This is a genomic window from Caballeronia sp. INDeC2 (genome assembly GCF_023631325.1).
In the GTDB taxonomy this organism is placed as follows: Bacteria; Pseudomonadota; Gammaproteobacteria; order Burkholderiales; family Burkholderiaceae; genus Caballeronia.
Map to the genome: position 1 here is coordinate 223,836 of NZ_JALQDG010000031.1, position 49,070 is coordinate 272,905.

The following is a 49,070-nucleotide window of genomic DNA, read 5'->3' on the forward strand; positions in this document are numbered from 1 at the left end:
GCAGGGCCTTCAGGTCGGCTTCCAGTGCGGCGATCTGCGCAGCGCTCGCTTCGGCGCGCGCCTCTGCACGTTGATGCGCTTGCTCGATCGCTTCGCGGCGACTATCGGCATCGCGAACCTGTGCCTGTGCAGCCTGGACGGCGGTGTGGAGACGGGCTTTGTCAGCCTCGAGGGCGGAAAGCGCCACCTTTTGAGCCTCGTCATAAAGCGCCGCCAGCAGTTCGCCAGCACGCTGCTGCAGCGATTCCGGCATCGCGCCGGCATCGATACGCACGCGTAGCGCCGCGCGCAGGCCGGACCAGAAGGCTTCAATGTCCTTGGGGATGTCGCTCGCGCTACCCGTTTGCGTGAGTTCGCGGACGGTCGTCACTGACGGTCGGATGCCGAGGTCAAAAAAAAGTCGCTTGCACGCGTGCTGAGAAAGATCTTGTCGTCGAGCGCCGGCGGCTCGCATCGTTTCGATTTCTTGCCGTAGGGCTTCTCGTGTGTGCTGGTTCATAGCAGAGTTTGAGCGTTTTGCCGTAGCGATCATAACCTTTTACGTCTCGATCGTTACGTAATTTGCTCGCTTTTGTGCCGCAGTGTTTCGACGAGAAAACTTTCTGCTTTTCTATTTGTTCAGCCGTACCGGCGGATTTCGTTCGTGAAACATCCTGAGCTTGTTGCTGCAAGTACATGAATTGGCGATGTTTTTAGCTTGCGTTCGGAGTTCCGCTTTTGTTTCACGCATTTTGCTGTGTTGTTTTTGTTCTGCGAGGACTCAGAAGCGCTTGAGAGTATTAGAAGTAAACACCCTTGAACCCTTGTTAACCCTGTTAACGCCCGGCCAAACCCTTATGGAGTAAGGCTTTGCGGAAGATTGGGTGAGATTGTACGGGAACTATGGTGAAGCTCTTCGGGAGACATCGGTGACGGGCTTCGGGATGCTCGGTGAGTGCTCGCAGGAAGGATCGTGAGTGGGTTCGGGAAACGCCGTAAACATGTAGGTGAGCGAATTCGGGAAGCTCAAGGCACGCAGGCATTGATGGTCGGGCTTATCGCTAAGCCTGGTCGTTTACCGAAAGGTGAGGCTTCTCGGGAGCGTGGAGAATGCCAAATTGGATGTTCGAAACAGGCATTTTTCTCGAATGGTGAGGGTTTACAGGGATGATCCAGGCACGAAGGTGAGTCTTTTCGGGCACGCATGCCGTTTTCGAGGCCCGATTTCTCTATTTTGACCCCAAGGTGAGGTTTTTCGGGAGCAAAGGATCGACTTATCAGCTCCGCCAAGCCCGAGAGTGCCCCGGCGAGTGCGCATTCAGCCGGGTGGAATGGCTAAGGTGAGTGTTTTCAGGAGAAGGTCTGGGATGACCTTCCTGTTATCGTTCGGATAGGTGTTCGCTTAATGGTGAGGAAATGCGGGACGCGTTTGCTGGGCCTTGAGTTTTGCATGATGTGCCAACGCGAGGAAAGACGTCAGAAGGCCTTTCCAAACAGATAGATAAACGGATGGTGTCATGCCCGCAGCGTGGCATGGTGAGCTAATTCGGGAGAGGCAGACGTACCTGATATCGTGTCGCAAACCATCCGAAGGTGAGGGTTTGCGGGAGTGCGATTGCGTGTAACCGCATTGCGAAAGCGAGATAAGTGCCTGCCAAAGCCTATTTTCTTGGAGGCGGAAGGATAAGGTGAGTCTTTTCAGGAGTGAAAGAGCGGTTTGCGGTCGGGCGAATTGGAGCGTTAATTTTGGTGTAGGTGAGGCTTTGCGGGAGTAATTCGCCAGGCACGCTCCCTTGGAAAAAGGGACTTAGTGTCCTCTTGAGCCTGTACGGCGCTCCTTCGCAGTGAGATTTTCGGGACTCGCCTTCCGTCTCCACGCAGCGTGAGTACTTTCATCACGGGGTTTGCACCGCATCAGCTTCGAACAGGGCGGAAGAGTCGTTCAGCGGCGGGCTGTCTCTGGCGCACCACAGTGCGCAGCGCGCCAAAAAATTTCTAAGGTGAGTGTTTTCGGGACCATTGTTCGAAGCTCGCCGCTGCCGGCCGAGATCACCATAATTCGTTTACCCGCGCGGGCTCTGCATAAATGAGATGAGTGCTATTGGTGAGTGGTGAGAGTTTACGGGAGCGCACCGCAGTGAGTCCAATCGTTCGGCCTCGCATCACCCCTCTATGGTGAAGACCTCCCTATAGACGCGCTTCACCCCGATCGGTATCCTTTCTCGCAATATCGATCCCGACCATTTCATGGCGACCAAGCGCGCAAAGAAGACCGACGTAGTCAGCCCGAGCTCGGCGGAATTGCGCAAGGCGGTCGAGGCCATTGCGATTCAACCGAAGAGCGGCAAGATCACGCTGCTCACGAGAAAGCTCTTCAACGTGCTCCTCGCGGTCGCTCAACAAGCCGACGACGCCGGCGATACATATCGCGCGCTGCTATCGGATATCGTCGCGAATTCTGCATTCGACTCGAACGATACCGCGCTCGTCAAAGAGCATCTGCGTCGCATGGTGTCGGTGCAGGTCGAGTGGAGCACTGGCACGTCGAGCCAGAAGCCCGGTCGGAAATGGGGAATTTCGACGCTGATCGCGGATGCCGAAATCCTCGAAGATCCGACGACACGCCGCGTATGGGTCGAGTTCTCCTTTGCGCCCAAGATCAAAAAGAAACTGCTGGATCCAGTACAGTACGCGCGCTTGAGCTTGCAATTCCAGAGCCAACTGCGTAGCAGCGCTGGCCTCGCGCTTTACGAGATCTGCGTTCGCTACCTGACCAATCCGAGCCATCTGACGATGCGCGAAACATGGGAGTGGTGGCGGCCGATCCTTTCCGGCACGCCCGACACTGAGGCCGGCGACGAAGCCAAGCGCGAGTACAAATACTTCAAGCGCGATTATCTGCGTCCCGCGATTGCCGAAGTGAATGCGGTGACGAACATCTTCGTCGAGCTGGTCGAACATCGCGAAGGGCGGCGGGTCGCTGAGATCCAGTTCCGCGTGACCGAACGCAAGCAGCCGATGCTCGCGCTCGATGAACACCCGAACGTGTTCGACAGCACCCTCGTCGATCGGATGGTGAAGATCGGCATTCCGCTTAAGGACGCACAGACGCTGTACGCCGACAGCGAGGAGAACCGCATCCGCGCCGCTTTGCAGATGACGGAGCAGCGCATGCGCAGCACGACGCTCCCGCCGGTTCGCAGCGCAGCAGCGCTTTTCAAGGACGCGCTGAAGAAAGGCTACGCGCCGCCGGTGGAGGCACTGCCTCCTGCAACGAGCGGTTCAGCGATGCGCACGCCCGCGACCGCTTCTGGCGCCGACGATCTCAAAGCCCGCCTGCTGAGCGAATTTTCAGCCTACCGCCGCAAGGAAGCGCGCGTGCTCTACGACGAGCAAGGTGAGGAAGAGCGGGAGATCGCGCGCCAGTCGTTCGAGGAAGATGTGCTACCGGGACTGGGCACCCATATGCGCGACGATTGGCGCAAGCGCGGACTGGACTCGAAGCTCGCCGAGACATCCTTTTTCGACTGGCTGGCACGAAAGACGTGGGGCGAGCCCACGGATGGCGACTTGCTGGCATTTACGCTGAGTCAGTCGCGCTGATCTTTCCGTGCCGAGTAATGCCACACCACTTCGTGGTCAGGCCTTCGAGACCGAAGAGGCCGCCGAAAAATCATTTTCCGCGGCCATTCCCTGCGTCACTTCTTAGCGTCAGGCTGAAGCATAAGTTCGATCTGATGCAGCAACGCGTCGCGCTTCTCCCTCGACAAACCCCGCAGGCGCAGTTCGAGACGATCTTCCCCGTATGACTTCAGATCGCCGACTGCGACGCCATCCAGCTTGATTTCGAGACGCTGCGCATAGCGCTGACGGCTCGGCGTCTTCGGCGTTTCCTGAGCGCTCGCGCGACCTTTGACGATGTCGGCGACCTGACGCGTACTCAGGTCGTCCGATGTAATCTTGTTAATTAGCCGCAACGTGGCGTCGCTGCCACGGGCCGTATGATAGCGGGCGATCTGATAAGCCATGTTCGAGCCAAACCGGTCCGGCCGCGCGACCATTTCGTGCATGACATTCTCCGGAAGCTTCGCGATAGACAATGCGACGGCGATCGTCGATTCGTCGAGGCCCAGGTGATCCGCCAGCTCGCGCTGACTTTGAAAATGCTGGTCGTCGAGGAAGCGTCGCCAGACCACCGCGTTATCGAACACGGTCTGCGAGTCGCGTTGAACGTTCAGGTCGTAACCCAGCTTGTAGCTTTGAATACCGATCGGCAGGTCGACAACCACTGCCTTGACCGTTTCCTTGTTCGCCTCTTTCAGCGCTCGCACGCGCCGACCGCCATCGCTGACGAAAAACGTCCCCGGATTTTCATAGTCAGGGATGACGTGAATCGCCTGCTGTTGCCCCTGCTTCGCGAGATTAACGGCCAGTTCCGCAATCGAGTTCTTGAGATAGAAATGGCGCGGGTTGAACGGGCTGGGTTTGATCGACTTGAGCGGCAGTTCGATCACTTGGCCGGTCGTGTAACGGTTCGCGCGCCGCCAGGCCCGAAATTCATCGGACTCCGGGCCGGCATTGACGTCGGCGGGGTCGTCGGCGACGAAAGCACTCGATCGGCCATTCGCGGCGGCCTGCCCTACGTGCTGAATGTCGCCGATGCCATCGATCGCGTTGAGACGATCGAGCGCCGTGCGCTTCTCGCTGCTTGTCGAATCGGGGCGAGCCTTGAAGCCCTTTGCAAACGGGGACGGTTTCATTCAGGGTCCTTTATGCGCATAAAGTCAGGAGAGCATGCCGAGGATTTCATCCGCCACGGCGCGGATCTCGGTCGCCGCCAGGCGCGACCCGCGATCGCTCATTTGAAGGACGGTCACTCCAAGTGCCATCGCCTGCTTGTAGCACTCGCGCGTGGGAATCTGCGTTTTGAGCAACGGAAAGCCGAGTTCTTCGAGCGCGATCTTCAACTCGCGTGTGAGCATGCGCTTCTCTTCCGTCTTGTTGAGCAGAAATACAGCGCGCAGGTCTTCGTTCATCACCTGTGCTTGCTGAACGAGTTTGACGAGGCCGACGCTCGACCAATAATCTGCTGGCGACGAAGATGTCGGAATCACAGCGACGCTCGCCGCGAGTAGCACGACACCGGACACTTTCTCGGTTATCGATGGCGGGCAATCCACCACAATGATGTCGTAGTCGTTGACGAACTTCTTGATCTCCCGGTGGATCTGACCGCCTGCTTCCGAGAGGTTGATGACCGGAAACGGAATTCCGCTCGCGCCATCCGATGCGGCGCTGGACCAATGGATCAAGGTGTTCTGACCATCCGCGTCGACTACCAGCACACGCTTCTTCTTTTCGTGAAAGGCCGCACCGAGGTGCATCGCAATCGTGCTCTTACCGACGCCGCCCTTCTGCTGCGTGATCGCTATGATTTCCGCCGCCACGTTTTACTCCGAATTTTGAAGTTCGTTGAATTCTACATTGGCGTAGTTATTTTTCCAGTGATAAACCGCAACAAATGAAAGGCGTAAGCCATACGGCCTAGTTTTATGCGCATAAAGTCGACGCGCCAATCGATGCCGATCACGCTGTGCATGAGGCTTTATGCGCATAAAGCGGCCGACCGGAAAAGCACGTGAACAGCACCGCAGGATCTTTATGCGCATAAAGTCCGCCCACGCGCCCCGGGGCTTCAGTCATCACCCGCGAAACAAAATCGCCTATCCTTAGCGCTGTCTCAACTGCCGCTCGCGCTGGAGCCGACATGACCGTACGCAACCTGGATATCCTTTTCGCGCCGAAGTCGATCGCCATTGTCGGTGCCTCGTCGCGAGCGGGCAGCGTCGGCGAGATGGTCTGGGCGCGTATACAGTGCGCCGGCTTCAAAGGCTCCCTTTGGCCAGTCAATCCAAAACATAAGTCGCTTGGTGGCGAATCGGTGTATTCCGACGTCGATGCCCTGCCAGAAGCGCCGAACGTCGCCGTGCTCTGCACTCGACCGCACACCTGGCCCGACCTCGTCGAGCGACTGGGCCGGCGAGGCACGAAAGCGGTCGTGATCGTCGGCGAAGCGAAGCAGCGTGGCGGTTCGTCGCCATCGCAGGACAAGCATCAATCGCCCGCTGCCGAAACGGATGAATGGACCGTTCGAACGCTCGCCGCCGCGCGGCCCTTCCTCGTGCGTATCATCGGGCCTGCCAGTCTCGGCGTGGTGACGCCCGCGATCGGCGCGTGTCTCGGCGCGCCCGCATGCAGCGTCAAATCGGGCGGCGTCGCGTGGGTATCCGGATCGAATGCGCTGACAAACGGCGTGCTGGGCTGGGCGCGCGCACGCGGTCTCGGCTTTTCGCGCATCGTCGCGCTCGGCGATGAAGCCGACGTCGATTCTGGCGACATCCTCGATTTCCTCGCGAGCGATGCCTCGACGCGTGCGATCCTGCTCGCCGTAGAAGCAGTCCGATCGGCGCGCAAGTTCATGTCCGCCGCGCGCGCTGCCGCACGAAACAAACCGGTGCTCGTGCTTCGCACTGGCCGCGACGATCCCTTCGATCGTCTCTACGGTGCAGCCTTCCGTCGCGCCGGACTTGTTCGTGTCGATTCACTCGACGATCTGCTCGACGAAATCGAAACGCTCGGCATCGGCCGCGTGGCCACGAGCGATGTCGCGACTGTCATCACGAGCGATCGCGGTGTCGCGACGCTCGCGCAGGACGCGTTCAGCGCCGCGGGCGATGACCTTGCGCCATGGCCGACAGCCGCACGAGACGCCGTCGCCGCCGTGCTGCCTCGCGCCCGTGCAGGCAATCCGCTTCTGCTCGGCGACGCCGCCACGCCCGCCGATTTCGGCGCCGCGCTCGAAGCGCTCGCGTCGCATCGCGAAACCGGCACCGTGTTCGTCGTGCATGCGCCGACGCACAGCGCGCCCGTCGCGGAAGTTGCGCGCATCTTGATTGCCGAGCGGCGTCACGCCTATCGCGGACTGCTGGCATGCTTTTTCGGCTGCGTCGATTCGGCCACGCGCGACGAACTGCACGCGAACGGCATTCCGGTCCACACGACGCCGCATCGGCTCGCTCGCGGCTTCGCGCGCCTCGTCGATTTCCGGCAAGGCCGCGAATTGTTGATGCAGACACCCGATGGCCTGCCCGTCGACATCCCGCAAGACATCGACGCCGCGCAATGCGAAATTCGCAGCGCACTCGCCAACGGCATCGCCGAATTGAATGGCGAACGCGCTGCGCGAGTGTTCGGGCGCTTCGGCATCACGGTAAAACCCGGACCACCCGACTCGCTCACGAGCGATGCCGTCGACATTCAGGCGCGCCTGCTCAATCATCGTGTGTTCGGTCCGGTGTTTGAGTTCAAGGCAGAAGGGGCGCTCGGACTCGCCGACGCGCTTCACGAGTTCGCGTTGCCGCCGCTCAATCCCGTGCTCGCGCGCGATCTCGTCCTGCGCTCGCCGCGCTCGCGCGAACTGCCCACCGAGACGTTGCTCAATGCGCTCACCTCGTTGTCGCAACTCGTTTGCTATATCGAGGAAATCGTTGCGCTGCGGCTCACCTTGCGCGTGACGCGCGATTCGGTAGCCGTTCACGAACCGCAGCTCACGCTCGGCGCGCATCGCAAGCCGCTCGCGATCGTGCCGTATCCGCGCTGCCTCGAAGAGACGCTCGACTGGCGCGGCATGCGCGTCACCGTGCGGCCGATTCGCCCCGAGGACGAAGAAGCACACGCGGCTTTCGTCGCTGCCAATACCGCCGAAGATTTGCGTCTGCGTTTCTTCGGCGCCGTCCGCGGCTTCGACCACTCGCAACTCGCGCGCATGACGCAGATCGACTACGACCGCGAGATGGCGTTGATCGTAACGCGGGCAAACGGCGAAGGCACGGGCGAGACGCTCGGGGTCGCGCGCGCGATCGCCGATCCCGACAACGAGACCGCCGAGTTCGCCGTCGCTGCGCGCTCGGACATGAAAGGGCGGGGATTGGGTTCGCTGCTGCTGTCGCGCATCATCGACTACGCGAAGCAGCGCGGCACGCGCTGGATGGTCGGCGAAGCCTTGCGCGAGAACGCAGGCATGATCGCGCTCGCGCGCAATACGGGCTTCGAGTTGACGAAGACCGAGGATCCGGGCGTCGTCGGTTTCAGGATGCGGCTGTGCGATACGCCGGCACAGCCGCGCGCGGATTAGGCCGCGAGCCTGGCGAGCGCTTCGTCGATCTGGGCGCGCGACAGCGAAAGCTCGTCGAGCAATGCTTCGGCGTACGTACTTCCCGTTTCCTTTTCGAGCCGCGCGATCGTCAACGCGCAACGCGACGTGTCCTTCAATGTCGCGATAAACGGCTTGACCGACTGACCCGACGTGAACGCGTCGAAGAGCGGCACGCGAATGTCGTCGGGCAGAGCGCGTGACGTCCACTGATACGGCTTGCCGTTGTGCGTCAGTTGCGGCGGCAGCGTGCGCTCCTTCTTGGCGGCCGGGATCAGGCCGAAGGTGCGCGCCGCATCGCCGATCTGCTCGGCCGAAAAAAGCTCGTCGGGCGTGATGTCGAATTGCGCGATATACGTTTCGATCGCCTGCATCGCGGCTGCGCGATCGTCGCGCGTCTTCTGCGCGCGCGCGACGATCCCGCGCAGCTCATCGGCTTCGTCGGACGTGATCGTGAAGTTCGCCTGCTTTTGCTGAAGTTCGGTGAATCGGAGGAATTCGGTGTCGGAAAGAAGTTTCGCCATCGGGAATGCGTCGAATTAAACACGGCGGCACGCGATCGCGGCGCGCCGGCTTTTTGAGAGGGCCGCCATTCTAACGCGTCGCGCGTGCCGCTCAGTCGTGCATCATCGAAAGCGACGCCGCGGCGTCTTTCAGCAATGCCGTGACATCGTCGATCGACGGCGCCACGTATTCATCGATACGCCGCATATACGGGCAGGTGAGGGCGGCGATCGCCTGGCCCGATGGCCCGAGCAGCGGGAATGTCACGTCCGTCACGCCGAAGGTTTGCTGACTGTCCTTCTTCGAGTAGCCGAGTTCGCAAATCCGTTGGTAATCGGCGTCGAGCACCGCGCGATCCAGCGCGAGTTCGCCTTTGACCTTGGTGTGCTCCGCAAGCATGTGCTCGCGCTGCTCTTCGGTCTGGAAAGCGAGCATGACGCGGCCCGAGCCGGTGTCGATCAATCCGACGCGCGAGCCGAGCCGCACCGAAATGCCCCACGTTCCGGGGCCGTCCACTTGCGCGATGACGAGTAGATTGCCGCGATCGTAGACGGCGAGATGCACCGACTGCTCGGCCGAGTCGGCGAAACGCTGCATCATCGGCAGCGCTTCGGCAATCAGCCGGTTCATCGGCGGATGACGATGCGCGAGCGCATACAGCTTCAGGCTCAGCGAATAGCGATCGCCTTCGGGCGAGCGCACGACGTACTGTCGCGCAACGAGCCGCTCCAGCATCCGATACATCTCGCTCGCGTTGCGCCCGAGCAGCTTCGTGATTTCCGCGCGCGTCAGTCCCGACTTCTGCTCCGAAAGCAATTCGAGGATATCGAGCCCCTTGTCGAGGGCGGGCGCGCGGTAGCGGTCGGCGTCGTTGTCTTCCACGTCCATGGGCAGTCTGGGTCGGTTCATGAATTCGCGCCGAGTTTAAGCCTTCTGTCAGTCGACGAATACCGGCTAGGGAAATTACCGAGCGGTTTCGCCGCGCATCGTCCTTGACTTCGATTTGTGCGTATATGAATAATACGTTCACTGATGAATAGATACACCAGCAGTTTGCCGAAGCCCCACGTAGCAGTCACGAAGAACCGCACACATCAGGAGACAAACGCATGAGATTCACGAAGACATTTGCGGTCGCCATCGCCGCGGCCGGCACCATCGGCCTGGCCCACGCAGCCGATAGCGGGAAAGTCGGCCTCGGCCTGCCGCTGCTGACATCGCCGTTCTGGCAGTCGTACAACAACTACTTGCCGAAATACGCGAAGGAGATGGGCCTCGATATCCTCGCGCCCGTCAATTCGAACGGCGACCCCGCGCAGCAAATCACCGACATGAACAGCCTGCTGAACCTCGGCGCGAAGGGCATCGTCGTCGGGCCGCTGGATTCGGCGGCGATCAGCCGGGCGCTCGATGCGTCGTCGGCGAAGAGCGTGCCGGTCGTCGCGGTGGACGTCGCGCCGACGCAGGGCAAAGTCGCGATGGTCGTGCGCGCCGACAACCGCGCGTACGGCACGAAGTCGTGCGAGTACATCGGCGAACACGTGAAGTCGGGCAAGGTCGTGCAGATCATGGGCGATCTGGCGTCGGTGAACGGCCGCGACCGGTCCGAGGCGTTTCGCGAGTGCCTGAAGAAATATCCGTCGCTGAGTCTTCTGGAAATCCCGGCCGCATGGAAAGGCGACGCCGCCGCGACCGCGCTCGACAGCCTGCTGACTGCGAATCCCGATGTGAAGGCGATCTACATGCAGGCCGGCGGCGTCTATCTGTCGCCGACGCTCCAGACGCTGCGTCGCAAGCAACTGCTCGTCAAGGCGGGCGATCCGAAGCACATCGTGATCGTGAGCAATGACGGCATCCCTCAGGAATACGATGCGATCCGCCGCGGCGAAATCGACGCGACCATCTCGCAGCCCGCCGATCTGTACGCGAAGTACGGCCTCTTCTATATCAAGGCGGCGCTCGCAGGACAAACCTTCAAGCCCGGCCCGACGGATCACGGCAGCACGATCGTCCAGCGCGCGCCCGGCATTCTGGAAGACCAGTTGCCCGCGCCGCTCGTGACGAAAGCCAACGTCGACGACAAGTCCCTCTGGGGCAACACCATCAAATGAGCGCGCCCGTGGTGGAAGCGCTTGGGTTGACCAAGCGCTACGGTTCGACGGCGGCGCTGTCGGACGTCACGATGCGCGTCTTGCCCGGCGAGTCGCACGCGCTCGTCGGGCGCAACGGTGCGGGCAAGTCGACGCTCGTCTCGATGATCACCGGATTGCGCCGTCCCGACGCCGGCGAGATCCGCTTCGGCGGCGAGCCTGCGCCGCCGCTCGCGGATCGCGATGGATGGCGCGAGCGCGTCGCGTGCGTCTATCAGCATTCGACGATCATCCGCGAGCTGTCGGTCGCCGAGAACCTGTTCATCAACCGGCAGCATCGGCGCGGCGGCGTGATCGACTGGCGCACGATGCGTCGCGACGCGCGCGCATTGCTCGATCACTGGAAGATCGACGTGCGCGAGGACGCGCGCGCCGGCGATCTGACCGTCGAGGCGCGGCAACTCGTCGAGATCGCGCGGGCGCTGTCGTATGGTGCGCGCTTCATCATCCTCGACGAGCCGACTGCACAGTTGGACGGCGACGAGATCAAGCGTCTCTTCAGGCGTATCGAAGAGTTGCAGACAGAAGGTGTCACTTTCCTGTTCATTTCCCATCACTTGCAAGAGGTGTACGAAATCTGTCAGGCGGTGACCGTGCTGCGCGATGCGCGGCATATCGTCAGCGCACCGGTTTCGGCTTTGCCGCGCGACAAGCTGATCGAAGCGATGACGGGCGAGCAAGGCGGCCTCGCTGTCGCCGATGCGGCGACGCGCGCGCCTTTGGCCGCCGATGCGTCGATCGCGCTTTCCGTGTCCAAGCTTTGCGGCGCCGACTACGACGACATCAGCTTCACCGTGCGACGCGGCGAAGTCATCGGCCTGACGGGCGCGACGACGAGCGGTCGCACGAGCGTTGCGGAAGCCATCGCCGGATTGAAGGCGCAGCGCAGCGGCACGATCGCGGTCGACGGCCGCACGCTCACGCCCGGCGACGTGCCCGACGCATTGGCGAATGGCGTCGGTTGCGTGCCGAAGGACCGGCATCGCGAGGGTCTGGTGCTCACGCAGTCCGTCGCGGAGAACGCGTCGATGACGATCGCGCGCACGCTCGGGCGCTTAGGCATCGCGTCGCCGGCGAAGAAGAACGCGTTCGGGCGTCGCATGATCGCGGCGCTCGGCATCAAGACGCAAGGGCCGGAGCATGTCGTGTCGGGCCTGTCGGGCGGCAATCAGCAAAAAGTGGTGATGGCGCGCGCGCTCGCGACCGATCCCGACGTGCTCGTGCTCATCGATCCGACCGCGGGCGTGGACGTGAAATCGAAGGAAGCGCTGCTCGGTGTCGTCGAGCGCGTGCGCGAGGAAGGCAAGGCGGTGCTCGTCGTGTCCGGCGAACTCGACGACCTGCGCACCTGCGACCGCGTCCTCGTCATGTTCCGCGGCGCGATCGCCGCCGAATTTTCTGCCGGATGGCAGGACCATGAACTCATCGCATCCGTCGAAGGAGTGTCTCTCCATGAAGCATGACGTTTCCAGTCCCGCGATGGCCGGCGTGCCGATGCAACGCCAGCGCCCGCGCATCGAGTTCGCGCGGTTTCGCGATCTCGCGCTGTTGCCCGCGCTCGCGTTGCTGCTCGCGATCGGCGCGTTCGTCAGCCCGAGCTTTCTGACGCAGGCGAATCTGATCAGCATTCTGGGTGCGTCGGCGGCGCTCGCGCTCGTCGTGCTCGCCGAATCGCTGATCGTGCTGACGGGCAAGTTCGACTTGTCGCTCGAATCGACGGTCGGCATCGCGCCCGCCGTCGGCGCCATGCTCGTGATGCCCGCGGCGTCGGCGGGCTTCGGTCTCGAGTGGCCAGCGGCGGCCGGTCTCGCGGCGATCGTGGTGGTCGGCGCGCTGATCGGCTTCGTCAACGGCTTCATGGTCGTGCGGCTGCGCCTGAACGCGTTCATCGTCACGCTCGCGATGCTGATCGTGCTGCGCGGGATGCTCGTCGGCGCGACGAAGGGCGGCACGCTCTTCGACATGCCACCGTCGTTCTTCACGCTCGCGACCACGCTCGTGCTCGGCCTGCCGATTTCCGTGTGGCTCGCCGCGGCGGCGTTCGCGGTGGCCGCGTTCATGCTGCGCTATCACCGCTTGGGGCGCGCGCTATACGCCATCGGCGGCAATCCCGAAGCGGCGCGCGCTGCGGGCATTCGCGTCGAGCGCATCACGTGGGGCGTGTTCATTCTGGGCAGCGTGCTCGCGTCGATCGGCGGGCTCGTCGTCACGGGCTATGTCGGCGCGATCAACGCGAACCAGGGCAACGGCATGATCTTCACGGTGTTCGCCGCGGCGGTGATCGGCGGCATCTCGCTCGATGGCGGCAAGGGCACGATGCTCGGCGCACTGTCAGGCGTTTTGCTGCTGGGCGTCGTGCAAAACCTCCTGACACTTGCGCAGGTTCCTTCGTTCTGGATTCAGGCGATTTACGGCGCGATCATCCTCGGCTCGCTGATGGTGGCGCGGATCGCGGGCGGCGAAGGACAAAACTGACGATATCGACGATGCAAAAAACCACCGACCCGCGCCTCATTCTGCTGAGTCCGGAAGACAACTGCCTGATCGCCGCCGCGCGTTTGCCAGCGGGCGAAACGCTGATGATCGAAGGCGAGGCCGTCACGCTCGCGGCGACCATCGAGCTTGCGCACAAGATCGCGCGGCGGGCGCTCGCGAAAGACGACAAGGTGCTGCGCTACGGCGCGATCATCGGTCACGTGAATGCCGATGTCGCGTGCGGCGAGCATCTGCATACGCACAATCTGGAAAGCGACTACATCCCGACGTACACGCACGATGCCGGGCACGCTTACGTACAGCACTGAAGAACACTCATGAACAGTCACGCACTGCAAGGCTATCCGCGCGCGGACGGCAGGAAGGGCATCCGCAATGTAATCGCGGTGGCGTATCTCGTCGAATGCGCGCATCACGTCGCTCGCGAGATCGTCACGCACTTCCGTCCATCGTTCGATGACTTCGATTCCTTCGATCCGCTGGCCGAATCGCCCGTGCATTTGATCGGCTTTCCGGGCTGCTACCCGAACAGCTACGCCGAAAAAATGCTGGAGCGCATCTGCACGCATCCGAACGTCGGCGCGGTGCTGTTCGTGTCGCTCGGCTGCGAGAGCATGAACAAGCACTATCTCGCCGATGCCGTGCGCGCGAGCGGGCGGCCCGCCGCCGTGCTGACGATTCAGGAAAAAGGCGGCACGCGCAGCACGATCCAGAACGGACTCGACTGGGTGCGCGATGCGCGTGCGACGCTCGCGCAGCAACACAAGGTGCCGATGGCGCTCGACGAACTGATCGTCGGCACGATTTGCGGCGGTTCGGACGGCACGAGCGGCATCACGGCGAATCCGGCGGTGGGCCGCGCGTTCGATGCGTTCATCGACGCGGGCGCGTCGTGCGTCTTCGAGGAAACGGGCGAGCTCGTCGGCTGCGAGTTCCATATGAAGCGGCGCGCGGCGCGGCCCGAACTCGGCGACGCGATCGTCGAATGCGTGCAGAAGGCCGCGCGCTACTACACGACGATGGGCCACGGCTCGTTTTCCGTCGGCAACGCGGACGGCGGGCTGACGACGCAGGAAGAGAAATCGCTCGGCGCATATTCGAAGAGCGGCGCGTCGCCGATCGTCGGCATCATCAAGCCGGGCGATGTGCCGCCGACGGGCGGGCTCTATCTGCTCGATGTCGTCCCCGATGGCGAGCCGCGCTTCGGCTTTCCCAATATCAGCGACAACGCGGAGATCGGCGAGCTGATCGCGTGCGGCTGTCACGTCATTCTCTTCACGACGGGGCGCGGCTCGGTGGTCGGCTCGGCGATATCGCCGGTTATCAAGGTTTGCGCGAATCCGTCGACGTATCGCAACCTGTCCGGCGACATGGACGTTGACGCCGGCCGCATTCTCGAAGGCCGCGCGACGCTCGACGAAGTGGGCCGCGAAATCGTCGATGTCACCGTTGCGGTGGCGGCGGGCGCCGCATCGAAATCGGAGGCGCTCGGGCATCAGGAATTCATCCTGACTTACAAAACCTTCGAACCGGTCGGGCCCGCGTGTTTGCCCGGCGGCGTGGGACGCGTTACTGTGGCGTCTCGCACCGTGGAGATCGTTTCAAACTGAACGTATCGACTGAGGGTCGCACATGACAGGAGACACGCAGGCAGTCTCGCGCCGGCGCACGATCGGCCGCACGGCGCTGGAAGTCACGGCGCTCGCGCTCGGCACCGCGCCGCTCGGCGGGCTGTATCACGAATTGACCGAAGACGAGGCGCGCGCAACCGTCGATGCCGCCTGGCAAGCCGGCATCCGCTACTTCGATACCGCGCCGCACTATGGTCACACGAAGGCCGAGCATCGTCTGGGCGACGCGTTGCGGCGTTATCCGCGTGGCGAGTTCGTTCTCTCGACCAAGGTCGGCCGGCGCTTCGTCCCGCGCACGAGCGCCTACGACGGCAGCGAAGGCTGGGCCGCGCCGCTACCGTTCCAGGCGATCTACGACTACACCTACGACGGCATCATCCGTTCGTTTGAAGACAGCCAGATGCGCCTCGGCATGATCGATATCGACATCGTGCTGATACACGATATCGGCCGCGTCACGCATGGCGAGAAGAACGCGCACTACTGGAAGCAGCTCACCGATGAAGGCGGCTTTCGCGCGCTCGAAGAGTTGAAGCAGTCTCGCGGCGTAAGAGCGGTGGGCCTCGGCGTGAACGAAGGCGCGGCCGTGATGCAAGCGCTGGCCGAATTCGACATCGACTGCGCCTTGCTCGCGGGCCGCTACACGCTGCTCGAGCAAGACACGCTCGACGATCTTCTGCCCGAATGCGAGAAACGAGGCGTGAGCATCCTGCTCGGCGGCGCGTTCAATTCGGGCATTCTCGCGCGCGGTCTCGCTGCGCACGCGCACGGCGATCTCAAATTCAACTACGGCGATGCGCCGAAGGATATCGTCGAGCGCGTCGGCAAGCTGGAGCGGGTGTGCCGTGCGCATGGCGTCGCGCTGTCCACGGCGGCCATCGAGTTTCCTTATGCGCATAAAGTCGTGGCCACGGTGCTGATGGGCGCGCGCACGCCGGACGAAGTGCGCGAGAACGCGGCATCGTTCGCGACGCCGATTCCGCCCGCGCTCTGGGACGCGTTGCGCGCCGAAGGTCTGCTGCACGCGAACGCGCCGGTGCCGCGATGAATATCGACTCACATCAGCATTACTGGGATCCATCGCGCGGCGACTATGGCTGGCTCACGCCGGACATGAAGCCGCTCTATCGCGTATTCGGTCCCGACGATCTCGCGCCGCTTCGCGAGTCTGTCGGCGTTCAACGCACAATCGTCGTTCAAGCCGCGCCGACGCTCGATGAAACGCGCTATCTGCTCGATCTCGCGCGCAATGAAGAGTCGATCGCGGGTGTCGTCGGCTGGGTGCCGCTCGATTCGCCCGATGCGCCGAAGTTCATCGACGAATTCGCGCGCGAGCCGAAGTTCAAGGCCGTGCGCCCGATGCTGCAGGACTTGCCTGACGATACGTGGATCGCACACGCGCCGCGTGAGGATGCGATCGAGCGTCTCATCGATCTCGATCTCGCCTTCGATGCGTTGATCTTCGCGCGGCATGTGCCCCCGTTGATCGAGTTCGTCGAGCGATATCCGGCGTTGCGCGTCGTGGTCGATCATGGCGCGAAGCCGCCGATCCGCGACGGCCTCGCATCCGGCTGGCAACCGTGGGCCGATGGCATCGCGCAACTCGCCGCCTTGCCGCAAAAACTTCATTGCAAGCTCTCGGGCCTCGCGACCGAATCCGGCGAAAACTGGACCGACGAAACCTTGAAACCCTACGTCGCGCATCTTGTCGAGCATTTCGGTCCCGCGCGCCTGATGTGGGGCAGCGACTGGCCCGTGCTCGATATGAACGGCAGTTACACTGCATGGCACAGCACGGCCCAGAACCTCACGTCGCATCTTGAAAAAGCCGAGCAGGCCGCGATTTTCGGCGCGAACGCCCGCGCGTTCTACCGTCTCTGAAACGGCTGATATACCCGGCATGTCTCAAAAACACTTTCGACTGGAGCAGTAGATGGTACAAAGACTGGCAGGCAAGACGGCGTTGATCACGGCGGCGGGACAAGGCATCGGGCTCGCGACGGCCGAGCTTTTCGCGGCGCAGGGCGCGCGCGTGATCGCCACGGATATCCGCACGGCATCGCTCGAAGGGAAGCCATTCGACGTGCGCACGCTCGACGTGCGCGATCCGCAGGCGATCAACGCGCTGGCCGACGAAATCGGCGCGATCGACGTGCTCTTCAACTGCGCGGGCTACGTGCATGCCGGCTCGATTCTCGAAGCGAGCGAGGAAGACTGGGATTTCGCCTTCGACCTGAACGCCCGTGCGATGTATCGTACGATTCGCGCGTTTCTGCCGAAGATGCTGGAAAAGGGCGGCGGCTCGATCATCAACATGTCGTCGGCGGCGTCGAGCGTGAAGGGCGTGCCGAATCGCTTCGTATATGGCGCGTCGAAGGCGGCCGTGATCGGGCTGACGAAGTCCGTCGCCGCCGATTTCGTCACGCGCGGCATCCGCTGCAACGCGATCTGTCCCGGCACGGTGGAATCGCCGTCGCTGAAGGACCGCATCGCGGAGCAGGCGAAGGCGCAGGGCGCGAGCGTCGATCAGATCCAGGCGGCGTTCGTCGCGCGCCAGCCGATGGGGCGCGTCGGCCGCGCCGAAGAGATCGCGGCGCTCGCGCTCTATCTCGGGTCGGACGAGTCGTCGTTCACGACGGGCCAGATTCATGTCATCGATGGCGGCTGGTCGAACTGACCATCCCCTCATTCTTTTTCCGCACCAGGAGGATCAAACCAGATGAAACTGCTTCGTTACGGCCCCAAGGGTCAGGAAAAACCGGGTCTGCTGGACGCCGAGGGCAAGATTCGCGACCTGTCGAAGGTCGTCGATGACATCGCCGGCGCGACGCTGACCGAAGCGGGCCTGGCGAAACTGCGCGACACCGATATCGCATCGCTGCCCGTCGTCGATGGCAATCCGCGCATCGGGCCGTGCGTCGGACGCGTCGGCAAGTTCGTGTGCATCGGGCTGAATTACGCGGATCACGCCGCCGAATCGAACCTGCCGGTGCCGACCGAGCCGGTCCTCTTCAACAAGTGGACGAGCGCGATCAACGGCCCGAACGACGATGTCGAAATTCCGCGCAACTCGGTCAAGACCGACTGGGAAGTCGAGCTGGGCGTGGTCATCGGCAAGGAGGCGAAATACGTCGACGAAGCCAGCGCGCTCGATTATGTCGCGGGCTACTGCGTGATCAACGACGTCTCCGAGCGCGAATGGCAGCTCGAGCACGGCACGCAATGGGACAAGGGCAAGGGCTTCGACACGTTCGGCCCGATCGGTCCGTGGCTCGTCACGAAGGACGAAGTCGCGGATCCGCAGAAGCTCGATCTGTGGCTCGAAGTCGATGGCAAGCGCTATCAGAACGGCAACACGAAGACGATGGTGTTCACGGTCGCGCAACTCGTCGCGTATCTGTCGAAGGTGATGAGCCTGCAGCCGGGCGACGTCATTTCAACGGGCACGCCGCCGGGCGTCGGCATGGGCGTGAAGCCTGAAGCGGTGTATCTGAAGGCCGGCCAGACCATGCGTCTGGGCATTCAGGGCCTCGGCGAACAGACGCAGAAGACCGTCGCGGCGCAGTGACGCGCACGCGCGCAGCCAACAAAAAACCTCGCCGCGGCGAGGTTTTTGCTTTGAAGGACGGAGATTGAGATCGAAGATTCAGGCGTGATAGACCGGCTCGGCGGAGACGCTTTCGCCGATGCGCGTGATCGTGCCCTGCGCGACCGCGACGAGCCGCTCGGCGCCGCCGTCGGTGACGAACACGTCGCACTGGCAGGTCGCCTGCGTCATGCCCGCATGGACGACGCGGGCGCGCGCCATTAGCGTGCCCGAGACGGCCGGGCGCAGATAGTTGATCTTGTACTCGCCGGTGACGACTTTCGGCCCGAGCCGCAGTGCGCCCGCAAAGGTCAGCGCATTGTCGACGAGATAACTCACCACCCCTCCGTGTACGAAGCCGTGTTGTTGCCTGAGCTCGTCCCTGATGGTCAGGCACAGCGTGAGACTTGCTGAATCGACCTGCATCAGCTTGGTTCCGAGCAAGGCGCTGAACGGTTGCGCATTCAGCGCACCGCGCGCGATATCGACTATTTCGGCCATTCGGACACTCCTTGGGTGGGTTCGGTGCCGTCCTGCAAAGACAATAGGAAGCGTTCGCGCGCACTGCAAGGAAGTCACGCAAAAATTGTGCAATGCTGCGTTTCGCCCGGCATGCGCGTCCCGCCGATGACATCGCGCGAAGAGGGCGCATCGCCTGCATTGGCGTAGACAAGCCTTCGGGCAAACGATTCAAGCTTTCCGGCGCGCCTGCCGTAAACCCGCAGTGTCCCCGCAGTCAGCGGGCCTAAATTCGGAAAGCGTGGGTGCAAGTGATGTTCGGAAAGATCAAGGTTTCATCGGGTTTGCTCGCAGTGCTGGTGGTGTTCTGTCTCTTTCAACTAGTGACCGAAGGGCTCGGCTTCTGGTCGCTCTCGCGCACGCATGACGATGTCGGCAGCCTGTCCGACATCGCCCTCAAGCAGGTCAACGCGGTCAACGAGACCACGCAGCATCTGATGGACGCGCGCATCAACCTCTCGCGCGCGGGCACACGCATGGTGCGCGGCGGCACCGAGCCGACGGAAATCGTTCAGCACGCGCGCGAGCAGATCGCGGCGGCGGACAAGGCGTTCACCGCGTTCCTGAACGCGCCGAAGACCGGCGAGGAAAATGCGGCGCGCATGACCGCGCTGCGGGCGAAATACGCCGACTATTCGAAGGCTTTGAGCGAACTCGTCCAGTATCTCGACGCCGGCAACATCCAGGCGTTCCTCGATCAACCGACGCAAGGTTTCCAGGACCGTTATCTCGCGGAACAGCAGAACTTCGTCAATTTCGGCGATGCGGCCGGCCGCGGCTATCTCTCGTCGATCGACACGCGTTACGCATGGTTCCGCGCGGTGGGTATCGCGATTCTGGCGGCGCTCGTCGCGGGGATCGCGCTCGTGCACGTGGCGTTGCGCCGTGGCGTGATTCAGCCGCTGGAGGAAGCGGGCCGCCATTTCGAGCGCATTTCGCAAGGACGTCTCGACGAGCGCATCGAAAATCGCGGCACGAACGAAATCGGCCGCCTGTTCGCGGGACTCGCGACGATGCAGGCCAGCGTCGCGAGCACCGTGAAGACCGTGCGCGAGACATCCGATTCGATCAATCTCGGCGCCGATGAAATCGCGAGCGGCAACGCCGATCTGTCCGCGCGCACGGAAAATCAGGCGGCTTCGCTCGAAGAAACCGCATCGAGCATGGAAGAGCTGACCGCGACGGTGCGTCAGAACGCGGAGCACGCGCGCGAGGCGAACACGCTCGCGGGCGAAGCGCTCAACGCGACCTCGCGTGGTTCGAGCGTGGTGGACGATGTCGTCGAGAAGATGCGCGGCATCGCATCGAGTTCGGACAAGATCGCGGAGATCATTTCCGTCATCGACGGCATCGCGTTCCAGACCAACATCCTCGCGCTGAACGCGGCCGTCGAGGCGGCGCGCGCGGGCGAGCAAGGGCGCGGCTTCGCGGTCGTGGCGGGCGAAGTGCGTGGCCTCGCGCAGCGCTCGGCGCAATCGGCGAAGGAAATCAAGGAACTGATCGGCGAATCGGTCGCGCAGGTGAGCGACGGTTCCGTGCTCGTCGAGCGCGCGGGCGCGGCGATGCGCGAAGTATCGGCTTCGATTTCACGCGTCACGCAGATGATGGCGGAGATCAGCGCCTCGTCGCTGGAGCAGAGCGTGGGCATCGAGCAGGTCAATCAGGCCGTCACGCAGATGGACGAGATGACCCAGCAGAACGCCGCGCTCGTCGAGCAGGCCGCGGCGGCCGCGTCGTCGCTGCACGAACAGACGCGGCAGTTGAAGGCGGCGGTTTCAGTGTTTCAGCTCGCCTGATTTGATTCAGAGCGGCAGCGCCGCGTACGACGTCGCGAGGTGATACGGCGTCGTCGACGGCATTTCGGCACGGCTGATCTCGCCTTGCGCCGAGCGGCATTCGACCCAGCCGGTTTCGTGCAGAAAGCGCGCGCGAAAGCGCTCGATCTGCGCACCGACGGCGTCGCCGCGCGTGGCCAGCGCGCGCAGATATTCCGTCTGCGCCCAGATGCGCTGCGTGCCGTCGATCACATGGCCGGCTTCGTCGATGGCGGCATACACGCCGCCCGTTTCATGATCCACGCCGCGCTGCTGCGCGAAATCGAACGCGCGCACGAGTCCTTCGTTTAGACCTGCCGCCTCGAACGAGGGATGCCTGCTTCCCAGCGCGAGGAAGTACCACTCGAACTGATGTCCCGGCTCCAGCCGATTGCCCGCCGTGCCCATCGGCAATTCGGCGATCGAGCCGCTCGGCCCGTGCACGAACGCGTCCGCGACGGACTGCGCGAGCAGCGTGAGACGCCGGTCGTAGGCGGCATCGCCGGTGGCTTCGCGTGCGGCGAGCCATGCTTCGGCGAGATGCATCAGCGGATTCTGCAACGGCGTTTCGATCGTCGCGCCGAAGTCTTCCGAAAGCGCCGCGTTCAACAGGTCCCCGCCGCTCGAAAAGCGCACCTCGACGAGCCGCGACGTTTCATCGAGCAGCGCGAATGCATCGGCCGAACCGCTTTTCTTCGCATAATGCGCGCACGCGAAAACGACGAACGCATGCGTGTAGAGATCCTTTTGACGCTCGAACGGCGCGCCGCTCGCATCCACGCTGTAGAACCATCCGCCGTTTTGCTTGTCCTGAAAATAGTGCCGCAGCGATTCGAAGAGCGTCGCGGCGTGCGCGAGATCGCCGGCTTCCGAGAACACGAAGAGCTGGCGCGCGCAGGCCATCGCGCGATAGCGCTTCGGCGGCAGCGGCGCATGATCGCCCGGCGCGACGGCTTCATACGCGAGGCCGAGCGTCGCGTTGAACCCGCGCCCGCGCCAGATGGGCAGCACGACGTTCGCGTAATGCGCGCGCAATTGCGCGGCGGATTTCAGGTTCGTCGATTGCATGGCCGACGAAGTGTTTGATTGCTGATCCTGCATAAGAACGCTCTTAATGTTTCGAGGGGCGCACGGCGATGCGAGGCGCACGCAACTGGAAAGCATAGCAAAAGCCGCCCGGAGCGCACGGCGTCTTTGGGCTTCTCAACCGGTGGAGGATGAAACATGTTGGGGAACATGGAACTGGTGTCGCGGCTCGTGATGGCCGCGGCGCTCGGCAGCGTGATCGGCTTCGAGCGCGAGCGCCTCTCGTGGGCGGCCGGGCTGCGGACGCACATGCTCGTGTGCGTCGGTTCGGCGCTCATCATGATCGTGTCGGCGTACGGTTTCGCGGATGCGCTGAAATACGACCACGTCGTGCTCGATCCGTCGCGGGTCGCGGCGCAGGTCGTGTCGGGCATCGGCTTTCTCGGCGCGGGCTCGATTCTTTTGCGCGGCGAAATCGTCCGCGGGCTGACGACGGCCGCGAGCCTGTGGTCGGTCGCGGCGATCGGGCTGGCCGTCGGCGGGGGACTCTACACGGCGTCGATCGCGGCGACGGCGATCATCCTCATCATCCTGGCGGGGATCAAGCCGCTCGAACGCCGCTTCATCAGCGTGAAGCAGCGCCGGCAACTGACGATGCTCGTCGAACGCGGCTCGCTGAGTTTTCATGCGCTGCACGAGGCGCTCGGGCCCGGCAGCGTGCGCGTGAAGCAGTTCGTCGTGCAGCAGAGCGACGATTCGCCCGATCTCGACGAGGTGCGGGTGGAATTGTCGCGGGCATCGGCGACGGAATATCAGGCGATATGCGAACGCTTGCGACAACTCGACGTCGTGCGCGAGTTCCGTGAGGACGATGCGGCCTGAAATCGCCGACAGGATGCTGGTTTGCGCACGCAGCCATGCGACAATGCGGCCTCTCGAAATCATCGCCGAAGCGCCGGTGTGCCTTGCGCGCCGGTCATAGAGGCCGCCCCTTTCGAACCTATGCCAGATTCCGCAGTAAAGAAAGACCCCGACGCGCTTCGGGGCGATTCGCCCGCATCACCCCGCCGGCGCGCGGCGCAAACGCATGAAGTGCAGGTCACGAAAGCCAGTGTCGACACCGAAAAGAAACTCGCCCGCGCCGCGCGCTCGGCGCAGCGTCTCGCCCAGTTGAGCGATGGCGCGCGCGGCGGCGAAACGCTCGACCTGTTCGCCGAGGATGCCGAACGTGCGCATCTTCAGGCGATGAACACCGATATCCGCCAGGGCACCTTCGAAGGCTTCGAGTTGCCGGATGTGTTTCTCGCGGCGGTGCAATCGAACGGCCACGCGCCGGAATCTGGCGTCGCGAAACGCGTCGCGCGCGAGAGCGTGGCGTCGGTCGCGCCGGCGCGGGGTTTGTTTCAGGACGATTTGCCCGACGTCGACGTGCCAGCCGTGAAAACCGGCGCGATCGCCGCTGCCGCGACACGATCGGCGAGCATCAGCACGTGTGTCTCGCCGGAAAGCGCACCGCTGTCGCCGGCGGCGCTCGCTTCGGCGCTGATCGCACGCGATCGTGGGGAGCGCGGTGAATGCAGCGCCGCCGAGCCGCTTGCGAAGGACATCGCCCGCAATGCCACCGCGCCCGAGCTCGACCGCGCCCGCGCGACGGCGTTCGCCGATACCATCGACGCGCTCTACGCGGTCATCGCCGAACAGCGCACGTCCGCCGTGGCCCACGCGCGCCGCATGAAGACGATGCTGACGATCATCGTTTGCGTGATGCTCGTCACGGTGGCGACCGGCATCGCGCAGACGTCGGTGCTGCTGCGCATGAGCCGCGACAACAAGCTGCAGCAGGACCGCGCGGAGCAACTGATGCTCAACCAGCAGGCGACGCTCGCCTCGCTCTTCGATACCGATTCCGAAAACGTCGGCATGCACCGCGCATCCGACATCGCACGCGATTCCAGCGACGTCTCGCCGATGAAGCCCGTCAGCGCCGTGCAGCCTGATTCCGCGCCGAAAACGCGCGCGCACCGCAGGCACCGTCGCGCCACTGCTTCGACGCACTGATCCCCGCTGTCAGATTCCCGCGACACCCCGCCTTGCGGCGGCGTGTCGCGCTCTGCGTTCGCATAGGCGTCTGAGCTCAGTCATATGGGCTTCTCCGGCCCGTCCCTCTTTTTCACCTAGCTCGGAATGGACGGTGAGGTAGAAAAACTACCAAATTTCTTTCCAAGAAATGTTGCATTGCACTAGAAATCTATCGGGGCTAACCCTATAATTCTTTCTAAGGGAAAACCCTCTATCACTAACCGGAGTCAGTCATGAGCTACCTCTTCGCCCTGCTGCAAAAATTCGCTTCGATGTTCGAATCGGCGCACCTGCCGATGGACAAAGACTACTCGTATCAAGCACGTTTCCGTGAATCCGAGCGTCAACGCAAGGCACGCGGCACCGCATTCGGCATCCGTCTGTAATGCGTCGCTGACGGCGGCACGGGAAACATAAACACAAGCAACGCAAGCAACAAACGACGGCACACGCCGTACGACCCGCCCGCCAATTCCTGCTGTTTCTGCTGCTCTTGTAGTTTTTCTAGCGAATTTCACCCTGCTTCGGCTTATCTGCCGGACGCATCTCTCCCAAGCGCTCTACGCGCTAAGCCAGCCTTCGCCCCTTTCGTCTTGCTGACACAGGCGTAGCAAGCCGCCTGCATCGCAAAACGACATCGCGACTTGTATTTGCGCGACACGCGAAAAAACGCAAGATCGTTCTCTTCGCTTCCCGCAAACCGTTATCCAGCAAGGCTCCGATTACTCGTCGGCGCCATCCCCCTTATTCCAGTGTCGTATTTCCACATGTGGTTGTCGCAAATAGTCGGCTGATGCGACTTTTTTCTGGCAACTATGTATGCATAGCGCGGACGCGCGTCCGCACGCCAGGAGATATTCGATGAATTCCCCCAAGGTAGTAGTCGAAGGACTGTGCAAGGTATTCGGCAACAGTCCCAAACAGGCGCTGGACATGCTGGCCGGTGGCGCGACGAAGGAAGAAGTCTTCAAGCGCACCGGACAGATCGTCGGCGTTCATAACGTCTCCTTCGACGTCAAGGAAGGCGAGATTTTCGTGCTCATGGGCCTGTCCGGTTCGGGCAAATCCACGCTGATCCGGCTCATCAACCGGCTGGTCGAACCGACGGCCGGCAAGGTGTTGATCGACGGCCGCGACGTGGCCTCGGTGCCGCGCTCGGAACTCACGGCCCTGCGCCGCAAGGACATGAGCATGGTGTTTCAGTCCTTCGCGCTCATGCCGCAACGCACGGTTCTTTCCAACGCCGCATTCGGCCTCGAGGTCGCGGGCGTCGGCAAGAAAGAGCGCGAAGCGCGCGCGATGACAGTGCTCGAGCAGGTCGGCCTGGCGCCGTTCGCGCAGAAGTTGCCCGCGCAACTGTCGGGCGGCATGCAGCAGCGCGTGGGGCTTGCGCGTGCGCTTGCGGTGAATCCTTCGCTGATGATCATGGACGAGGCGTTCTCCGCACTCGATCCGCTCAAGCGCAAGGAAATGCAGAACGTGCTGCTCGATCTGCAACGCGAGCAGCGCCGCACGATTCTCTTCGTGTCGCACGATCTGGAAGAGGCGATGCGCATCGGCACGCGCATCGCGATCATGGAAGGCGGCCGCGTGGTGCAGATCGGCACGCCGCAGGAAATCATCACCAATCCCGCCGACGACTACGTGGAAGCGTTCTTCGAAGGCATCGACACGAGCCGCTATCTGACCGCGGGCGATCTGATGCAGACGGACGCCGTGCCGCTGATGAAGCACGCGCCGCAGATCGACGCATCGAGCGTCGCGGCGACGCTCAACGGCAGCGCCGACTACGCGTTCGTGCTCGATGGGCAGCGCCGCATCCGCGGCTTCGTCGGACGCGATGCGAACGGCAATGCCGCGTCGCAGATCAATCCCATCGAATGTGTCCAGCGCAGCATGACGCTCGACGACGTGGTGAATCGCGTGGTCGCGAGCCCGGCGCCGCTGCCGGTCGTCGAAGCAGACGGTTCGTATTGCGGTTCGATCAACAAGGCCAATGTCCTGAAGGTTCTTACGCACCATCGAGGTTCCCATGTCTGAAATCATTCCGCTTGGCAGTTGGGTGGACCACGGCGTCCACTATCTCCTCGATCACGACGCGAAAACCTTCGACTCCATCGGCAAGGTCATCGAAACGTTCGCCGCGGCGATCGAGCACGGCCTGCAGGCCATTCCGATGTGGCTGTTGATGGCGATCTTCGTCGGCATCGGCTTGTGGCGCGTCGGCTGGCGATTCGCGGCGTTCGTGCTGGCTTCGCTGTTGCTGATCTACGCGACGAACTTCTGGGACCAGATGGTCATCACGCTGGGCCTCACGCTGTCGTCGACGTTCATCAGCCTCTTGCTCGGCATTCCCCTCGGCATCTGGACGTCGAAGAGCAAGTACGTCGAAATGGGCGTGCGTCCGGTCCTCGATCTGATGCAGACGATGCCCGCCTTCGTCTATCTGATTCCGGCCGCGATGCTGTTCGGCCTCGGACGCGTGCCGGGCATTCTCGCGACCGTCATCTTCGCGATGCCGCCGGCCGTGCGTCTGACCGCGCTCGGCATCAAGCAGGTGAATCGCGAGATCGTGGAAGCGGGTCAGGCGTTCGGCTGCACGCCGTGGCAATTGCTCTACAAGGTGCAGATTCCGAACGCGCTGCCCTCGATCATGACCGGCGTGAACCAGACGATCATGATGGCGTTGTCGATGGTCATCATCGCGTCGATGGTCGGCGCGGGCGGCTTGGGCAACGACGTGCTCGCATCGATTCAGCGTCTGGATATCGGCCTCGGCTTCGAGAGCGGCTTGTCGGTGGTGTTGCTCGCGATCATCCTCGACCGCATCACCGAGAGCTTCGGACGTTCGCCCGGCATGGCGCGCGCCCCGCTGCTCTCCGGTCTCAAGAGCGTGATGAAAGTGCGCCGCGAACCGGCGACGCAACAAAGCTGATAAAGGCACGAGCGATGAAGCGCGACGCGATCGTCCCGGCGGTTACGGATTCACCGTTGTCCAATCTCGCGCACTTCGGCTTTCTCACGCTGCCGAACTTTTCGATGATCGCGTTCACGAGCGCGGTCGAGGTGCTGCGCATGGCCAACTACGTGGGCCGCGAGCAGCACTACCGATGGTCGATCATCACGCCCGACGGCGAGCCCGCGCGCGCGAGCAACGGCATCACCGTGAAGCCGACGGTGACGCTCGACGAGGCGGGCATGCCGGACGTGCTGATCGTGTGCGCGGGCTGGCACGTCGCCGATTATGTCGATGACAAGGTGATCGAGCTCCTGCGACGCGCGCATGAAGCGGGCATTCCGCTCGGCGGCATCTGCACCGGGCCGTATGCGCTGCTCGCGGCGAAGCTGCTCGACGGTTATCGCTGCACGCTGCACTGGGAAGACATGTCGCCTGTCAACAAGCGCTTCCCGCATGTGCGCTTCGCCGACGAGCTCTTCGTGATCGATCGCGATCGCATGACCTGCACGGGCGGCACCGCGCCGCTCGATCTGATGCTCAATCTCGTCGGCATGCGGCTCGGGCAGGCGCACGCGGCGCAAGTGTCGGAGCAGTTCATCGTCGAGCGCATACGCGGATCGACGGACTATCAGCACATTCCCGTCGATGCGCGCGTCGGTTTCTCGCGTGCCGAACTCGTCGAAGTGGTTCGGCTGATGGAAGCGAATATCGAGGAGCCGCTCTCGCTCGAAGAACTCGCGCGTCTCGTGCATCTGTCGCAGCGGCATTTGCAGCGCATGTTCAAGATGTTCCTCAACGTATCGCCAACGCATTACTACCTGACGCTGCGTTTGCGCCGCGCGCGCGAGCTGCTGCGCAACACGGATGCGTCGATCGCGCGGGTGACGAGCATCTGCGGTTTCCATTCGCCTTGTCACTTCAGCAAGGCGTATCGTGCGCAGTTCGGCCACGCGCCGAGCGTGGAGCGCCGCTTGTCGGCCTGACGTCTTTCTGGTCTTTTCTTCGGTTCGTGCGGGCATGGCGAAGTCGCGCGCGCGGGCCTCGCCATGCCTTCAAAAACTGGGAGAGAGATTGATGAAACGCTTGTGGATCGCGTCGATGGTTGCGGCAATGTTTTCGGGTGCCTATGCGGCGAACGCCGCCGAGCCCGCCGCGTGCAGAAACGTGCGCTTCGCGGATGTCGGCTGGACGGATATCGCCGCGACGACAGGACTTGCATCGACCGTCCTTCAGGGACTCGGCTATAACCCGACGAAGACCATCGCCTCCGTGCCAATCACGTTCGCGGGCGTGAAGAGCAAGCAGATCGACGTGTTCCTCGGATACTGGTCGCCGACGATGGACCCGATGATCGAGTCGTTCAGGAAAGCTAATCAAGTCAAAGTACTGACGACGCCTAATCTGACCGGCGCGAAGTACACGCTCGCCGTGCCCGATTATGCGTATCAGGCGGGCATCAAGAACTTCAACGATATCGCGAAGAACTACGACAAGCTGGACGGCAAGATCTACGGCATCGAGCCGGGCAACGACGGCAACGCGGTCATCAAGAAGATGATCGACAACAACACGTACGGGCTCGGCAAGTTCAAGCTCGTGGAATCGAGCGAGGCGGGCATGCTCGTCGAAGTGAATCGCGCGATCCGCGAGAAGAAGCCGATCGTGTTTCTCGGCTGGGAGCCGCATCCGATGAACGTGCAGATGAAGATCGACTATCTCTCGGGCGGCGACGACGTGTTCGGTCCCAACTACGGCGAAGCGAAAGTGTTGACCGTCACGCCGACGGATTACGACGCGCGTTGCCCGAATGTCGCGAAGCTCGTATCGAATCTGCAATTCACCACGGACATCGAGAATCACGTGATGCTGCCGATCATGAACAAGACCGATGCGAACAAGGCGGCGCGCGAGTGGCTCAAGGCGAACCCGGCGGTGCTCGACAAATGGCTTGCGGGCGTGAAGACGTTCGACGGGAAGGACGGGTTGCCGGCGGTGAAGGCGTATGTGGCCGGCAACAATTAGGCTATAGCGGCGACGGATGTGAGGTGGAAACCGAACATCCGTCTTAACTTACTCGAACCAGCGTTCGCTCGTCTTCGAAGTCGTTCCGCCGAAAGCCATTACGCCGCCATCGTTCAAGATGGTCGATTTATGGAAGATTCGGCCGCTGGTCATGTTCTTGACCGCAGACCATTTGCCAGTCGCGAGGTCATAAACTTCCGCGGATGATTGCGGCGCCGAATCACCGCTTCCTCCGCTGACGAGCACCTTGCCACTTGGAAGTTGCACTGCGGACGCGCCTGTTCTGGCGACGCTCATTTTCCCCGCGCTGGTCCATGTCCCCGACGAGGGATCGTAGATTTCCGCGTCGGCGACGGCGGCCGAGTTCCAACCGCCAGCGACAAACACGCGTCCATCATGCAGTGTGATTGCAGCGTACTGGTCTCGTGCGCTCTTCATCTTTGCAGTGGGCGACCACATTCCGGTCGCAGGGTCGAACAGCTCGCATGAGGAAAGGTATGCGCCATTCGAAAAGCCACCTGCAACAAGCACTTTTCCGTCGTGCAGGCGTGCGAGTGTCGGTTGCTCGCGAGGGTCGGTCATGTGGCCGGCATCGGTCCACTTGCCGCTCGATGGATCGAATATCTCGGACGATGCGATTGATCCAAAAGCGTAACCGCCTGCGACCAGCACTTTTCCATCGGCCAGCAACGTGGCGGCCGGGCCCACGCGCTGCTGTTTCATGCTTCCCGTCAGACTCCAGCGTCCCGTCTTCGGGTCGTAGATTTCAGAAGAAGCAAGAAAATTCGACAGAAATCTTCCGCCTGTGACCAGAGCCCTGCCATCGGCCAGAGCGGTCATGGCCGGCTCGCCTCGCGCAGTGTTCATTGTGCCAGTCGTAGTCCATTGCTGAGCCATTGGGTCGAATACTTCTGCGGTGGCGAGCTGATTGTTGCCGCGATCCATACCGCCTGCCACGAGTATTTGGCCGCCCGTGAGAAACGCGACACCAGGACCTGTACGTTGCGTATACATTTCGCTGGCAGCCATCCATTCCTGGGCGGGTACGACCGTTATCCCGATGCCAGATGTCGTGCTACCGCCCCTGTTCTTACCCACGACCGTATAGGTGACGCGCTCTTGCCTGCCTGTAGGCGTTCCGCTGATAATGCCGCTGTCGATATCGAGGCTCAATCCATCAGGCAGTTGAGGTGTGACGTAATATTGAGTGACGGTGCCTCCGTCCGACAGCGGCCGAACAGGGGCGATCTGTCTTCCGGCGATGAACGTGAAGAGGCTTGCTGGATAGCGGAGATTCGACGGCGGTACTTCCGCAACAGGCGTTACTGGATCCGGCTGCGTCTCGCTGGCAGGGGTGGGGTGATTCTCGCTGACGGGTGCATTGTTGCCCCCGCCTCCGCCAGCATCACCGCCGCCGCCACCACATGCGGCGAGACTAACGGTAGCCAGGATAGCGATCAGTAGTGCTTTATTATTCACTTTCATCGATTTCGGGTGTTATAGACTTTCGAGCGTAAGAGAGCCTGAAGTTTAAACACGCCTTCGTTCAAGTGTCTGGAAGGACATTGAAAGTGACTAATTATTACGTCATCTTGTATGTTCGGAAGATGTATCTATCGAACGGCATAGGGTCAAGCGGGACAGGCCGGCGGCAGTCAAAGCGCATGCCGCCGCCAGCAATTGAAATATTGAGGGCGCATCAACTCCTATAATCCGTCTTCCCACTCCCTTCGATCATCCTCAACGCCGCTTCCCATTGCAGCGCCATGATGCCGTCGGACTCATCGCGGCGATATTGCTCGGCCGTCAACTCGCAAACCCTCTGCGACGGCAAATTCAATTCCGCATTGCCCGCCAGCGCGCGAATTTGAATCTCGCACGCCCTTTCCAGAAAGTACATTTCCTGAAACGCCTCCGGAATCGATTTTCCGCACGTCAGCAAGCCGTGATTTTTCAAAATCATCGCGTTCTGCGGGCCGAGATCGTTCACGAGCCGATCCCGCTCCGCGAGATCCAGCGCGATGCCTTCGTAATCGTGATACGCGATGTGCCCGTAGTACTTCAACGCGTGCTGACTGATCGGCAGCAGGCCCTGCTTCTGCGCCGACACCGCCGCGCCCGCCGCCGTATGCGTATGCACGACGCATAGCACATCGGGACGCGCCATATGAACGGCGGAGTGAATCGTGAAGCCCGCCGGATTCACGCGATAGCGCCCGGGATCGTCGCTCGCGCCCGCTTCGACCGGACGTCCTTCGCTATCGATACGGACGAGATCCGATGCGCGCATCTCGTCGAACAGCACGCCATAGCGGTTGATCAGGAAGTGATGGTCCGCGCCCGGCACGCGCGCGCTGATGTGCGTGAAGATCATGTCGGTCCAGCGGAAGTGCGCGATCACGCGATAAAGCGCCGCCAGATCGCAACGCACCTTCCATTCTTCCTGCGAGTATCCGTGAGTCTCCATGCCGTTCCTCCTTGGTTTGATGAGCCGCGGAAAACGTGAACAGATGCTGCTAGATCGCCTGGGCGCGGCCCGGGAAAGTCTCGTCGTAATCCATTGCCTGCGCGGCTTCCGGCGCATCCTGCGCGCCGCCCTGCTCGCGATACATCATCGGCGGCAGGCCGAATTGCTTGCGGAATTCGCGGCCGAGATGCGATGCATCGGAGAAGCCGCAGCTCGACGCGATATCCGCCACCGTCTTGTCCGAACTCGTCAGCAGCCACGCGGCGGTGCGCAGCCGCACCTGCTTCGCGTACGCTTGCGGCGCCTTGCCGGTCTCCGCCTTGAAGAGGCGTTCGAGTTGCCGCGTGGACAGATCGAGCTTGTGCGCGAGTTCGTCGAGCGTGAGCGAGCGCCCGACGTGCTGCTCCATCAGGAGGATCGCACGTTTCACCTTCGGATGCGTCGCGGGCGCGAGACCCGGCGGATGCGGCTGCGGCGCGTTGCCCTTCTGCATGTCGTCGACGAGCAGAATGCGCAGCGCCTTTTGCACCGTCGCCGTTTCGAAGTGACGCAAGAGAATGGCGGCGGCGACATCGATCGACGCGCGCCCGCCCGAACAGGTGATGCGCCTTCTGTCGATCACGAAGAGACGATCCGCGACGAGCGTCTTTTCGTCGGCGTGTGGGAATCGCTCGATGAAATCCCAGTAGTGAAACCAGCTCACGCAGATGCGATGCCCTTCGAGCACGCCCGCGCGCATCAGCGAAAAGACGCCCGTGCACATGCCGACGATCGTCGCATTCGATGCGGCCGCACGGCGGATGAACTGCAGCGTCGCGTCGCTGGTGGCGGGGCCGGAGTGCAGCAGGCCGCCGACCACGACGACGTAATCGAACGGCTCGGCCTGATCGTAGGTTTCCCACGGCGTGATCTGGATGCCGCAACTCGCGCGCACCGGCGCGAGCGTCTCGCCGATCACGCTCCACGAGCAGCGCACCGGACGGCTGAAATCGCCTTCGTCGGCGGACAGGCGCAACAGATCGACGAAACCGGCGAACGCGGTCAGCGTGAAGTTCGGCAGCAGGATGATGCCGAAGCGGATACGCGATTTGGATTGACCGTCGACGGAAGACGGCGGAAGGTGCTCTGCGGCATTCATGCGGGAGACATGCGGCTGGACGTTATCCGGCGAGCATATCACTCGTCCGCGAGCCTCGCGCGTGTGTCAGAAAAGACGACGCGGCCGGCGTCGTGTGACGCCGGCCGCGTGATTCGGCACGGATGAGACAGGAGGCGCTTCAGCCGCCGAGCACGGCGAACGCCCAGGCGAAGGCGCCGCCGATGAGCGCGCCCGTCGAGCGGCCGAGCACGCTCGCGATCGTGTAATCGCCCCAGCGCTGCTCGACTTCGGCTTTCAACACGCCGAAGTAGCGCAGCACGGGATCGATCGAGCAGAGCAGCATCAGCACGCCCCAGACGGGCGCCTGACGCGTGAGCACGCGATCGACGGCGAGAAGATCGACTGCCTGAAGCGTGCCGACGACGACCACGCCGACGAGAAAGGCGAGCACCCAGGATTTGAAGAACTGATCGGGTAAAGCGTGAGTTTCCATCGAAGCAAACCGGAGATCTGAGAACCTAGGGAATATACCGATGCATGTCCGCGCGCCGCTTCGGACTGGTCTCAAAAAACCGGGAAAGTGCAACGAAGATGCACAAAAACGCGCCAGACGCGAAATGCTCTGTTAGCGCGATCGGCATGGATGACTGTCGGGAAGCCGCCATCGGCTTTCGTCGCCGCGCCGGAAATCGCCGTAAAAACGCCGGTTGGATCGCCGCGAATCGAGGCCTGACGCCGAGGTCCCATTTCGATGGCGTTTTTGTTCTATCGGGTCCTTGCAGGGTTTGGTGCAATGAGCGCCATACAAGGTTAAACCCAGGGACACGCCATGAATGTCAGCGTCTTCGATCTGTTCAAGATCGGCATCGGACCGTCGAGTTCGCATACCGTCGGGCCGATGATCGCGGCGTGCCGTTTCGCATCGCATATCGAGGACGCCAATCTGCTCGGCTTCGTCACCCGCGTGCGCGCCGAACTGTTCGGCTCGCTCGGTGCGACCGGCAAGGGCCACGGCACCGACAAGGCCGTGCTGCTCGGCCTCGAAGGCAATCTGCCCGACCTCATCGATCCCGACACGATCGCGCCGCGCCTCGCCGACATCCGCGCGACGAAGCGCCTGAAGCTGCTAGGCAAGCACGAAGTCGTGTTCGAGGAGCGCGAGCATATCGGTTTCTATCGCAAGCTGATGCCGGGCGCGCCGGGGTCGAGCATCGTGCATCCGAACGGCATGCGCTTTCAGGCGTTCGACGATAGCGGCCAGTTGCTCGTCGAGAAAGAGTATTACTCGGTCGGCGGCGGCTTCGTCGTGAATCGCGAAGGCGATCGCGTGAACGGTCTGCGGGCGGCCAATCCGGTGCCGCATCCGTTTCGCACCGGCGACGATCTGATGCGCATCTGCGATGAGACGGGTCTGTCTATCGCCGAAATCACGATGCAGAACGAATGCGCGAATCGCAGTGAAGCCGAAGTGCGCGAAAGCCTGCTCGCCGTGTGGCGCGTGATGGCCGCGTGTGTCGAGCGTGGCTGCAAGGAGCGCGGCGAATTGCCCGGTCCGATGCATGTGAAGCGCCGCGCGGCCGATCTTTCTGCCTCGTTGCGTTCGCGTTCCGAGGAGTCCCTGCGCGATCCCTTGTCGATGCTCGACTGGGTCAATCTCTACGCGATGGCCGTCAACGAAGAAAACGCAGCGGGCGGCCGCGTCGTCACCGCGCCGACCAACGGCGCGGCCGGCGTGATTCCCGCCGTGCTGCACTATTACGTGAAGTTCATGCACGCCTCGAACGACGAAGGCATCGTGCGCTTCCTGCTCACCGCGGCCGCTATCGGCATCATTTACAAGGAGACGGCGTCGATCTCCGGCGCGGAAGTCGGCTGTCAGGGCGAAGTCGGCGTCGCGTGCTCGATGGCCGCGGCCGCGCTCGCCGCGGTGATGGGCGGCACGCCCGCGCAAGTGGAAAACGCCGCGGAAATCGGCATGGAACATAACCTCGGCATGACCTGCGATCCGGTCGGCGGCCTCGTGCAGATTCCGTGCATCGAGCGCAACGCGATGGGCGCGATCAAGGCGATCAACGCCGCGCGCATGGCGATGAAGGGCGACGGCAAGCACTACGTATCGCTCGATTCGGTCATCAAGACGATGCGTGAAACCGGCGCCGACATGAAGACGAAATACAAGGAGACGTCGCGCGGTGGCCTCGCCGTCAACGTCATCGAATGCTGAATTGCTTGCAAGCACAAACCCCGCACGAAGGAAGAGAAACACCATGAGCCGCTATTCCATCTTCAGCCTCTTGCGCAACGGCATGTCGTACCACGAGAACTGGGAGCGCCAGTGGCGAAGTCCCGAGCCGAAGCGCGAGTACGACGTGGTGATCGTCGGCGGCGGCGGTCATGGTCTCGCGACCGCGTATTACCTCGCGAAAGAGCACGGCATCACGAACGTCGCGATTCTCGAGAAGGGCTGGATCGGCGGCGGCAATACCGCGCGCAACACGACCATCGTGCGCTCGAACTATCTGTGGGACGAATCGGCCGCGCTGTACGAAAAAGCGATGAAGCTGTGGGAAGGCCTCTCGCAAGACCTCAACTACAACGTGATGTTCTCGCAGCGCGGCGTGATGAATCTGGCGCACACGCTGCAGGACGTGCGCGACACCGAGCGCCGTGTGAATGCGAACCGCCTCAATGGCGTCGATGCCGAGTTCCTCACGCCGCAGCAAATCAAGGAAATCGAGCCGACGATCAACCTCAACAGCCGCTATCCGGTGCTGGGCGCGTCGATTCAGCGTCGCGGCGGCGTGGCGCGTCACGATGCGGTCGCGTGGGGCTTCGCGCGCGGCGCGGATCAGGCGGGCGTCGACATCATCCAGAACTGCCAGGTGGTGGGCATTCGCCGAGACGGCAATCAGGTGACGGGCGTCGATACGACCAAGGGCTTCATCAAGGCGAAGAAGGTCGCGGTCGTCGCGGCGGGCAACACGACGACGCTCGCGGACATGGCGGGCGTGCGTCTGCCGCTCGAAAGCCATCCGTTGCAGGCGCTCGTTTCGGAGCCGATCAAGCCGGTCGTGAATACGGTCGTGATGTCGAACGCGGTGCACGCGTACATCAGCCAGTCCGACAAGGGCGATCTCGTGATCGGCGCGGGCGTCGATCAGTACACGGGCTTCGGTCAGCGCGGCAGCTTCCATATCATCGAAGGCACGCTGGAAGCGATCGTCGAAATGTTCCCGGTGTTTTCGCGCGTGCGCATGAATCGTCAGTGGGGCGGCATCGTCGATGTCTCGCCGGATGCATGCCCGATCATCTCCAAGACCGACGTGAAGGGGCTCTACTTCAATTGCGGCTGGGGCACGGGCGGCTTCAAGGCAACGCCGGGCTCGGGCTGGGCCTATGCGCACACGATCGCCAAGGACGAGCCGCATGCGTTGAACGCGCCGTTCTCGCTGGATCGCTTCTATACCGGTCATCTCATCGACGAACACGGCGCGGCTGCCGTGGCTCACTAAAGCTAACCGCACATAGGAAACAATCATGTTGCTGATCGAATGCCCCTGGTGCGGGCCGCGCGCCGAAACCGAATTCTCCTGCGGCGGCGAAGCGGATATCGCGCGTCCGCTCGACACGGAAAAGCTCACCGACCGCGAATGGGGCGACTACCTCTTCATGCGCAAGAATCCGCGCGGCGTGCATCGCGAGCAATGGATGCATGCGCAAGGCTGCCGCCGCTGGTTCAAGGCGCAGCGCGATACGGTGAGTTATGAAATCCAGGGCTACGAGACGTTCGACCGTCCGTTGGCTGTGATGTCAGATGATGTTGCAAAGACGGGAGGCACGTCGAAATGAGCCAGAAAGACCGACTCGGCATGGGCGGGCGCATCAATCGCGCGATCCCCGTCACCTTCACGTTCAACGGCAAGACGTATCAGGGCTATGAGGGCGACACGCTCGCGTCCGCGTTGCTCGCGAACGGCGAGCGCTTCATCGCGCGTAGCTGGAAGTATCACCGTCCGCGCGGGATCATCACCGCGGGCGTGGAAGAACCGAACGCGGTCGTTCAACTCGAAACCGGCGCGTACACGGTGCCGAATGCCCGTGCGACGGAAGTCGAGTTGTATCAGGGTCTCGTCGCCGCGAGCGTGAACGCGAAGCCGAACATCGAGAACGATCGCATGGCGGTCAATCAGAAGATCGCGCGCTTCATTCCCGCGGGCTTCTACTACAAGACATTCATGTGGCCGCGCAAGTTGTGGCCGAAGTACGAAGAAGTGATCCGCGACGCGGCGGGTCTCGGCGAAGCGCCCAAGCATCTCGATGCCGATCGCTACGACAAGTGCTTCGCGCATTGCGACGTGCTCGTGGTCGGCGGCGGCCCGTCGGGTCTCGCGGCGGCGCATGCGGCGGGTTTGTCGGGCGCGCGCGTGATTCTCGTCGACGATCAGCGCGAACTCGGCGGCTCGCTGTTGTCGTGCCGCGCGGAGATCGACGGCAAGCCCGCGCTGCAATGGGTGCAGAAGATCGAAGCCGATCTGCGCAAAATGCCTGACGTGAAGATTCTTTCGCGCAGCACGGCGTTCGGTTATCAGGATCACAACCTCGTCACGATCACGCAGCGTCTGACCGAACATCTGCCCGTGTCGCGGCGCAAGGGCACGCGCGAACTGCTGTGGAAAGTGCGCGCGAAACGCGTGGTGCTCGCGACCGGCGCGCACGAGCGTCCGATCGTGTTCGGCAATAACGATCTGCCGGGCGTGATGCTCGCATCGGCGGTGTCGACGTATCTGCATCGCTATGCGGTGCTGCCGGGCCGCCAGGCCGTCGTCTTCACCAACAACGACGACGCGTATCAATGCGCGCTCGATCTGAAGGCGGCAGGCGCGGACGTGACCGTCGTCGATCCGCGTCCGGCCGAGTCGAAAGGCACGTTGCCCGCGGCGGCGCGACGCTATGGCGTGCGCGTGATGAACAACGCGGTGATCACGGTTGCGCGCGGCAAGCTGCGGGTCGCGTCGGTGGAAGTGGCTTCGTATGCGAAGGGCGAGGTCGGCCCGAAGCAGACGGAACTGCAATGTGATCTCGTCGCGATGTCGGGCGGCTGGAGCCCGGTGCTTCATCTGTTCGCGCAATCGGGCGGCAAGGCGCACTGGCACGACGAGAAAGCGTGCTTCGTCCCGGGCAAGGCGATGCAACTGGAAAGCAGCGTCGGCGCATGCGCGGGCGAGTTCTCGCTGGCGCGCGGCATCCGCTTCGGCGGCGACGCGGGTGCGGAGGCGGCGCGTGCGGCGGGTCATATCGTCGTGAAGCCGAACGCCGTGCAGGTCGCCGAAATAGTCGAAGCGCCGATGCTGCCGCTGTGGATCGTCGGCAACCGGGACTTGGCGACGCGCGGTCCGAAGCAGTTCGTCGACTTTCAGAACGATGTGTCCGCGGCCGACATCTATCTCGCGGCGCGCGAAGGCTTCGAATCCGTCGAGCACGTGAAGCGCTATACGGCGATGGGCTTCGGCACGGACCAAGGCAAGCTCGGCAACATCAACGGCATGGCGATTCTCGCGCAGGCGCTCGGCAAAACGATTCCCGAGACCGGCACGACGACGTTCCGCCCGAACTACACGCCTGTCACGTTCGGCACGTTCGCGGGCCGCGAACTCGGCGAGTTTCTCGATCCGGTGCGCAAGACCGCGATTCACGAATGGCACGTCGAGAACGGCGCGATGTTCGAGGACGTCGGCAACTGGAAGCGTCCCTGGTATTACCCGAAAGCCGGCGAGGACATGCACGCGGCGGTCGCGCGCGAATCGCTCGCGGTGCGTCAGAGCGTCGGCATTCTCGATGCATCGACGCTCGGCAAGATCGACATTCAGGGCCCCGATTCCGCGAAGCTGCTGAACTGGATGTACACGAATCCGTGGAGCAAGCTCGAAGTCGGCAAGTGCCGCTACGGCCTGATGCTCGACGAGAACGGCATGATCTTCGACGACGGCGTCACGGTGCGTCTCGGCGAGCAGCATTACATGATGACGACGACCACCGGCGGCGCGGCGCGCGTGTTGACGTGGCTCGAACGCTGGCTGCAGACCGAATGGCCCGACATGCGCGTGCGTCTCGCGTCGGTGACGGATCATTGGGCGACGTTCGCGGTCGTCGGCCCGAACAGCCGTAAGGTGCTGCAGAAGGTGTGTCACGACATCGACTTCGCCAACGCGTCGTTCCCGTTCATGAGCTATCGCGATGGCACGGTGGCGGGCGCATCGGCGCGCGTGATGCGCATCAGCTTTTCGGGCGAGCTCGCGTACGAAGTGAACGTGCCCGCCAACGTAGGACGCGCGGTGTGGGAAGCGCTCATGCTTGCCGGCGCGGAGTTCGACATCACGCCGTACGGCACGGAAACGATGCACGTGCTGCGCGCGGAGAAGGGCTACATCATCGTCGGCCAGGATACGGACGGTTCGATGACGCCTTACGACCTCGGCATGGGCGGGCTCGTCGCGAAGTCGAAGGACTTCATCGGCAAGCGTTCGTTGACGCGTTCGGATACGGCGAAGGCGGGGCGCAAGCAGTTCGTCGGACTCTTGACCGATGATCCTTCGTTCGTGCTTCCCGAAGGCGCGCAGATCGTCGCGGGACCGTTCCAGGGCGATACCGCGCCGATGCTCGGGCACGTCACGTCGAGCTATTACAGCCCTATTTTGAAGCGCTCGATTGCATTGGCCGTCGTGAAGGGCGGTCTCGAGAAGATCGGCGAATCGGTCATGATTCCGCTCGCGAACGGCAAGCGGGTCAACGCGAAAATCACAAGTTCGGTGTTCTACGACAGCGAAGGAGCACGTCAGCATGTTGAATGAGATCAAAGGTTCCTCGACGGTCGTCGATCGCGCCGTCAGCGGACAGGGCTTGAGTGGCACGTGGCAGGAGTCCCCGCTCGTCGGCGCCGATGCGTTGATTAAGTCGCATCAGAGCGGCTCGCCGAAAAAGTTTCGTCTGACGGAGCGGCCGTTCCTCGAACTCGTGAACGTGCGCGGCGACACGCGCGATCCGGCCTTCGTCAAGGCGGTGCAGAACGTGATCGGCTGCACGCCGCCCGAGAAGGCGAACACCATCGCGCGCGGCAACGGCTACACGATGCTGTGGCTCGGCCCCGATGAATGGCTCGTGCATTCGGATACGGCGCACGACGCATCGCGTCCCGCGCCGCTCGAAGCGAAACTGCGCGAGGCGTTCGTCGGCCAGTTTTCGGCGGCGGTGGATATCGGCAGCGGTTATACGGTGCTCGACATCGATGGCCCGAAGACGCGCGAGGTGCTTTCGCGCGGCTGCCCGCTCGATCTGCATCCGAAGGTCTTCGGCGAAGGACAGTGCGCGCAGAGCCATTATTTCAAGGCTTCGCTGACGCTCGTGCCGCTCGGCGGCGATCGCTTCGAGATCATCGTGCGCCGCAGTTTCGCTGACTACTTCGTGAAGATCATGCTCGACGCCGCCGAGCCGCTGCTTTCATGAAGCCGTTCGAGCCGCTCGAAGCAGGGGGACGGGGCTGGCGCGTGGTCGTCGATGAATTGATCGTGGAAACGCGCGTCGGCCTGTACGAGCACGAGTACCAAGGGCCGCAACCCGTGTGCATTGATGCGAGCCTGCGCTATCGCGGGATGCCGCATGAATCGGACGATGGTCTGATCGATTACGAAGCGTGGTGCGATCGCGTGAGTGCGTTTCTCGAAGCGAAGGCGCACACGCGTCTGCTCGAAACGCTTGCGGTCGAGATCGCCGCGCTTTCGTTCGAGGAATGGCCCGCGCTCGATGCGCTCACGCTCACGCTGCACAAGCCGAAGATTCGCGAAGGCACGAGGCGGCTCGGTCTGGAACTCGACTGGCGGCGCGCGGATTTCGATGCGTGGCGATTGAACGTCGACACGCAACGCGCGTTCGTGCGATGAACGCGTCGCGCGATGCCGCCGCGCGATTGTCCGAGCGTGCGTTCAAGAAGCACGACGCGGATGCCGCGCTTGCGTTGCTCGATCGGAGTATTGCGTTGAAGCATCGGCGGATCGCGTTGATTCGATATCTGCATGCGCAGTATCTCGATGCGCCGCTCGAGGCGCGGCATCATGAGTACGTGAAGGGGGTTGCCACGCGGATGAGCGCGGAAGCGTTGATGCAGGTCGCGGCGGCGGCGCGTGCGCGGTTCGATGCGTGAGGTGCGTTGGAAAGCGGATTTCGAAGGGGTATGAGGTAGGGCGATTTGAAGGCCGCTTGCGCGGCCTTTTTTTGGTTCAGCCCTTCACATCTCCGAGCTCCTTCCTGGCGGGCTCCGCAGACTCTCTGCGCACCCGCGCCCTTTTCCCGTTCGCCACGAAATACGGCGTCGCCACCCGCGCCAACGCTTCCCTTCTCCGAACCCGATCCGCGATCTTCTCCGCCAACATGATCGTCGGCGCATTGAGATTTCCCGTCGTGATCTGCGGCATGATCGAAGCATCGACGACGCGCAGTCCTTCCATCCCGTGCACGCGTCCTTCACCATCGACGACAGCCATATCGTCGTATCCCATCTTGCACGAACACGAAGGGTGATAAGCGGTCTCCGCTTTCGCTCTCACGAACGCATCGAGTTCCGCATCGCTTTGCAGATCATCGGAAGGATGAAGCTCGCGCCCCCGATACCGCGCGAGCGCAGGCTGACGCATGATCTCGCGCGTGATACGAATTGCATCGCGGAACTCGCGCCAGTCGAGCGGATCGGCCATGTAGTTGAAAAGAATGCCCGGATGCGCATGCGGATCGCGTGACTTGAGCTTCACGCGCCCGCGGCTCGGCGAGCGCATCGATCCGACATGCGCCTGGAAACCATGCATCTTGATCGGGTTCGATCCGTTGTAGTTGATCGCCACCGGCAGAAAGTGATACTGGATGTTCGGCCAAGGATCATCGTCGCGTGTGCGGATGAAGCCGCCCGCTTCGAACTGATTGCTCGCGCCGATGCCCGTGCCGTTCAGCATCCACTCGAGGCCGATCGCCGGCTGATTCCACCACTGCAACGCCGGATACAAGGACACAGGCTCCTTGCATTCGTATTGCATGTACATCTCCAGGTGATCCTGCAAGTTCTCACCGACACCCGGCAGATCGTGCACCACCGGAATCTCCAGTTCCTTCAGCCAGTCCGATCGCCCCACACCCGAACGCTGCAACAACTGCGGCGAAGCAATCGCGCCGCCGCACACGAGCACCTCGCGCCGTACGTGCGCCGTGACACGCTGCCCGCCATGCAGATACGCGACGCCAATCGCACGCTTGCCCGAGAACAGCACGCGGTCAGTCGTTGCATGCGTAACGATCGTGAGATTCTCGCGATGCTTCGCGCGATCCAGATACCCGCGCGCCGTGCTCGCTCGCCGTCCGTTCGCGGTCACCGTGCGATCCATGGGGCCGAAACCTTCTTGCTGATAACCGTTCAGATCCTCGGTGCGCGGATAACCCGCCTGCACGCCGGCCTCGACCATCGCGGCGAAAAGCGGATTGTTGCCGGGCTTGCTCGTCGTCACATGCACGGGGCCATCGCCGCCGTGATACGCATTCGGTCCGATATCGCGCGTCTCGGCGCGGCGGAAATACGGCAGGCAGTCGAGATAACTCCAGTTCTCGAGACCGGGCATCGACGCCCATTTATCGTAATCGAGCGCATTGCCGCGGATATAGCACATGCCGTTGATGAGCGACGATCCGCCCAGCCCCTTGCCACGCCCGCACTCCATGCGTCGATTGTTCATATGCGGCTCGGGCTCGGTTTCATACGCCCAGTTATAGCGCCGCCCCTGAAGCGGATACGCCAGCGCCGCGGGCATTTGCGTGCGAAAGTCGAAGCGATAGTCCGGCCCGCCCGCTTCGAGCAGCAGCACGCTCACGTCCTCCTCTTCGGTGAGACGCGACGCGAGCACGTTGCCCGCCGATCCCGCGCCGACGATGATGTAGTCGTATTCGTTCGCGTTCATCGCACATGCTCCTTAAAACAAGGGCTGGTAAGGACCGAGCTCGACCTGCACGGACTTGATGCGCGTATAGGCATGCAACGTGACGATGCCGTTCTCGCGTCCGATGCCCGATTGCTTGTAGCCGCCCACGGGCATTTCCGCCGGGGATTCGCCCCACGTATTGATCCAGCAAATGCCCGCTTGAAGACGATGAATCACGCGATGCGCCCGCGACAGATTCTCCGTCACGACACCGGCCGCAAGACCATAGTCGGTATCGTTGGCGCGCGCGATGACTTCGTCTTCGTCATCGAACGCAAGAATGCTCATCACGGGGCCGAAGATTTCCTCGCGCACGATACGCATGTCGTCGTGACAATCCGCGAACACGGTCGGCTCGACATACTGGCCGCGAGCGAAGATGCCATCGGTCATGCGCGCACCGCCCGCCACGAGCCGCGCACCATCGCGCTTGCCGCTCTCGATGAAGCCGAGCACCTTCTGCAATTGCGCCGCGCTTACGAGCGGCCCGAAGTTGGTGCTCGGATCATCGGGTGCGCCGATGCACATGCGCTTCACACGCGCGAGAACCAGCGCTTCGAATTCGTCGATGACACCGCGCGCCACGAACACGCGCGTGCCGTTCGTGCACACCTGTCCCGAGCTGAAGAAGTTCGCGCTCATCGCGATATCGGCGGCGCGTTCGAGATTCGCATCGTCGAAAACGATGAGCGGCGACTTGCCGCCCAACTCCATCGTCACTTCCTTGAGCGTCGAGCCGCCCGCGCGCGCCATCACCTTCTTGCCCGTTTCGACGCCGCCCGTGAACGAAATCTTGTCGATGCCGGCATGTTCGGCGAGCATCGCGCCGACGCGGCCATCGCCCTGCACGACGTTGAAGACGCCCGCGGGCACGCCCGCTTCGCTATAGATTTCGGCGAGCTTCAACGCGGTCAACGGCGTGACTTCGCTCGGCTTGAAGATCATCGCGTTGCCGGCAGCGAGCGCGGGCGCGGACTTCCAGCATGCGATCTGGATCGGGTAATTCCATGCGCCGATGCCCGCGCACATGCCGAGCGGTTCGCGCCGCGTATAGACGAACGACGAGTCGCGCAGCGGAATCTGCTCGCCTTCGATGGCCGTTGCCAGTCCCGCGTAGTACTCGATGACATCCGCGCCCGTGACGATATCGACGGCGCGCGTCTCGGCGATCGGCTTGCCGGTATCGCGCGTCTCGATCGCGGCGAGTTCGTCGTTGCGCGCGCGAAGCAGATCGACCGCGCGGCGCAGGATGCGCGAGCGCTGCATCGCGGTCATCGCGGCCCATTCGCGCTGGCCATCGCGCGCCGATCGCACCGCGCGATCGATATCCGCCTGCGATGCCTGCTGCACGCGCGCGAGTGTTTCGCCCGTCGCGGGATCGAGCGTGTCGAAGGTTTCGCCGCTCGTCGCATCGACGTAATCACCGCCGATATAAAGCCGTTGCTCTCCGAATGCGGACATGTCGCGCTCCTTCAAAAGTGATGGCTCAACCGCGCGCTTCCAGCACGAGGTCGATGTAGTCGTAGGCGAGCCGCAGCGCGCCCTTCGTATCGAACGGTTCGCCGGCGAGCGCGCCGCGCAGCCACAGGCCGTCGATCAGCGCGGCGAGGCCGCTCGCGGCGCGGCGCGCGGCCGGCTTCGTCAATGCGCGCGCGAAATCCGCGCATAGATTGGAATGCAGACGCCGCGTGTTCACGCGCTGCAGCCGCCGCAACTCCGGCTTGTGCATGCTTTCCGACCAGAACGCGAGCCACGTTTTCATGACCGGACCGTTGACTTGTTCGACGTCGAAGTTCGCCGCGACGACCGCGCGCAGCTTCGAGCGGGGATCGGGCTTCGCGGCCTTGCGCCGGCGCGACGTGCCTTGCCACAGCGAGCGCAGCACATGACGCATCGTGGCTTCGAGCAGGCCGTCCTTGTCGCCGAAATAGTGACTGACGATGCCCGTCGACGTGCTCGCGCGCTGCGCGACCGACGCGAGCGTCGCGCCCGCGAGCCCCGACTGGTCGATGGTGTGCAACGTGGCGTCGATGAGTTGCGCGCGGCGGATCTCGCGCATTCCGAGCTTGGGCATGGCGGTTCAGTAACAGACGAATTGCGCCGATACTAGGTTTTTTATTTTGAACGGTCAATCAATAAAAACCGGGTCGAAAGCATTTCGGGACGTGATGTCGGTTTCAGTCAAACGCGCGTCGCATTGAGTGACAGTCGCGGCTTCGCGAGAGCGCTACCCTCGTTTCACGGGCGCGATGAGCCAAAGGAGTGCGGCGGACTCGTCGCGCGTGCCGTCCACGAAACATGGAGACGATCAATGAGCAGCAGCAATCGCGGCGTCGTTTATCTGGGGCAGGGCAAGGTCGAAGTGCAATCCATCGACTATCCGAAGATGGTCGATCCACGCGGCCGCGAGATCGGCCACGGCGTCATTCTGAAAGTAGTCAGCACGAATATTTGCGGTTCGGACCAGCACATGGTGCGCGGCCGAACGACTGCGCAGGTCGGTCTCGTGCTCGGCCACGAGATCACGGGTGAGGTCATCGAAGTCGGGCGCGATGTGGAGACGCTCGCGATCGGCGATCTCGTGTCGGTGCCGTTCAACGTCGCGTGCGGCCGCTGTCCGACCTGCAAGGCGCAGCATACGGGCGTGTGCCTGAACGTGAATCCGTCGCGGGCGGGCGGCGCGTATGGCTATGTCGACATGGGCGGCTGGATCGGCGGCCAGGCGGAATACGTGATGGTCCCGTATGCGGACTTCAATCTGCTGAAGTTTCCCGACAAGGCCCAGGCAATGTCGAAGATTCGCGACCTCACTTGCCTCTCCGACATTCTTCCGACGGGTTATCACGGCGCCGTGATGGCGGGCGTCGGGCCGGGCTCGACGGTGTATATCGCGGGCGCGGGTCCTGTGGGCATGGCGGCGGCTGCATCGGCGAGACTGCTGGGCGCGGCGTGCACGATCGTCGGCGACATGAACGAGGAGCGACTTGCGCACGCGCGTGCCATGGGCTTCGAGACGATCAATCTGTCGAACGACGCGACGCTCGGCGAGCAGATCGAGCAGATTCTCGGCAAGCCGGAAGTGGATTGCGCGGTGGATTGCGTGGGCTTCGAAGCGCACGGCCACGGCAGCGACAGCGGCCACGAAGCGCCCGCGACGGTGCTCAACTCGCTGATGGAGATCACGAAGGCGGCGGGCGCGATCGGCATTCCGGGGCTCTACGTGACCGACGATCCCGGCGCCGTCGATGCCGCTGCGAGAAAGGGCAGCCTGAGCATCCGCTTCGGTCTCGGCTGGGCGAAGTCGCATTCGTTCCATACGGGGCAGACGCCGGTCATGAAGTACAACCGCAATCTGATGCAGGCGATCTTGTGGGACCGGTTGCCGATTGCGGACATCGTCAATGTGACGGTGGTTTCGCTTGACGAAGCGCCGGACGGGTATCGGAAGTTTGATGGCGGTGCGCCCAGGAAGTTTGTTATTGACCCTCACGGGGTGTTGAAGGCGGCTTGACGCGTTTCTTTGCTGCGGGCCTGGGTGATTTTTCGCCGGATCCCGTTCTCTTGTTAGTTTATTAACACCGCCCCTGTGCGGGGCGGCAGTCACTTTCATTGGCTGCTTCGGCACAGCGCTAGGCGCTGCTGCCGGGTTCGCAAGCGCTATAACTTCTAGCACGTCAGACCGTGCGCAACCCAAGCTCGGTTCTGCTTGTGAGGGCACTCGCGACTGCGGGCCACTAGGCCAATCGCCCGTGCCGCGGCCGGCGTGCGGCACTTCGGAAGGAAAAACTGCTTTCTTCGCGCCAGGCCAAAGAAGGTGCCGCCCCGCATAGGGGCAGTGCTAATGAACCAACATGAAAACGGGATCCGGCGAAACAACAAATCGCCGTCATGCCGCCGCCTCGCACAGGGGCGAACACGGGATTCCATCGAAACCCGATTCGGCGTCATACTTGCCCCATGAAGGCCGAATATCTCCGCACTGCGCTTTCCGTTCGCCTCGCGCGCCCCGACGACGCCGCCGAGATCGCGCGCATCCACGTCAAGGCCTGGCAGGCCGCTTATCGTTCGATCTTTCCCCCCGAATTTCTCGCATCCCTCTCCATTCCAAAACGCCGTGCGCTATGGGCCGAACTGATCGCCCGCGGCACACCACGCGTAATGCTCGCGCAACGCAACGACGTCATGCTGGGCTGGATCGCATGGGGACCCTCGCGCGATCACGACAAAGGCAGCACGGACGCCGAAATCGAAGCCGTCTATATCGATCCGGCGCATTGGCGCAAGGGCGCGGGCAGAATCCTGATCGACGAAGCAATCAACGCCGCTGCGAGCGAAGGTTATCGGGAAATGACGCTATGGGCGCTCGAGGAAAACGCGCACGGCCTGCGCTTTTATAGGGCGCTCGGCTTCGCATTGGACGGCGTGTTCAGAACCGAAAGAGTCGGCGGATGCGAAGTCTGCGAAACGCGCCTTCATCTGTCGATCTGAGCGCTCAGGCCACCATCGCGGGGACGGTGGAAAGCGGCGGCACTTGCTTGCGCCGTTCGCGCGTCGGCGCCGTGCCGAACGCATCGCGATAGCTCTTCGAGAAATGACACGCCGACTGGAAGCCGCACGCCATCGTGATGTGCATGATGGACATGTCGGTCTGCAGCAGCAGCTCGCGCGCGCGGCGCAGACGCAAGGTCAGGTAGTAATGCGTCGGCGTCATGCCGAGATGCTCGCGAAACAGCCGCTGCAATTGCCGTTGCGACATCCCCGCCAAGCGCGCCAGTTCTTCGCGCGACAACGGCTCTTCGATGTTGTTCTCCATCAGCGAGATCACTTCGAAGAGCGACTTGTTCGCCGATCCGAGACGCGCCACCAGAGGCATGCGCTGTTGCGCGCTCGTATCACGCACATGTTCGACGATGAACTGCTCGGCAATCTGCGTGACCCGTGCCGTGCCGACGCGCGCTGCGATCAGATTGAGCATCATGTCGAGCGGCGCGACGCCGCCCGTGCACGTCACGCGATCGCGATCGATCACGAACAGCTCCTTGAGAAAGCGCGTATCGGGAAACTCTTCTTTAAGCGCCGACATGTTCTCCCAATGGATCGCGCACGCATAACCTGCGAGCAAACCCGCGCGCGCCAAAGCATAGGTGCCGGTGCAAAGCGAGCCGAGCACGCTGCCCGTGCGCCCGAAGCGGCGCAAGGCCGAAAGATGCGCGGGCGTCGTCGAGCGCTGCACGTCGATGCCGCCGACCACGAACACGATGTCAGGCTGTCCCACGCAATCTACCGGACCCGTATCGACGGAAAGGCCGTTGCTCGCCGTGACGGGTCCGCCTTCCGGACTCACGATCGACCACCGATAGAGCGGCTGCCCTGTCAGGTAGTTCGCCATGCGCAGTACTTCGATCGCATTGGTGAACGCGATCATCGTGAAGTTGGGAAGCGGCATGAACGCGAAGTGCGACAGCGACGCCGTGCGATCGGAGGACATGTGAGAACTGATTCCTTGGAATCTATTGATTGGCGCCGTCATTTGCGACGCTTTGCCACTTTCGCAATTTTGGTTTCGATCGCAACTACCATGCCATAAGGCTAAACCCTGAGCAATGAATAGCCTCGCACGTGCTTCGCTGCGGGCGCGCACTGACGCGGGGCCATGCACCGTCAAACGCGCACTGTCGAAGCGCACGATCGTTCCGATGCAGTGCAGCAGAAGCGCAAAATATATGCGCTACACCGAATCCGAATTCGCCACTTGTCGAAAACAGACGCGCATGTCGGAAAAGGCAAAGAACACGTCTAAATTCGTAAATTGACCGGCAGGGCGAAAGTCAAGAATAGACGCAACGACGAAGGCATCGATCAGGCGCTGCAAAGCGCGTCAGACCTGCGTCTTTTCCCCCTTCACCCGGCACGCGGAGCACACCTAGATGAGCACCCTCCACAATGACAGCATCATCATCGACGGACTGAACATCTCGAAGTTCGAGCGCTCCGTGTTCGAGGACATGAGAAAGGGCGGCGTCACCGCCGTGAACTGCACCGTGTCGGTGTGGGAAGACTTTCAGAAGACCATCGACAACATCGCGGAAATGAAGCAGCAGATCCGCGAATACAGCGAAATTCTCACGCTCGTGCGCACCACCGACGACATCGTGCGCGCGAAGAAAGAGAACAAGACCGGCATCATCTTCGGCTTTCAGAACTCGTATGCGTTCGAGGATAACCTCGGTTACATCGAGGTATTCAAGGAGCTCGGCGTCAACGTCGTGCAGCTTTGCTATAACACGCAGAACCTCGTGGGCACAGGCTGTTATGAACCGGACGGCGGTCTCTCGGGTTATGGCAAGGAAGTGATTCATGAAATGAATCGCGTGGGCATCATGGTGGATCTTTCGCATGTCGGCGCGAAGACTTCTTCCGATGCAATCGCCTGTTCGAAGAAGCCCGTCACGTATTCGCATTGCTGCCCGTCGGGACTCAAGGATCATCCGCGCAACAAGACGGACGATCAACTGCG

The 49,070-nt window shown here is 62.5% G+C and carries 43 protein-coding genes and 1 pseudogene (1 of these 44 only partly in view); 29 read left to right on the plus strand and 15 right to left on the minus strand.

The annotated features are described in order from the left end of the window. Nucleotides 1-499, minus strand: partial view of a DNA-binding protein gene (locus NCS28_RS21345; protein WP_250515753.1) — the 5' portion only. The gene continues 701 nt to the left of window position 1, outside the view; only the first 499 of its 1,200 coding nucleotides appear in the window; it begins with the start codon at nucleotides 497-499; its stop codon lies off the left edge, out of view. Nucleotides 500-2,226: 1,727 nt separating this feature from the next. On the opposite strand from NCS28_RS21345, the gene NCS28_RS21350 reads away from it, so the two are divergent. Further along, on the plus strand, nucleotides 2,227-3,582 hold the full coding sequence (locus NCS28_RS21350) for a replication initiation protein (RefSeq protein ID WP_250515754.1): 1,356 nt from the start codon (nucleotides 2,227-2,229) through the stop codon (nucleotides 3,580-3,582). Between the two features lie 95 nt (nucleotides 3,583-3,677). Here the strand turns inward: NCS28_RS21350 and NCS28_RS21355 are convergent. Further along, nucleotides 3,678-4,547, minus strand: a pseudogene (locus NCS28_RS21355) (ParB/RepB/Spo0J family partition protein); the annotation flags it as partial. A 216-nt stretch (nucleotides 4,548-4,763) separates the two neighbouring features. Continuing rightward, nucleotides 4,764-5,426 (minus strand): ParA family partition ATPase, encoded by a 663-nt coding sequence (gene parA, locus NCS28_RS21360; RefSeq protein WP_250515756.1) that lies wholly within the window; start codon nucleotides 5,424-5,426, stop codon nucleotides 4,764-4,766. A 320-nt stretch (nucleotides 5,427-5,746) separates the two neighbouring features. On the opposite strand from parA, the gene NCS28_RS21365 reads away from it, so the two are divergent. Beyond that, entirely contained in the window at nucleotides 5,747-8,173 is a 2,427-nt protein-coding gene (locus NCS28_RS21365) for a bifunctional acetate--CoA ligase family protein/GNAT family N-acetyltransferase (RefSeq protein ID WP_250515757.1), read from the plus strand. On the opposite strand, the gene NCS28_RS21370 is transcribed toward NCS28_RS21365, so the two are convergent. Beyond that, the gene (locus tag NCS28_RS21370; RefSeq protein ID WP_250515758.1) at nucleotides 8,170-8,715 is read right to left on the minus strand and encodes a hypothetical protein; all 546 of its coding nucleotides are present in this window, start codon (nucleotides 8,713-8,715) and stop codon (nucleotides 8,170-8,172) included. The two genes, NCS28_RS21365 and NCS28_RS21370, sit on opposite strands and share 4 nt — an antisense overlap. 91 nt (nucleotides 8,716-8,806) lie before the next feature. Then, nucleotides 8,807-9,583, minus strand: coding sequence for an IclR family transcriptional regulator (locus tag NCS28_RS21375; protein ID WP_250515807.1), 777 nt, complete (start codon nucleotides 9,581-9,583; stop codon nucleotides 8,807-8,809). Between the two features lie 221 nt (nucleotides 9,584-9,804). Here NCS28_RS21375 and NCS28_RS21380 point away from each other — a divergent pair, with 221 nt between their 5' ends. Genes NCS28_RS21380 through NCS28_RS21420 form a run of 9 tightly spaced genes read left to right on the plus strand, consistent with a single transcriptional unit; the run spans nucleotide 9,805 to nucleotide 18,540 of the window. Then, nucleotides 9,805-10,806 carry a sugar ABC transporter substrate-binding protein gene (locus tag NCS28_RS21380; protein WP_250515759.1) on the plus strand — a complete coding sequence of 334 codons (1,002 nt, stop codon included), beginning with the start codon at nucleotides 9,805-9,807 and terminating at the stop codon, nucleotides 10,804-10,806. After that, nucleotides 10,803-12,308 carry a sugar ABC transporter ATP-binding protein gene (locus NCS28_RS21385; RefSeq protein WP_250515760.1) on the plus strand — a complete coding sequence of 502 codons (1,506 nt, stop codon included), beginning with the start codon at nucleotides 10,803-10,805 and terminating at the stop codon, nucleotides 12,306-12,308. Before NCS28_RS21380 ends, NCS28_RS21385 begins: the two co-directional genes overlap by 4 nt. Continuing rightward, nucleotides 12,298-13,320 (plus strand): ABC transporter permease, encoded by a 1,023-nt coding sequence (locus NCS28_RS21390; protein WP_250515761.1) that lies wholly within the window; start codon nucleotides 12,298-12,300, stop codon nucleotides 13,318-13,320. The genes NCS28_RS21385 and NCS28_RS21390 overlap by 11 nt, the downstream gene beginning before the upstream one ends. Before the next feature lie 11 nt (nucleotides 13,321-13,331). After that, nucleotides 13,332-13,649, plus strand: a complete 318-nt coding sequence (locus NCS28_RS21395) for a UxaA family hydrolase (RefSeq protein ID WP_250515762.1) — start codon at nucleotides 13,332-13,334, stop codon at nucleotides 13,647-13,649. Between the two features lie 9 nt (nucleotides 13,650-13,658). Further along, nucleotides 13,659-14,951, plus strand: a complete 1,293-nt coding sequence (locus NCS28_RS21400; protein WP_250515763.1) for a UxaA family hydrolase — start codon at nucleotides 13,659-13,661, stop codon at nucleotides 14,949-14,951. A 22-nt stretch (nucleotides 14,952-14,973) separates the two neighbouring features. Continuing rightward, nucleotides 14,974-16,020: an aldo/keto reductase gene (locus NCS28_RS21405; protein ID WP_250515764.1), complete on the plus strand. Its 1,047-nt coding sequence runs from the start codon at nucleotides 14,974-14,976 to the stop codon at nucleotides 16,018-16,020. Beyond that, a complete protein-coding gene (locus NCS28_RS21410) occupies nucleotides 16,017-16,853 on the plus strand; it encodes an amidohydrolase family protein (protein WP_250515765.1) in 837 nt (278 codons plus the stop codon). Before NCS28_RS21405 ends, NCS28_RS21410 begins: the two co-directional genes overlap by 4 nt. A 52-nt stretch (nucleotides 16,854-16,905) precedes the next feature. After that, on the plus strand, nucleotides 16,906-17,649 hold the full coding sequence (locus NCS28_RS21415) for an SDR family oxidoreductase (RefSeq protein ID WP_250515766.1): 744 nt from the start codon (nucleotides 16,906-16,908) through the stop codon (nucleotides 17,647-17,649). Between the two features lie 42 nt (nucleotides 17,650-17,691). Then, nucleotides 17,692-18,540, plus strand: coding sequence for an ureidoglycolate lyase (locus NCS28_RS21420; RefSeq protein ID WP_250515767.1), 849 nt, complete (start codon nucleotides 17,692-17,694; stop codon nucleotides 18,538-18,540). 78 nt (nucleotides 18,541-18,618) lie between these two features. On the opposite strand, the gene NCS28_RS21425 is transcribed toward NCS28_RS21420, so the two are convergent. Continuing rightward, complete coding sequence (locus NCS28_RS21425) at nucleotides 18,619-19,059, minus strand: PaaI family thioesterase (RefSeq protein WP_061120443.1); 441 nt, start codon at nucleotides 19,057-19,059, stop codon at nucleotides 18,619-18,621. A gap of 272 nt (nucleotides 19,060-19,331) precedes the next feature. Between NCS28_RS21425 and NCS28_RS21430 the strand changes: the two genes are divergently transcribed. Further along, nucleotides 19,332-20,873: a methyl-accepting chemotaxis protein gene (locus NCS28_RS21430; protein ID WP_250515808.1), complete on the plus strand. Its 1,542-nt coding sequence runs from the start codon at nucleotides 19,332-19,334 to the stop codon at nucleotides 20,871-20,873. 6 nt (nucleotides 20,874-20,879) lie between these two features. On the opposite strand, the gene NCS28_RS21435 is transcribed toward NCS28_RS21430, so the two are convergent. Then, nucleotides 20,880-21,959: an AGE family epimerase/isomerase gene (locus NCS28_RS21435; protein WP_502801227.1), complete on the minus strand. Its 1,080-nt coding sequence runs from the start codon at nucleotides 21,957-21,959 to the stop codon at nucleotides 20,880-20,882. A 156-nt stretch (nucleotides 21,960-22,115) separates the two neighbouring features. On the opposite strand from NCS28_RS21435, the gene NCS28_RS21440 reads away from it, so the two are divergent. The 7 genes from NCS28_RS21440 (at nucleotide 22,116) to NCS28_RS21470 (ending at nucleotide 28,977) form a co-directional block, all read left to right on the plus strand. Continuing rightward, nucleotides 22,116-22,799, plus strand: a complete 684-nt coding sequence (locus NCS28_RS21440; protein WP_250515769.1) for an MgtC/SapB family protein — start codon at nucleotides 22,116-22,118, stop codon at nucleotides 22,797-22,799. A gap of 120 nt (nucleotides 22,800-22,919) precedes the next feature. Then, nucleotides 22,920-23,975, plus strand: coding sequence for a hypothetical protein (locus NCS28_RS21445; protein ID WP_250515770.1), 1,056 nt, complete (start codon nucleotides 22,920-22,922; stop codon nucleotides 23,973-23,975). Nucleotides 23,976-24,229: 254 nt separating this feature from the next. Next, nucleotides 24,230-24,382, plus strand: a complete 153-nt coding sequence (locus NCS28_RS21450; protein ID WP_167357790.1) for a hypothetical protein — start codon at nucleotides 24,230-24,232, stop codon at nucleotides 24,380-24,382. A gap of 475 nt (nucleotides 24,383-24,857) precedes the next feature. Beyond that, nucleotides 24,858-26,036: a quaternary amine ABC transporter ATP-binding protein gene (locus NCS28_RS21455; protein WP_250515771.1), complete on the plus strand. Its 1,179-nt coding sequence runs from the start codon at nucleotides 24,858-24,860 to the stop codon at nucleotides 26,034-26,036. After that, complete coding sequence (gene choW / locus NCS28_RS21460) at nucleotides 26,029-26,931, plus strand: choline ABC transporter permease subunit (RefSeq protein ID WP_250515772.1); 903 nt, start codon at nucleotides 26,029-26,031, stop codon at nucleotides 26,929-26,931. The genes NCS28_RS21455 and choW overlap by 8 nt, the downstream gene beginning before the upstream one ends. Before the next feature lie 14 nt (nucleotides 26,932-26,945). Then, the gene (locus NCS28_RS21465; RefSeq protein ID WP_250515773.1) at nucleotides 26,946-27,938 is read left to right on the plus strand and encodes a GlxA family transcriptional regulator; all 993 of its coding nucleotides are present in this window, start codon (nucleotides 26,946-26,948) and stop codon (nucleotides 27,936-27,938) included. A gap of 91 nt (nucleotides 27,939-28,029) precedes the next feature. Continuing rightward, a complete protein-coding gene (locus NCS28_RS21470; RefSeq protein ID WP_250515774.1) occupies nucleotides 28,030-28,977 on the plus strand; it encodes a choline ABC transporter substrate-binding protein in 948 nt (315 codons plus the stop codon). Nucleotides 28,978-29,025: 48 nt separating this feature from the next. Here NCS28_RS21470 and NCS28_RS21475 read toward each other — a convergent pair whose 3' ends face one another. The 4 genes from NCS28_RS21475 to NCS28_RS21490 form a co-directional block, all read right to left on the minus strand. Next, nucleotides 29,026-30,462, minus strand: coding sequence for a Kelch repeat-containing protein (locus tag NCS28_RS21475; protein ID WP_250515775.1), 1,437 nt, complete (start codon nucleotides 30,460-30,462; stop codon nucleotides 29,026-29,028). 214 nt (nucleotides 30,463-30,676) lie between these two features. Continuing rightward, complete coding sequence (locus NCS28_RS21480) at nucleotides 30,677-31,444, minus strand: class II aldolase/adducin family protein (RefSeq protein ID WP_250515776.1); 768 nt, start codon at nucleotides 31,442-31,444, stop codon at nucleotides 30,677-30,679. 49 nt (nucleotides 31,445-31,493) lie between these two features. Further along, on the minus strand, nucleotides 31,494-32,582 hold the full coding sequence (locus tag NCS28_RS21485) for a GlxA family transcriptional regulator (RefSeq protein ID WP_250515777.1): 1,089 nt from the start codon (nucleotides 32,580-32,582) through the stop codon (nucleotides 31,494-31,496). Between the two features lie 139 nt (nucleotides 32,583-32,721). Next, complete coding sequence (locus NCS28_RS21490; RefSeq protein ID WP_250515778.1) at nucleotides 32,722-33,036, minus strand: hypothetical protein; 315 nt, start codon at nucleotides 33,034-33,036, stop codon at nucleotides 32,722-32,724. 336 nt (nucleotides 33,037-33,372) lie between these two features. Between NCS28_RS21490 and NCS28_RS21495 the strand changes: the two genes are divergently transcribed. Genes NCS28_RS21495 through NCS28_RS21525 form a run of 7 tightly spaced genes read left to right on the plus strand, consistent with a single transcriptional unit; the run spans nucleotide 33,373 to nucleotide 40,737 of the window. Next, nucleotides 33,373-34,767, plus strand: a complete 1,395-nt coding sequence (locus tag NCS28_RS21495; RefSeq protein WP_250515779.1) for an L-serine ammonia-lyase — start codon at nucleotides 33,373-33,375, stop codon at nucleotides 34,765-34,767. A 43-nt stretch (nucleotides 34,768-34,810) separates the two neighbouring features. After that, on the plus strand, nucleotides 34,811-36,055 hold the full coding sequence (locus NCS28_RS21500; protein ID WP_062259847.1) for a sarcosine oxidase subunit beta family protein: 1,245 nt from the start codon (nucleotides 34,811-34,813) through the stop codon (nucleotides 36,053-36,055). A gap of 25 nt (nucleotides 36,056-36,080) precedes the next feature. Then, the gene (locus NCS28_RS21505) at nucleotides 36,081-36,392 is read left to right on the plus strand and encodes a sarcosine oxidase subunit delta (RefSeq protein ID WP_250515780.1); all 312 of its coding nucleotides are present in this window, start codon (nucleotides 36,081-36,083) and stop codon (nucleotides 36,390-36,392) included. Further along, the gene (locus NCS28_RS21510; protein WP_250515781.1) at nucleotides 36,389-39,391 is read left to right on the plus strand and encodes a sarcosine oxidase subunit alpha family protein; all 3,003 of its coding nucleotides are present in this window, start codon (nucleotides 36,389-36,391) and stop codon (nucleotides 39,389-39,391) included. The genes NCS28_RS21505 and NCS28_RS21510 overlap by 4 nt, the downstream gene beginning before the upstream one ends. Further along, on the plus strand, nucleotides 39,381-40,043 hold the full coding sequence (locus NCS28_RS21515) for a sarcosine oxidase subunit gamma (RefSeq protein WP_250515782.1): 663 nt from the start codon (nucleotides 39,381-39,383) through the stop codon (nucleotides 40,041-40,043). Before NCS28_RS21510 ends, NCS28_RS21515 begins: the two co-directional genes overlap by 11 nt. After that, nucleotides 40,040-40,477, plus strand: a complete 438-nt coding sequence (locus NCS28_RS21520) for a dihydroneopterin aldolase (RefSeq protein ID WP_250515783.1) — start codon at nucleotides 40,040-40,042, stop codon at nucleotides 40,475-40,477. Before NCS28_RS21515 ends, NCS28_RS21520 begins: the two co-directional genes overlap by 4 nt. Continuing rightward, a complete protein-coding gene (locus NCS28_RS21525) occupies nucleotides 40,474-40,737 on the plus strand; it encodes a hypothetical protein (RefSeq protein WP_250515784.1) in 264 nt (87 codons plus the stop codon). The genes NCS28_RS21520 and NCS28_RS21525 overlap by 4 nt, the downstream gene beginning before the upstream one ends. A 76-nt stretch (nucleotides 40,738-40,813) precedes the next feature. Here the strand turns inward: NCS28_RS21525 and betA are convergent, their stop codons facing one another. Genes betA through betI form a run of 3 tightly spaced genes read right to left on the minus strand, consistent with a single transcriptional unit; the run spans nucleotide 40,814 to nucleotide 44,627 of the window. Continuing rightward, complete coding sequence (gene betA / locus NCS28_RS21530; protein WP_250515785.1) at nucleotides 40,814-42,532, minus strand: choline dehydrogenase; 1,719 nt, start codon at nucleotides 42,530-42,532, stop codon at nucleotides 40,814-40,816. A 12-nt stretch (nucleotides 42,533-42,544) separates the two neighbouring features. Continuing rightward, complete coding sequence (gene betB, locus NCS28_RS21535; RefSeq protein WP_250515786.1) at nucleotides 42,545-44,014, minus strand: betaine-aldehyde dehydrogenase; 1,470 nt, start codon at nucleotides 44,012-44,014, stop codon at nucleotides 42,545-42,547. Between the two features lie 25 nt (nucleotides 44,015-44,039). Then, complete coding sequence (gene betI, locus NCS28_RS21540; protein WP_250515787.1) at nucleotides 44,040-44,627, minus strand: transcriptional regulator BetI; 588 nt, start codon at nucleotides 44,625-44,627, stop codon at nucleotides 44,040-44,042. Nucleotides 44,628-44,864: 237 nt separating this feature from the next. On the opposite strand from betI, the gene fdhA reads away from it, so the two are divergent. Both fdhA and NCS28_RS21550 read left to right on the plus strand, forming a co-directional pair. Continuing rightward, nucleotides 44,865-46,064, plus strand: coding sequence for a formaldehyde dehydrogenase, glutathione-independent (fdhA, locus tag NCS28_RS21545; RefSeq protein WP_250515788.1), 1,200 nt, complete (start codon nucleotides 44,865-44,867; stop codon nucleotides 46,062-46,064). A 446-nt stretch (nucleotides 46,065-46,510) separates the two neighbouring features. Continuing rightward, complete coding sequence (locus NCS28_RS21550; protein ID WP_250515789.1) at nucleotides 46,511-47,041, plus strand: GNAT family N-acetyltransferase; 531 nt, start codon at nucleotides 46,511-46,513, stop codon at nucleotides 47,039-47,041. A 4-nt stretch (nucleotides 47,042-47,045) separates the two neighbouring features. Here NCS28_RS21550 and NCS28_RS21555 read toward each other — a convergent pair whose 3' ends face one another. Further along, a complete protein-coding gene (locus NCS28_RS21555; RefSeq protein WP_250515790.1) occupies nucleotides 47,046-48,041 on the minus strand; it encodes a GlxA family transcriptional regulator in 996 nt (331 codons plus the stop codon). 439 nt (nucleotides 48,042-48,480) lie between these two features. Between NCS28_RS21555 and NCS28_RS21560 the strand changes: the two genes are divergently transcribed. After that, nucleotides 48,481-49,070 (plus strand): membrane dipeptidase (locus NCS28_RS21560; protein ID WP_250515791.1); only part of this gene is annotated, 590 nt, incomplete at its 3' end.

What these genes read in the sequence shown, in the direction of transcription:
- NCS28_RS21480 (WP_250515776.1), bottom strand. Translation starts at nt 31,444, where the DNA reads ATGGAGACTCACGGATACTCGCAGGAAGAATGGAAGGTGCGTTGCGAT.
- NCS28_RS21445 (WP_250515770.1), top strand. Translation starts at nt 22,920, where the DNA reads ATGCCAGATTCCGCAGTAAAGAAAGACCCCGACGCGCTTCGGGGCGAT.
- NCS28_RS21420 (WP_250515767.1), top strand. Translation starts at nt 17,692, where the DNA reads ATGAAACTGCTTCGTTACGGCCCCAAGGGTCAGGAAAAACCGGGTCTG.
- NCS28_RS21410 (WP_250515765.1), top strand. Translation starts at nt 16,017, where the DNA reads ATGAATATCGACTCACATCAGCATTACTGGGATCCATCGCGCGGCGAC.
- NCS28_RS21490 (WP_250515778.1), bottom strand. Translation starts at nt 33,036, where the DNA reads ATGGAAACTCACGCTTTACCCGATCAGTTCTTCAAATCCTGGGTGCTC.
- fdhA (WP_250515788.1), top strand. Translation starts at nt 44,865, where the DNA reads ATGAGCAGCAGCAATCGCGGCGTCGTTTATCTGGGGCAGGGCAAGGTC.
- NCS28_RS21500 (WP_062259847.1), top strand. Translation starts at nt 34,811, where the DNA reads ATGAGCCGCTATTCCATCTTCAGCCTCTTGCGCAACGGCATGTCGTAC.
- NCS28_RS21430 (WP_250515808.1), top strand. Translation starts at nt 19,332, where the DNA reads ATGTTCGGAAAGATCAAGGTTTCATCGGGTTTGCTCGCAGTGCTGGTG.
- NCS28_RS21455 (WP_250515771.1), top strand. Translation starts at nt 24,858, where the DNA reads ATGAATTCCCCCAAGGTAGTAGTCGAAGGACTGTGCAAGGTATTCGGC.
- NCS28_RS21505 (WP_250515780.1), top strand. Translation starts at nt 36,081, where the DNA reads ATGTTGCTGATCGAATGCCCCTGGTGCGGGCCGCGCGCCGAAACCGAA.
- NCS28_RS21435 (WP_502801227.1), bottom strand. Translation starts at nt 21,959, where the DNA reads ATGCAATCGACGAACCTGAAATCCGCCGCGCAATTGCGCGCGCATTAC.
- betI (WP_250515787.1), bottom strand. Translation starts at nt 44,627, where the DNA reads ATGCCCAAGCTCGGAATGCGCGAGATCCGCCGCGCGCAACTCATCGAC.
- NCS28_RS21415 (WP_250515766.1), top strand. Translation starts at nt 16,906, where the DNA reads ATGGTACAAAGACTGGCAGGCAAGACGGCGTTGATCACGGCGGCGGGA.
- NCS28_RS21425 (WP_061120443.1), bottom strand. Translation starts at nt 19,059, where the DNA reads ATGGCCGAAATAGTCGATATCGCGCGCGGTGCGCTGAATGCGCAACCG.
- betB (WP_250515786.1), bottom strand. Translation starts at nt 44,014, where the DNA reads ATGTCCGCATTCGGAGAGCAACGGCTTTATATCGGCGGTGATTACGTC.
- NCS28_RS21475 (WP_250515775.1), bottom strand. Translation starts at nt 30,462, where the DNA reads ATGAAAGTGAATAATAAAGCACTACTGATCGCTATCCTGGCTACCGTT.
- NCS28_RS21485 (WP_250515777.1), bottom strand. Translation starts at nt 32,582, where the DNA reads ATGAATGCCGCAGAGCACCTTCCGCCGTCTTCCGTCGACGGTCAATCC.
- NCS28_RS21395 (WP_250515762.1), top strand. Translation starts at nt 13,332, where the DNA reads ATGCAAAAAACCACCGACCCGCGCCTCATTCTGCTGAGTCCGGAAGAC.
- NCS28_RS21405 (WP_250515764.1), top strand. Translation starts at nt 14,974, where the DNA reads ATGACAGGAGACACGCAGGCAGTCTCGCGCCGGCGCACGATCGGCCGC.
- NCS28_RS21525 (WP_250515784.1), top strand. Translation starts at nt 40,474, where the DNA reads ATGAACGCGTCGCGCGATGCCGCCGCGCGATTGTCCGAGCGTGCGTTC.
- NCS28_RS21470 (WP_250515774.1), top strand. Translation starts at nt 28,030, where the DNA reads ATGAAACGCTTGTGGATCGCGTCGATGGTTGCGGCAATGTTTTCGGGT.
- NCS28_RS21520 (WP_250515783.1), top strand. Translation starts at nt 40,040, where the DNA reads ATGAAGCCGTTCGAGCCGCTCGAAGCAGGGGGACGGGGCTGGCGCGTG.
- NCS28_RS21515 (WP_250515782.1), top strand. Translation starts at nt 39,381, where the DNA reads ATGTTGAATGAGATCAAAGGTTCCTCGACGGTCGTCGATCGCGCCGTC.
- NCS28_RS21550 (WP_250515789.1), top strand. Translation starts at nt 46,511, where the DNA reads ATGAAGGCCGAATATCTCCGCACTGCGCTTTCCGTTCGCCTCGCGCGC.
- NCS28_RS21375 (WP_250515807.1), bottom strand. Translation starts at nt 9,583, where the DNA reads ATGGACGTGGAAGACAACGACGCCGACCGCTACCGCGCGCCCGCCCTC.
- NCS28_RS21400 (WP_250515763.1), top strand. Translation starts at nt 13,659, where the DNA reads ATGAACAGTCACGCACTGCAAGGCTATCCGCGCGCGGACGGCAGGAAG.
- NCS28_RS21495 (WP_250515779.1), top strand. Translation starts at nt 33,373, where the DNA reads ATGAATGTCAGCGTCTTCGATCTGTTCAAGATCGGCATCGGACCGTCG.
- NCS28_RS21450 (WP_167357790.1), top strand. Translation starts at nt 24,230, where the DNA reads ATGAGCTACCTCTTCGCCCTGCTGCAAAAATTCGCTTCGATGTTCGAA.
- betA (WP_250515785.1), bottom strand. Translation starts at nt 42,532, where the DNA reads ATGAACGCGAACGAATACGACTACATCATCGTCGGCGCGGGATCGGCG.
- NCS28_RS21555 (WP_250515790.1), bottom strand. Translation starts at nt 48,041, where the DNA reads ATGTCCTCCGATCGCACGGCGTCGCTGTCGCACTTCGCGTTCATGCCG.
- NCS28_RS21390 (WP_250515761.1), top strand. Translation starts at nt 12,298, where the DNA reads ATGAAGCATGACGTTTCCAGTCCCGCGATGGCCGGCGTGCCGATGCAA.
- NCS28_RS21510 (WP_250515781.1), top strand. Translation starts at nt 36,389, where the DNA reads ATGAGCCAGAAAGACCGACTCGGCATGGGCGGGCGCATCAATCGCGCG.
- NCS28_RS21440 (WP_250515769.1), top strand. Translation starts at nt 22,116, where the DNA reads ATGTTGGGGAACATGGAACTGGTGTCGCGGCTCGTGATGGCCGCGGCG.
- NCS28_RS21365 (WP_250515757.1), top strand. Translation starts at nt 5,747, where the DNA reads ATGACCGTACGCAACCTGGATATCCTTTTCGCGCCGAAGTCGATCGCC.
- NCS28_RS21350 (WP_250515754.1), top strand. Translation starts at nt 2,227, where the DNA reads ATGGCGACCAAGCGCGCAAAGAAGACCGACGTAGTCAGCCCGAGCTCG.
- NCS28_RS21370 (WP_250515758.1), bottom strand. Translation starts at nt 8,715, where the DNA reads ATGGCGAAACTTCTTTCCGACACCGAATTCCTCCGATTCACCGAACTT.
- choW (WP_250515772.1), top strand. Translation starts at nt 26,029, where the DNA reads ATGTCTGAAATCATTCCGCTTGGCAGTTGGGTGGACCACGGCGTCCAC.
- NCS28_RS21380 (WP_250515759.1), top strand. Translation starts at nt 9,805, where the DNA reads ATGAGATTCACGAAGACATTTGCGGTCGCCATCGCCGCGGCCGGCACC.
- NCS28_RS21385 (WP_250515760.1), top strand. Translation starts at nt 10,803, where the DNA reads ATGAGCGCGCCCGTGGTGGAAGCGCTTGGGTTGACCAAGCGCTACGGT.
- NCS28_RS21465 (WP_250515773.1), top strand. Translation starts at nt 26,946, where the DNA reads ATGAAGCGCGACGCGATCGTCCCGGCGGTTACGGATTCACCGTTGTCC.